The 53,507-nt window shown below is 73.1% G+C and carries 48 protein-coding genes and 1 pseudogene; 18 read left to right on the forward strand and 31 right to left on the reverse strand.

Going from position 1 to position 53,507, the window contains the following annotated elements:
• Positions 1–294: 294 nt before the first annotated feature.
• The 3 genes from ACFVX9_RS05335 to ACFVX9_RS05345 form a co-directional block, all read right to left on the reverse strand.
• Entirely contained in the window at positions 295–1,719 is a 1,425-nt protein-coding gene (locus ACFVX9_RS05335; protein ID WP_387980463.1) for a diaminobutyrate--2-oxoglutarate transaminase, read from the reverse strand.
• Between the two features lie 142 nt (positions 1,720–1,861).
• Positions 1,862–2,602: a response regulator gene (locus ACFVX9_RS05340; RefSeq protein WP_387980465.1), complete on the reverse strand. Its 741-nt coding sequence runs from the start codon at positions 2,600–2,602 to the stop codon at positions 1,862–1,864.
• Entirely contained in the window at positions 2,599–4,446 is a 1,848-nt protein-coding gene (locus tag ACFVX9_RS05345) for an ATP-binding protein (protein WP_387980467.1), read from the reverse strand. The genes ACFVX9_RS05340 and ACFVX9_RS05345 overlap by 4 nt, the downstream gene beginning before the upstream one ends.
• Positions 4,447–4,687: 241 nt before the next feature.
• Here ACFVX9_RS05345 and ACFVX9_RS05350 point away from each other — a divergent pair, with 241 nt between their 5' ends.
• Positions 4,688–6,091: a cation:dicarboxylate symporter family transporter gene (locus ACFVX9_RS05350; RefSeq protein WP_387980469.1), complete on the forward strand. Its 1,404-nt coding sequence runs from the start codon at positions 4,688–4,690 to the stop codon at positions 6,089–6,091.
• Between the two features lie 185 nt (positions 6,092–6,276).
• Here ACFVX9_RS05350 and ACFVX9_RS05355 read toward each other — a convergent pair whose 3' ends face one another.
• Together ACFVX9_RS05355 and ACFVX9_RS05360 are read right to left on the reverse strand one after the other, a co-directional pair.
• Positions 6,277–7,242 carry a hypothetical protein gene (locus ACFVX9_RS05355; protein WP_063349937.1) on the reverse strand — a complete coding sequence of 322 codons (966 nt, stop codon included), beginning with the start codon at positions 7,240–7,242 and terminating at the stop codon, positions 6,277–6,279.
• Positions 7,243–7,287: 45 nt separating this feature from the next.
• Entirely contained in the window at positions 7,288–8,064 is a 777-nt protein-coding gene (locus ACFVX9_RS05360) for an RNA polymerase sigma factor (RefSeq protein ID WP_380478510.1), read from the reverse strand.
• A gap of 171 nt (positions 8,065–8,235) precedes the next feature.
• Here ACFVX9_RS05360 and ACFVX9_RS05365 point away from each other — a divergent pair, with 171 nt between their 5' ends.
• A complete protein-coding gene (locus ACFVX9_RS05365) occupies positions 8,236–8,619 on the forward strand; it encodes a hypothetical protein (protein ID WP_387980472.1) in 384 nt (127 codons plus the stop codon).
• 194 nt (positions 8,620–8,813) lie between these two features.
• Here ACFVX9_RS05365 and ACFVX9_RS05370 read toward each other — a convergent pair whose 3' ends face one another.
• Both ACFVX9_RS05370 and ACFVX9_RS05375 read right to left on the reverse strand, forming a co-directional pair.
• Positions 8,814–10,211, reverse strand: coding sequence for a cytochrome P450 (locus ACFVX9_RS05370; RefSeq protein ID WP_387980474.1), 1,398 nt, complete (start codon positions 10,209–10,211; stop codon positions 8,814–8,816).
• Between the two features lie 138 nt (positions 10,212–10,349).
• Entirely contained in the window at positions 10,350–11,417 is a 1,068-nt protein-coding gene (locus tag ACFVX9_RS05375) for an RNA ligase (ATP) (RefSeq protein ID WP_387980476.1), read from the reverse strand.
• Positions 11,418–11,803: 386 nt separating this feature from the next.
• Between ACFVX9_RS05375 and modA the strand changes: the two genes are divergently transcribed.
• From modA to ACFVX9_RS05390, 3 genes are all read left to right on the forward strand, one after another.
• Positions 11,804–12,658, forward strand: coding sequence for a molybdate ABC transporter substrate-binding protein (gene modA / locus ACFVX9_RS05380; protein ID WP_387980478.1), 855 nt, complete (start codon positions 11,804–11,806; stop codon positions 12,656–12,658).
• A gap of 71 nt (positions 12,659–12,729) precedes the next feature.
• Positions 12,730–13,557: an ABC transporter permease gene (locus ACFVX9_RS05385; protein WP_380373189.1), complete on the forward strand. Its 828-nt coding sequence runs from the start codon at positions 12,730–12,732 to the stop codon at positions 13,555–13,557.
• 64 nt (positions 13,558–13,621) lie between these two features.
• The gene (locus ACFVX9_RS05390) at positions 13,622–14,737 is read left to right on the forward strand and encodes an ABC transporter ATP-binding protein (RefSeq protein ID WP_387980480.1); all 1,116 of its coding nucleotides are present in this window, start codon (positions 13,622–13,624) and stop codon (positions 14,735–14,737) included.
• 94 nt (positions 14,738–14,831) lie between these two features.
• Here the strand turns inward: ACFVX9_RS05390 and ACFVX9_RS05395 are convergent, their stop codons facing one another.
• A complete protein-coding gene (locus tag ACFVX9_RS05395) occupies positions 14,832–15,491 on the reverse strand; it encodes a response regulator (protein WP_380373187.1) in 660 nt (219 codons plus the stop codon).
• A 44-nt stretch (positions 15,492–15,535) separates the two neighbouring features.
• The gene (locus ACFVX9_RS05400) at positions 15,536–16,747 is read right to left on the reverse strand and encodes a sensor histidine kinase (protein ID WP_387980482.1); all 1,212 of its coding nucleotides are present in this window, start codon (positions 16,745–16,747) and stop codon (positions 15,536–15,538) included.
• 179 nt (positions 16,748–16,926) lie between these two features.
• On the opposite strand from ACFVX9_RS05400, the gene ACFVX9_RS05405 reads away from it, so the two are divergent.
• From ACFVX9_RS05405 to ACFVX9_RS05415, 3 genes are read left to right on the forward strand one after another with little or no spacing between them, the layout of a single operon-like run.
• The gene (locus tag ACFVX9_RS05405; RefSeq protein WP_387980484.1) at positions 16,927–17,865 is read left to right on the forward strand and encodes an ABC transporter ATP-binding protein; all 939 of its coding nucleotides are present in this window, start codon (positions 16,927–16,929) and stop codon (positions 17,863–17,865) included.
• Positions 17,862–18,617 (forward strand): hypothetical protein, encoded by a 756-nt coding sequence (locus tag ACFVX9_RS05410; RefSeq protein WP_387980486.1) that lies wholly within the window; start codon positions 17,862–17,864, stop codon positions 18,615–18,617. The genes ACFVX9_RS05405 and ACFVX9_RS05410 overlap by 4 nt, the downstream gene beginning before the upstream one ends.
• Positions 18,618–18,640: 23 nt before the next feature.
• Positions 18,641–19,387, forward strand: a complete 747-nt coding sequence (locus ACFVX9_RS05415) for a hypothetical protein (protein ID WP_387980488.1) — start codon at positions 18,641–18,643, stop codon at positions 19,385–19,387.
• A 99-nt stretch (positions 19,388–19,486) separates the two neighbouring features.
• Here ACFVX9_RS05415 and ACFVX9_RS05420 read toward each other — a convergent pair whose 3' ends face one another.
• Genes ACFVX9_RS05420 through ACFVX9_RS05430 form a run of 3 tightly spaced genes read right to left on the reverse strand, consistent with a single transcriptional unit; the run spans position 19,487 to position 22,100 of the window.
• Positions 19,487–20,149, reverse strand: coding sequence for a response regulator transcription factor (locus ACFVX9_RS05420; RefSeq protein WP_363366990.1), 663 nt, complete (start codon positions 20,147–20,149; stop codon positions 19,487–19,489).
• A complete protein-coding gene (locus ACFVX9_RS05425; RefSeq protein WP_387980490.1) occupies positions 20,146–21,324 on the reverse strand; it encodes a sensor histidine kinase in 1,179 nt (392 codons plus the stop codon). Before ACFVX9_RS05425 ends, ACFVX9_RS05420 begins: the two co-directional genes overlap by 4 nt.
• Positions 21,325–21,359: 35 nt before the next feature.
• Positions 21,360–22,100: a hypothetical protein gene (locus ACFVX9_RS05430; RefSeq protein ID WP_387980492.1), complete on the reverse strand. Its 741-nt coding sequence runs from the start codon at positions 22,098–22,100 to the stop codon at positions 21,360–21,362.
• A gap of 438 nt (positions 22,101–22,538) precedes the next feature.
• Here ACFVX9_RS05430 and ACFVX9_RS05435 point away from each other — a divergent pair, with 438 nt between their 5' ends.
• Positions 22,539–23,312 carry an SDR family NAD(P)-dependent oxidoreductase gene (locus ACFVX9_RS05435; RefSeq protein WP_387980494.1) on the forward strand — a complete coding sequence of 258 codons (774 nt, stop codon included), beginning with the start codon at positions 22,539–22,541 and terminating at the stop codon, positions 23,310–23,312.
• A gap of 98 nt (positions 23,313–23,410) precedes the next feature.
• The gene (locus ACFVX9_RS05440) at positions 23,411–23,992 is read left to right on the forward strand and encodes a DUF2269 domain-containing protein (protein ID WP_387980496.1); all 582 of its coding nucleotides are present in this window, start codon (positions 23,411–23,413) and stop codon (positions 23,990–23,992) included.
• A gap of 343 nt (positions 23,993–24,335) precedes the next feature.
• On the opposite strand, the gene ACFVX9_RS05445 is transcribed toward ACFVX9_RS05440, so the two are convergent.
• The 4 genes from ACFVX9_RS05445 to ACFVX9_RS05460 form a co-directional block, all read right to left on the reverse strand.
• Positions 24,336–27,050, reverse strand: coding sequence for a phosphatidylinositol-specific phospholipase C domain-containing protein (locus tag ACFVX9_RS05445; RefSeq protein WP_387980498.1), 2,715 nt, complete (start codon positions 27,048–27,050; stop codon positions 24,336–24,338).
• A gap of 94 nt (positions 27,051–27,144) precedes the next feature.
• Complete coding sequence (locus tag ACFVX9_RS05450) at positions 27,145–27,675, reverse strand: RICIN domain-containing protein (RefSeq protein WP_380373115.1); 531 nt, start codon at positions 27,673–27,675, stop codon at positions 27,145–27,147.
• The gene (locus ACFVX9_RS05455; protein WP_387980501.1) at positions 27,672–28,202 is read right to left on the reverse strand and encodes an RICIN domain-containing protein; all 531 of its coding nucleotides are present in this window, start codon (positions 28,200–28,202) and stop codon (positions 27,672–27,674) included. Before ACFVX9_RS05455 ends, ACFVX9_RS05450 begins: the two co-directional genes overlap by 4 nt.
• A gap of 133 nt (positions 28,203–28,335) precedes the next feature.
• Positions 28,336–29,634 (reverse strand): glycosyltransferase, encoded by a 1,299-nt coding sequence (locus tag ACFVX9_RS05460; protein ID WP_387980503.1) that lies wholly within the window; start codon positions 29,632–29,634, stop codon positions 28,336–28,338.
• A 176-nt stretch (positions 29,635–29,810) separates the two neighbouring features.
• On the opposite strand from ACFVX9_RS05460, the gene ACFVX9_RS05465 reads away from it, so the two are divergent.
• The gene (locus ACFVX9_RS05465; protein WP_387980505.1) at positions 29,811–30,254 is read left to right on the forward strand and encodes an acyl-CoA thioesterase; all 444 of its coding nucleotides are present in this window, start codon (positions 29,811–29,813) and stop codon (positions 30,252–30,254) included.
• A 43-nt stretch (positions 30,255–30,297) separates the two neighbouring features.
• Here the strand turns inward: ACFVX9_RS05465 and ACFVX9_RS05470 are convergent, their stop codons facing one another.
• From ACFVX9_RS05470 to ACFVX9_RS05490, 5 genes and pseudogenes are all read right to left on the reverse strand, one after another.
• Positions 30,298–32,988: an ATP-binding protein gene (locus ACFVX9_RS05470; protein ID WP_387980507.1), complete on the reverse strand. Its 2,691-nt coding sequence runs from the start codon at positions 32,986–32,988 to the stop codon at positions 30,298–30,300.
• 164 nt (positions 32,989–33,152) lie between these two features.
• Positions 33,153–33,302, reverse strand: a pseudogene (locus ACFVX9_RS05475) (LuxR C-terminal-related transcriptional regulator); the annotation flags it as partial.
• A 130-nt stretch (positions 33,303–33,432) separates the two neighbouring features.
• Complete coding sequence (locus tag ACFVX9_RS05480; RefSeq protein ID WP_387980509.1) at positions 33,433–34,215, reverse strand: peptidyl-tRNA hydrolase; 783 nt, start codon at positions 34,213–34,215, stop codon at positions 33,433–33,435.
• A gap of 107 nt (positions 34,216–34,322) precedes the next feature.
• Positions 34,323–34,817, reverse strand: a complete 495-nt coding sequence (locus ACFVX9_RS05485; protein ID WP_380373101.1) for a hypothetical protein — start codon at positions 34,815–34,817, stop codon at positions 34,323–34,325.
• 93 nt (positions 34,818–34,910) lie between these two features.
• Positions 34,911–35,843, reverse strand: a complete 933-nt coding sequence (locus tag ACFVX9_RS05490; protein ID WP_363366980.1) for a hypothetical protein — start codon at positions 35,841–35,843, stop codon at positions 34,911–34,913.
• 122 nt (positions 35,844–35,965) lie between these two features.
• Between ACFVX9_RS05490 and ACFVX9_RS05495 the strand changes: the two genes are divergently transcribed.
• Complete coding sequence (locus ACFVX9_RS05495) at positions 35,966–36,337, forward strand: YbjQ family protein (protein ID WP_063349920.1); 372 nt, start codon at positions 35,966–35,968, stop codon at positions 36,335–36,337.
• Positions 36,338–36,527: 190 nt separating this feature from the next.
• Positions 36,528–37,649, forward strand: a complete 1,122-nt coding sequence (locus tag ACFVX9_RS05500; RefSeq protein WP_387980696.1) for an NAD(P)-binding domain-containing protein — start codon at positions 36,528–36,530, stop codon at positions 37,647–37,649.
• A gap of 48 nt (positions 37,650–37,697) precedes the next feature.
• Here the strand turns inward: ACFVX9_RS05500 and paaE are convergent, their stop codons facing one another.
• The 8 genes from paaE to ACFVX9_RS05540 all read right to left on the reverse strand — a co-directional run bounded on the left by paaE (position 37,698) and on the right by ACFVX9_RS05540 (position 46,252).
• Entirely contained in the window at positions 37,698–38,882 is a 1,185-nt protein-coding gene (paaE, locus tag ACFVX9_RS05505) for a 1,2-phenylacetyl-CoA epoxidase subunit PaaE (RefSeq protein ID WP_380424571.1), read from the reverse strand.
• Positions 38,883–39,440: a 1,2-phenylacetyl-CoA epoxidase subunit PaaD gene (gene paaD, locus ACFVX9_RS05510; protein ID WP_380478477.1), complete on the reverse strand. Its 558-nt coding sequence runs from the start codon at positions 39,438–39,440 to the stop codon at positions 38,883–38,885. It abuts the gene before it with no gap.
• Positions 39,441–39,448: 8 nt separating this feature from the next.
• Complete coding sequence (paaC, locus tag ACFVX9_RS05515; protein ID WP_363366974.1) at positions 39,449–40,366, reverse strand: 1,2-phenylacetyl-CoA epoxidase subunit PaaC; 918 nt, start codon at positions 40,364–40,366, stop codon at positions 39,449–39,451.
• A gap of 13 nt (positions 40,367–40,379) precedes the next feature.
• Positions 40,380–40,673, reverse strand: coding sequence for a 1,2-phenylacetyl-CoA epoxidase subunit PaaB (paaB, locus tag ACFVX9_RS05520; RefSeq protein WP_030056311.1), 294 nt, complete (start codon positions 40,671–40,673; stop codon positions 40,380–40,382).
• Positions 40,670–41,758, reverse strand: a complete 1,089-nt coding sequence (paaA, locus tag ACFVX9_RS05525; RefSeq protein ID WP_387980513.1) for a 1,2-phenylacetyl-CoA epoxidase subunit PaaA — start codon at positions 41,756–41,758, stop codon at positions 40,670–40,672. The genes paaB and paaA overlap by 4 nt, the downstream gene beginning before the upstream one ends.
• A gap of 329 nt (positions 41,759–42,087) precedes the next feature.
• Entirely contained in the window at positions 42,088–43,494 is a 1,407-nt protein-coding gene (locus ACFVX9_RS05530; protein WP_387980515.1) for a M20/M25/M40 family metallo-hydrolase, read from the reverse strand.
• A 764-nt stretch (positions 43,495–44,258) separates the two neighbouring features.
• Positions 44,259–44,918 carry a response regulator transcription factor gene (locus ACFVX9_RS05535; protein WP_363366967.1) on the reverse strand — a complete coding sequence of 220 codons (660 nt, stop codon included), beginning with the start codon at positions 44,916–44,918 and terminating at the stop codon, positions 44,259–44,261.
• Positions 44,915–46,252, reverse strand: coding sequence for a sensor histidine kinase (locus tag ACFVX9_RS05540; RefSeq protein WP_387980517.1), 1,338 nt, complete (start codon positions 46,250–46,252; stop codon positions 44,915–44,917). Before ACFVX9_RS05540 ends, ACFVX9_RS05535 begins: the two co-directional genes overlap by 4 nt.
• A 214-nt stretch (positions 46,253–46,466) precedes the next feature.
• Between ACFVX9_RS05540 and ACFVX9_RS05545 the strand changes: the two genes are divergently transcribed.
• From ACFVX9_RS05545 to ACFVX9_RS05560, 4 genes are all read left to right on the forward strand, one after another.
• A complete protein-coding gene (locus ACFVX9_RS05545) occupies positions 46,467–47,333 on the forward strand; it encodes a class I SAM-dependent methyltransferase (protein ID WP_380373079.1) in 867 nt (288 codons plus the stop codon).
• A 125-nt stretch (positions 47,334–47,458) separates the two neighbouring features.
• A complete protein-coding gene (locus ACFVX9_RS05550; RefSeq protein ID WP_387980520.1) occupies positions 47,459–48,472 on the forward strand; it encodes an aldo/keto reductase in 1,014 nt (337 codons plus the stop codon).
• 75 nt (positions 48,473–48,547) lie between these two features.
• A complete protein-coding gene (locus ACFVX9_RS05555) occupies positions 48,548–49,135 on the forward strand; it encodes a TetR family transcriptional regulator (RefSeq protein ID WP_380373074.1) in 588 nt (195 codons plus the stop codon).
• A 138-nt stretch (positions 49,136–49,273) separates the two neighbouring features.
• Positions 49,274–50,221 (forward strand): ADP-ribosylglycohydrolase family protein, encoded by a 948-nt coding sequence (locus ACFVX9_RS05560; RefSeq protein WP_387980522.1) that lies wholly within the window; start codon positions 49,274–49,276, stop codon positions 50,219–50,221.
• Positions 50,222–50,308: 87 nt separating this feature from the next.
• Here the strand turns inward: ACFVX9_RS05560 and ACFVX9_RS05565 are convergent, their stop codons facing one another.
• Positions 50,309–50,575, reverse strand: coding sequence for a GlsB/YeaQ/YmgE family stress response membrane protein (locus tag ACFVX9_RS05565; protein ID WP_063349911.1), 267 nt, complete (start codon positions 50,573–50,575; stop codon positions 50,309–50,311).
• A gap of 179 nt (positions 50,576–50,754) precedes the next feature.
• Between ACFVX9_RS05565 and ACFVX9_RS05570 the strand changes: the two genes are divergently transcribed.
• Positions 50,755–51,999 carry a glycosyltransferase gene (locus ACFVX9_RS05570; RefSeq protein WP_387980524.1) on the forward strand — a complete coding sequence of 415 codons (1,245 nt, stop codon included), beginning with the start codon at positions 50,755–50,757 and terminating at the stop codon, positions 51,997–51,999.
• A gap of 353 nt (positions 52,000–52,352) precedes the next feature.
• Here the strand turns inward: ACFVX9_RS05570 and ACFVX9_RS05575 are convergent, their stop codons facing one another.
• On the reverse strand, positions 52,353–53,384 hold the full coding sequence (locus ACFVX9_RS05575; RefSeq protein ID WP_387980526.1) for a TIGR03842 family LLM class F420-dependent oxidoreductase: 1,032 nt from the start codon (positions 53,382–53,384) through the stop codon (positions 52,353–52,355).
• Between the last annotated feature and the right edge of the window lie 123 nt (positions 53,385–53,507).

Raw genomic sequence — 53,507 nt, forward strand, 5'->3', positions numbered from 1 at the left:
GCAAGAGAGGTTGGGGAGAGGGGGAGAGGGAGAGGGCCCGAGAGGGAGGGGGGGGGCGGGGGGGGAGGGGGGGGGGGAGGGGGACAGGAACACCCCAGAACCCCCCGGCCCCCCCGACGCCGCCCGCGAGGGCGTCCAACGGGACGGGCCCGCCGGGCAGTCCGGCGGCGGCGCCGGAACCACCCCCGGCCCCGGCCCCGCCCGCGGCCCCGGAGTCACCACCGGCCCCTGATCGGGCGCCCGAACCTCCTCCCGAGCCTTCCCCTGAACCGCCACCGCCCCCTCGCCCCGCGCTCATTCGGCGCCCCGGGCCGCGGGAGCCGCAGGGCTCGCCACAGGGCTCGCCTCTGCGGCGGAATCGAGGGCCGCCGCGGCCGCGATCGCGTCGGCGAGCCGGTCGAGCACCGCAGCGACCTGCTCGTCGGTGATGGTGAGCGGCGGCAGCAGTCGCAGCACCGCGTCGTGGCGCCCGCCGAGTTCGACGATCAGCCCGCGCGCCAGGCAGGCCTCCCGGACCCGGCGGGCGAGCGCCGGGTCGGCCGGCCGGGCCCCGCAGGCGTCCGGTTCGGCGGCGGGGTCGACGAGTTCGACGCCGAGCATCAGGCCGCGCCCGCGCACGTCGCCGATCACCGGCAGTTCGGCGGCGAGCCCGCGCAGCCGGGCGGTCATCCGCTCGCCGACGACGGCGGCGCGCTCGGCCAGTCCGTGGGCGGCGACGTGGCGCAGGGTGGCGGCGCCGGCGGCCATGGCGAGGGTGTTGCCGCGGAAGGTTCCGGTGTGGGCGCCGGGGCGCCAGCCGTCGTAGTCCTCCCGGTAGACGACGACGGCGAGCGGCAGGCTGCCGCCGATGGCCTTGGAGAGCACCATGGCGTCCGGGACGATGCCGCTGTGTTCGACGGCCCACATCGCCCCGGTGCGCCCGACGCCGGTCTGCACCTCGTCGACGATCAGCGGGATGCCGCGTTCGGCGGTGATCCGGCGCATCTCGCGCAGCCAGCCGTCGGGCGCGGGGACGACGCCGCCCTCGCCCTGGACGGCTTCCAGGATCATCGCGGCGGGCGGGACGACCCCGCCCGAGGGGTCGTCGAGCAGCCGTTCGACGTAGGTTGCGGCGAGGTCGGCGCCGGCCTCGCCGCCGACGCCGAACGGGCAGCGGTAGCCGTACGGGTAGGGCAGCCGGACGACCTCGCCGCCGCTCGGCAGCGGTTCCTTGACGGCGACGTTGCCGGTGAGCGCCAGGGCTCCGGCGGTCATGCCGTGGTAGGCGCCGGTGAAGGCGAGCGCGCCGGACCGGCCGGTGGCGGTCTGCATCAGTTTGAGCGCGGCCTCGACGGCGTCGGTACCGGCGGGCCCGCAGAAGTGGATCCGGGCGCCGGCGGCGAAGTCGGCGGGCAGGCTCTCGAACAGGGCGCTGGTGAAGTCGTCCTTCTCGGCGGTGGCGAGGTCGAGCAGGTGCAGCGGGGCGCCGCTGTCGAGGGTGCGGCGGATCGCCTCCAGCACCACCGGGTGGTTGTGCCCGAGGGCGAGCGTCCCGGCGCCGGAGAGGCAGTCCAGGTAGCGCCGCCCGTCGGCGCCCTCGACGGTCATGCCGTGGGCCCGTACCGGGACGATCGGGAAGGACCGGGCGTACGTACGGGCGGCGGACTCGCGTACGCGCTGGCGGCGCAGGATGGCCTCGCCGGAGGCCGGGGCCTGGGCGGGAACGGCGGCGAGCGACAAGGCAAACCCCCAGAAGAAGTTAGGTAAGCCTAACTTTACCGCCCCTGACCTGGCGGGATACCCCAGGGGCCCCCAGAACCACCCGAGTGAGTGAACCGCCCCCGGTCCTGCCAACGAGCGACCGGCGAAAAGGTCACGGCCCTCACCCCCGCCGACCCGGAGCCGCCCCACCACCCTTCCACCGGTAGCAGAGCTCCGGCCGCCCCACGCTCCCGTACTGCGGCTCCCGCACCGCCCGCCCGGTGTCGACGAGGTGTTCGAGGTAGCGGCGCGCGGTGATCCGCGAGACCCCGGCGGCGGCGCCCGCGGCGGCGGCGGACAGGCCCGTCTCCGTCTCGCGCAGCACGGAGGCGACGGTGTCCAGGGTGGGCGCGCTCAGCCCCTTGGGGAGGCTGCTGCGCTCGGGCGTGCGGAGCAGGGCGAACGCCTGGTCGACCTCGTCCTGCCCGGTCGCCTCGCCGGTGCGCCCGAGGCTGTCGCGGTAGCGGGCGTAGCGCTCCAGGCGATCGTGCAGGGCGGCGGCGCTGAACGGTTTCAGCAGGTACTGGACCACGCCCGCCGACACGGCCTGCCGCACCATCGCCAGGTCGCGGGCCGAGGTCACCGCGATGACGTCGGTGGTGTGGCCGGCGGCGCGCAGCGAGCGGCAGAGCTGGAGGCCGTGGCCGTCCGGCAGGTAGAGGTCGAGCAGGGTCAGGTCGACGGGCCTCCCGGCAGCGCGGGCGCGGTCCAGGAAGCGCAGCGCGTCGGCGCAGCTGTGCACCGTCCCGGCGGCGTGGAAGCCGGGTTCGCGCTCGACGTAGAGGGTGTGCGCGGCGGCGGCCACGGGGTCGTCCTCGACGACCAGCACGGAGATCCCCGGAGCGGCGGTCGCCTCGGTCATCGCGACGCCCCTTCCCGCCGGCCCGGTTGCCCCGGTTGCCCTGCCTGGCCAAGTCGCTCCGGCCGCCCCGGTTGCCCCGGTTGCCGCTCACCGGGTCGTGCCGGCAGCCCGGCGAGCGGCAGCCGGACGGTGAGCACCGCACCCCGGTCACGCCCGACCGCGACGCTGCCGCCGTTGCGCCGGGCGGCCTGGGCCACCAGCGCCAGCCCGAGACCATGCCCGCGCCCGTCCTGCTTGGTGCTCCAGCCGCGCCGGAACACGTCCTCGACGGCGGCCGGGTCGATCCCCGCCCCGGTGTCGGCGACGCGCAGCAGCAGGCAACCGCCCCCACCCGGAGCCACATCGCCGCCCGCCACACCACCGCCCGCCGAACCGCCGTCGCCCGAACCACCATCGTCCGAACCGCCGCCGTCCGCACCGCCACCACCCGCGTCGATTCGCACGGTGACGGTGACCTCCGGCGCCACCGTGCTCTGCGCGGCTCCGGCGATGGCGGCGTCCACGGCGTTGTCGATCAGGTTGCCGAGGACGGCGATCAGGTCCCGCGAGGAGAGCCCGGGCGGCAGCAGCCCGTCGTCGATCCGACTGTCGTCGGTGAGGGTCAACTCCACTCCCCGCTCGGCCGCTTGGGCCGCCTTGCCGAGCAGCAACGCGGCCAGCACCGGTTCGCCGACCGCCGCGACCACCCGGTCGGTGAGCTGCTGGGCGAGCGCGAGCTCGGCGGTGGCGAACTCCACCGCCTGTTCGTGGCGGCCGAGTTCGATCAGGGAGACGACGGCGTGCAGCCGGTTGGCCGCCTCGTGCGCCTGCGCCCCGAGGGCCTCGGTGAAGCCCCGCACGGAGTCCAACTCTCCGCTGAGCGACTGGAGTTCGGTGTGGTCGCGCAGGGTGACGACCAGGCCGAGGCCGGTGCCGATGGTGGAGGTGTTGAGCACCACCACCCGCTCGGCGGTCAGGTGCACCTCGTCCCGGACCGGCTCGTCGCCGAGCACGGCCGCGACCAGCGCCCGCGGCAGCCCCAGCTCCACGATCAGACGACCCTCCAAGTTTCCTTCCAGTCCGAGCAGTTCGCGGGCTGCGTCGTTGCAGAGCACCACCCGGTGCGCGCGGTCCAGCAGGACCAGCCCCTCGCGCACCGAGCGCAGGGTCGCCTGGTGGTATTCGTAGAGGTGGCTGAGTTCGGCCGGCCCCATGCCGTGGGTGTGCCGCCGCAGCCGGGAGTTGGCGAGGTAGGTGCCCACGCCGCCGACCCCGAGCGCGGCCACCGCCACCCCGACCAGGGCGAGCAACGGGCCGCTCAACTGCGCGGAGATGGACTCCACCGTGAGGCCCGCGCTGACCAGCGCGATCACCTGGTGCCGGTCGTCCAGCACCGGCGTGACCACCCGCACGGACGGTCCGAGCGTGCCGGTGTAGGTCTCGCTGCGGGTCTCCCCCGCGAGTGCCCAGTCGATGTGCCCGAGGAAGCGCTTGCCGATCTGCTCGGGCAGCGGGTGGGTCCAGCGCACGCCCTCGGTGTCCATGACGGTGATGAAGGAGACGCCGGTGTCCACCCGCACCTGCTCGACGTACGGCTGGAGCACCGCGGTCGGGTCCGGCGCGGTGACGGCGGCCCGCACGGACGGCGAGTCGGCGACGGCGTGGGCGACGGCGGTGACCTGGCGGCGGGCCGCGTCCTCGGCCCGGTCGGCGGTGAAGAGGTACGCGAGCACCGCGCCGCCCGCCACCACGGCGGCGACGATGACCACCTGAACGACGAAGAGCTGCCCGGCCAAGCTGCGGACCAGCCCGCGGGGTGCCGGGAGCCGTCGGCGCGGGGGCGTGGGGGCGGTGCGCACGGACATGCCTGCCAGTGTGCACCACGCCCCCGGGGTCCCCCAGGGGCCCGCGACCGGTCGGCGGCCTGTCGACTGCCCGTCGACGAACGTCCCGCAGCCCAGTCGCACCCCCACGGCCCGGCTGCGCCCGGTCGCGCCCGGCCGTGAACTCTATGAACGCAAACGTGACCTCCGTCACGCCCAGGCCCGATAGTCAGAGCGGCCCACCACCCGGGGCCGCCAGGACCGCACGGCGAAGGAGCCGCAGATGTCGATCGTTGGAGCCGCACCGGCGGGGGGATCCAGACGCAGGGACCGGACCCACTACCTCTACCTCTCCGTCATCGCCGCCGTGGTCGCGGGCATCGTGGTCGGGCTGGCCGCCCCCGGCTTCGCCGTGGAGTTGAAGCCGGTCGGCACCGGCTTCGTCAACCTGATCAAGATGATGATCAGCCCGGTGATCTTCTGCACCATCGTGCTGGGCATCGGCTCGGTGACCAAGGCCGCCAAGGTCGGCAAGGTCGGCGGCCTCGCCCTCGGCTACTTCCTCGTCATGTCGACCGTCGCGCTGGCCATCGGTCTGGCCGTCGGCAACCTGCTGGAGCCCGGCGGCGGCCTGCACCTGACCGCCGCGCTCGCGAAGTCCGGCCACGCCCAGGCCGTCGCCGGCGGCGCCCAGTCGACGACCGACTTCCTGCTCGGGATGATCCCCACCACCACGTTCTCGGCCCTCACCGAGGGCAAGGTGCTGCAGACCCTGCTGGTCGCACTGCTCGCCGGCTTCGCCCTCCAGGCGATGGGCCCAGCCGGTGCCCCGGTGCTGCGCGGGATCGAACACGTGCAGCGGCTGGTCTTCCGGGTCATGTCGATGATCATGTGGGTCGCGCCGATCGGCGCCTTCGGGGCGATGGCCGCCGTCGTCGGAGCGACCGGCACGGCCGCGCTGAAGAGCCTCGCGGTCATCATGATCGGCTTCTACGCGACCTGCGTGCTGTTCGTCGTCGTCGTCCTGGGCGCGCTGCTGCGACTGGTCGCCGGGGTCAACGTGTTCGCGCTGCTGCGCTACCTGGGCCGCGAGTTCCTGCTGATCCTCTCCACCTCCTCCTCCGAGAGCGCGCTGCCCCGCCTGATCGCCAAGATGGAGCACCTCGGCGTGAGCCGCCCGGTCGTCGGCATCGCCGTGCCGACCGGCTACAGCTTCAACCTCGACGGCACCGCGATCTACCTCACCATGTCGTCGATCTTCATCTCCGAGGCGATGGACAAGCCGATGTCGATCGGCGAGCAGCTCTCGCTGCTGGTGTTCATGGTGATCGCGAGCAAGGGCGCGGCCGGGGTCACCGGCGCCGGGCTGGCCACCCTGGCCGGCGGACTGCAGTCGCACAAGCCCGCCCTGGTGGACGGGGTCGGCCTGATCGTCGGCATCGACCGCTTCATGTCCGAGGCCCGCGCGCTCACCAACTTCGCGGGCAACGCCGTCGCCACCGTCCTGATCGGGCACTGGACCGGCGAACTCGACGCGGACCGCGCCCAGCGGGTGCTGGCCGGCGAGGAGCCGTTCGACGAGCGGACCCTGGTCGACGCGCACGGCGGGCCGATCGCGGCCCCCGAGGCCGTCCCGGCGGCTCCGGAAGCCGACCCCGTCCGGAGCGGCACGGCCGCGGCCGCCTGAGCGGCCCCCTCATACCCCCCCGGTCCGGCGCCACCACCTCCCCCGGAAACGGCGCCGGACCGGGGGTTCCGCATGTCCGGCGGGCCTTCGCCACAGGCCCTCACCGGTTCTCACGGGTCCTCGCAGGTCCTCACCTCGCAGGTCCTCGCAGGTCCTGACGGAGTCTCGCAGGCCCTCTCAGGTCCTCACAGGTCCTCGGAGCCGCTCACCGCCCAGGCCAGGCCACAGGCCGGGTCCTCCAGCGCGACGTGCAGATGGCGCAGCCCGGCGGCCGGCTCGTGCCAGATGAAGCAGCGCATCCGGGCCACCAGCGCGTCGACCTCCGCCCGGTCCGGCCCGTCCGTACCCTCCGCGCCGGCCATCGCGACCAGCGCCCGCCAGAGCGCCAGCCGTCCGTGCGCCGAGCCCCGCCCTCGGTCCACGACGGCGGCCTGCACCAGCGCCGGGTAGACCAGCGCGAACGGCAGGTACCCGCCGGTGACCCGGGAACTACGGGCCAGTTGGGCGGCCGCCTGCGGCGCCGGGCCCCGGACGCAGACCACCTCCGCCCAGTCCGCCAGCGCGGCCAGCGCCCGGGTCGCCCGCTGCCCGCCCAGCCGTACACCCGGCGCGGGCAGCACCACCTCGCCCAGACCCTCCCGGCTGGCCGGCAGGGTCAGCAGCGCACTGCGCGCGCCCCCGCAGGGCAGGTACTGGCGCACCCGAGCCCCCTCGTCCCATCCGGCCGTCTCCCAGGGCGCCAGCAGCAGCGGCATGCCCTCCGGGTCGGGTTCGGCCCCGTACGAGAGGTCCTCGCCGAGCAGCACCCTGGTCTGCGCGACCAGTCGGCGCACCGGGGCCGGGACGAGCAGCGGAGCCAGCCGCAGCCAGGAATGCCGAGTCGCCAGCACCTCCCAGAGCGGACCGGCGTCATGGTCGGCGACCCCGGCGACCGTCCCCGGGCCGCCATCCCGGTCGAACAGCCGGACGGACAGCTCCGGCGGCGCCGAGTAGGCGATCAGGTGGCCGAGCGGCGCGGTCAGCGCCGCCGCGGGCTCCTCCCCGGCGCGCTCCACGGCTGCCGCCCGGCCCTGCCGGTAGGCGGTCAGCAGTTCGGGCCAGCGGCCGTCGTCAGCCAGGGCGCGGAGGCGGTGGTCCTCGTACGTGATCACGATTTTCAGCGTACGGGCCGGGGTGGCGCATCAGCTGACTTAGCGTCAGCTCGGTGCGTCGGGAGCCGCTTCGGGAGCCGCCCCAGGGCCTGCGCCGGGCCCCTCATCGGACCCCGCGCCGGGCGCCGCTGCGGGGGTGGGCCCCGGCCGATCGCCCCGCTCGCCCTCCCGCTCATGTTCCCGCTCCCGCGCGAGGACGGCGCGCAGCTTCCCGTGGGCGCGGCGACGGGTGACGGCCAGCGTGCTGCGATGCAGGCCCAGCAGCTCGGCGGCCTCGTCGACGGTGTAGCCGTCGAGATCCACCAGCACCACCACCCGGGCCTGCTTCGAGGTCAGGCAGCCCAGCAGCCGGAGCACCTCCCAGCGCGCCTGCAGCTCGACCATCCCGCCCGACGGCGACTCGACCGGCGGCTGGCCCCGCTCCCGCTCGGCCGTCTCGGACGGATCGGGCAGCACGACCCTCCGCCGCTCCCGGCGCCACTGGTCGCGCAGGATGTTCGCCATCGTGGTGAACACGTAGGCGTAGGGCTGCGGATGGCTCAGGAACCGCTCCGGCCTGCGGGCGATCCGCAGATACGCGTCATGCACCACGTCCCCGGCAGCGAGCCCGCCGGTGAGCGAAGCGGCCGCCCGGTGGAGCCTCGGCAGCATTTCCGTGAACACCCGGTTGAAATCGGCCGATTGACGATCGGCGGGCCTCGGACCGAAGTCCTTCCCGCCCCCGCTCCCGCGTCCGCCGCCACACCGACCGTCGCATTCCGCCATGCCGCTCTCCCCGGAAATCGGCACTCCGAAAGCCCAGTTGGGCAGGTCACGACCCATCGAAAAAGCCTGTGACACAGGTCACATCATAGGTCGTCGTCTCACTGTCCGCAGTCATTCGTGCGCAATACGTCATCAGCCGGACAGGAAGCCGGAATTCACTCGCCCCGTGGATCCGGACGGCCGGGGACGCACTGCCCGATCTGTACCGTTGAGCGAGGAGAAACCGCCATGCGAGGTCGCATCGCCAGGAAGATCGCCACGTTCGGGATGGCCGCCGCAGCCGCCCTCGGCGTGCTCGGCACCACCGCCCTGCCCGCCGCCGCCGCCGCGCCCACCGTCGCCGCCGCCGACCAGACCATCACCGCCGGCGCCATCGGGGCCTCGCCCGAGGTGGCCGCCGCCTCCTACCACTGCGTCATCACCGCAGACTACGGGTGGCGCTGGGAGGGCTACTGCAACGTCTACTCGGGCGAGCTGCGCACCATCACCTACTGCGCCAACGGCACGAGCACCACCGGCCTGTGGATCGGCGCCCGATCCCAGGCCTGGGACGTCTGGGGCAACTGCCCGGGCTCCAGCTGGACCAAGATCGTGTTCCAGAGCCGGGGCTGAGGCACCGGCAGGACCGATGAGGGGCGCCGTCCCGCCGGGGCGGCGCCCCCGCTGCATGTCCGTACCCCGGCGGGCGCCGGCCGGTCGCATGCCCGGAGAGGCGGCGAACAGATAACAACAAACAGATGACAGATAACAGATTTCATCTTCTGTTATCTGTCCGATGAAATCTGAATGCTGCAGGCTGTCAGCCGTTACCCGGCGAGCCCCGCGGCTCCCCTCGCCGTCACCCGGATCCGCATCGGGCTCGCCGCGCGGAGCGTGATGCCCTGGGCGAGCGCCACCCGCTCGTCCACCGCCTCCATCTCGAAGTCCCGCAGCAGCACGCCCAGGCTCAGCACCGATTCCAGCATCGCGAAGTGCTGCCCGATGCACGCCCGCGGACCGCCGCCGAACGGGTACCAGGCGTAGCGGTGCCGCTCCTTCTCCTGTTCGGGCAGGAAGCGGTCGGGTTCGAAGCGTTCCGGGTCCGGCCAGTGCGCCGGGTGCCGGTGGGTGACCAGCGGCGAGACGACGACCTGGGCACCCGCCGGGATCACGTACCCGTCGATGACCGTCTCGGCGACCGCCCTCCGCCCGACCAGAGCCGCCGCCGGGTAGAGCCGCATCGACTCCTTCAGCACCCGGGTGATGTACGGCAGCGACTCCAGGTCCGCCGCGGTCGGCTCCCGGCCGGCCAGCACGGTCTCCGCCTCCTGCTGGGCGAGCTTGCGCTGCTCGGGGTGCGTGGCCAGCAGGTGCAGCGCGAAGGCCAGCGAGGTGGCCGTGGTCTCGTGCCCGGCGAGCAGGAACACCAGCACCTGGTCCCGGAGTTCGGCCGGGTCGAGTTGCTCTCCGTCCTCGCCGCGGGCCCGTCCGAGCAGTGTGAGCAGGTCGTCCGCGTCCTCGTCCAGGTCGCCGCGCGCGGCCCGCTCGGCGATGATCCGGTCGCAGACCGCGTACAGGGCGCGTTGGGCCTCGGCGCCGCGCCGGTTCGAGGGGGTCGGCCAGGTGCGCGGGATGCGAATCGCCGCGAAGCCCCGGTCCCAGACGTACTCACCGAGCACCGGGAAGCTGCGGTCCACCACCGCCACCGCCTCCTCGACGTCCGCGCCGAACAGGATCCGGGCGACGGCGCGCAGCGCGAACCGGGACATCTCCTCCGCCGCGTCCACGACCCCGACCCTGACCCCGACCGGGATCGCGTTCCACCGCTCGGTGAGCGCCCGCGCCTCCTGGGCGACGGCGCCCGCGTAGCCGTCCACCCGGCGGCGGGTGAACAGCGGCTGGACCAGCCGGCGCTGGCGCTGGTAGTCGCCGTCCTGGCTGGTCAGCAGTCCGTTGCCGACGCTGCTTCGCAGCTCGTCGTAGAAGGCGTTCTCCTTGCGGAAGTTGGCGGCCTCGCTACCCAACACCTGCTGGACACCCTCCGGGGAGAACACCCCGTAGAACTCGACCCGCAGCCCGGGCGGCCCGACCCGGAACCGGACCACGTCCCCGTGGTCGCGGTGGGCGGCGAGGTAGGTGCGCAGCGGGCGGCGGGTGAGATCGAACAGCGACCCGACCAGGGGGTTTCCGGCCGGCCCGGGGATGAGGGCGGTGGCGGTGGTCATCGGCACTCCATTCTCCACAGGCGACCCATCAACGTAACTGACGAGTCATCAGTAACGGAAGGCGCGAAGGCGCGCGCGAAGAAGCGAAAGCGCGCGGGAGCGCACGGGAGGGCGCGACGGGGCGGGGCGGGGCGGGGATCACTCGCACTCGGTGCCGCCCTTGCGCGTCAGGTAGGCGTCACCGACCACCTTGGCGATCGCCCGTCCGCCGACCACCAGGCTCCAGCGCTCCGTCACCGGCCGGACCACCACGCCTTCGCGCAGGTGGAGTTCACGCCCCGAGACGGTCTCCTCGCCCTGGGCGAAGGCCAGCACCGTCTCCGGGTCGAACGGCCCGCGCCACAGTTCGGGCACCAACGGCAGTTCGCCGTCGAGCAGTTCGGCGACGGAGTACCACCTCAGCTGCCCGTCCACCAAGGCCGACACGTCGAACACGGCGTAGCCAGGCAGTTCGGCACGGCCGGAGGCGCCGTACGTCAGGTCCTGCACACCGGCCCCGAAGACCTCGCCGAAGACGCCGACCCGCTCGGCGCCGAGCCGCTCGGCGAGTCGGGCCGCCACGGCGGGGAGGTCGTACGCGCGCACGGCCCGCCAGTACAGGTTGCGCTCGTCCTCGACGAGTGAGAGCCCCTGCGCCCCGATGCCCTTGGACGACACCTGGACCTCGCCGGTGGCAGCGGTGTACGTCATCAGGCAGCAACTGCCGTGCAGCTTCTCGGTCAGCACCACGGGCTCGCCGGGCTCGAAGACGTCGGGGTAGCGCTTGAGGTTCTCGATGTCCACCCAGGGCAGCAGGTCTGGCGCGCTCAGCACGTCGCCGTTCATGGAGGTCGGCACCGGGGGCTGCCACTTGACGACTCCGAGCAGCTCGGCGAAGTCCTCGCCACGCCCGGCGGCGTCCGCCAGGTCGGTGCCGGCGAGCACGGTCGGCAGGCAGACGATGCCCTGGGACAGCTCACCGCGCAGCCGGACGGCCCTCACCCGGTCGGACCTGCTGCCGGCCAGCTTGCCCGTCAGGCCCAGCTCCTCGATCAACTCCGCCGGGAGGACCGACTGTTCGGGGATGTAGACGGCGTAGTCGCCGGTCCGGTACCTGCCCTTGGCGACCACCGCCCGGTAGAGGCCGACCTGCGCGAGCTCCAGTGCGTCGGCGTTCGAGTGCTCCAGGACGACCAGCTTCTCGACGGTGACGCGCAACGTGGACATGGACGGACCCCTCCTCCCCTCCTGGGCCGTTCGACCCGGGCGGTGTGTACGGGCTGCTGTGCGGACTGCTGTACGAATCGCCCCCACTCTGTCCGCCCGACCGCCCCCTGCGCGACGCAATTTCCCCGGCACCATGCTCACGTCGCCCCCCTCACACGGCCCCTCACACCGGCCGTCACGCCGACCCCCGCAGCACTCCCGCCCCGGCGCCGTCCGTGCACGTTTGAGCCTTCACACAGCCGGGCGGAGACCCCCGCCACACCCCGCCTGTGCGAAGCGACAGAGGACTTATCACTCGCATTTGCGGCACTATGATCACCGTAATGGCCGCACCTGCGGCCTCACCCCGCGCCCCTTCCGGCGCGAGCCCTGGAGGGGAAGCCCCGATGAGCACCCGTACGACCACCCGCAGACTCGCCGTCGCCGCCGCGGCGGCCCTCGTCCTCAGCCTCGGGGCCACCGCCTGCGGCAGCGACGGCGGTGGCAAGTCCGGCGGCTCCTCGCCCGCTTCGACGGCGGGTTCCTCGGCCTCGTCGGCGGCCGGTGGCGGCAGCGTCCCGAAGGCCACCGGCGACATCACCGTCTTCGCCGCCGCCTCGCTCAAGGAGACGTTCACCGACCTCGGCAAGAAGTTCGAGGCCGCGAACCCGGGCGCCAAGGTCAAGTTCAACTTCGGCGGCAGCTCCAGCCTCGCCACCAGCATCAACTCGGGCGCCCCGGCGGACGTGTTCGCCGCCGCCAGTCCGGCCACCATGAAGACCGTGACCGACGCGGGCGGCGCGAGCGGCGACCCGAAGACCTTCGTCAAGAACACGCTCACCATCGCCGTGCCCAAGGGCAACCCCAAGCACGTCGCGGGCCTGAACGACCTCACCGCCTCCGGCGTGAAGGTCGCGCTGTGCGCAAAGGAGGTGCCGTGCGGCGCCGCCGCCCTGACCGCGCTCAAGGCCGCCAACGTCAACCTCACCCCGGTCACCCTGGAGCAGGACGTCAAGGGCGCGCTGACCAAGGTCGAGCTCGGCGAGGTCGACGCCTCGCTCGTGTACAAGACCGACGTGAAGGCGGATGCCGGGAAGATCGACAGCGTGGACTTCCCCGAGGCCGACAAGGCCGTGAACGACTACCCGATCGCCGTCCTGGCCAAGGCCCCGAACAAGGACGGCGCCGCCGCCTTCGTCGCGTACATCCAGTCACCCGAGGCCAAGCAGGCGCTCACCGCGGCGGGCTTCCAGGCGCCGTGAGCGACCGCACCACCAAGCGCACCAGCGACACCGGGCGCACCACCGAACGCACCGCCGACACCGGGCCCGGCGTGGCAGGAACGGCGAAAGCCCTGCCACGCCGGCGCCGGCGCCGGCGCACCCACCGCGTCCCGGTCACGCTGCTGCTCCCGGCGCTGCTCGGACTGGCGTTCCTGATCCTGCCGCTGGTCGGCCTACTCGTCCGGGCTCCCTGGAGCGGCCTGTCCGAACAGCTCACCAGCGCCGCCGTCTGGGACGCCCTGCGCCTGTCGCTGATCTGCGCGACGGCGGCCACGGCGGTCTCGCTGGTCCTCGGCGTCCCGCTGGCCTGGCTGCTCGCCCGCACCGAACTGCCGGGCCGGCGGGTGATCCGGGCCCTGGTCACCCTGCCGCTGGTGCTGCCGCCGGTGGTCGGCGGCGTGGCACTGCTGCTGGTCCTCGGGCGGCGCGGCATCGTCGGTTCCTGGCTGGACTCGGCCTTCGGCATCACACTGCCGTTCACCACGACCGGGGTGGTCATCGCCGAGGCGTTCGTGGCGATGCCGTTCCTGGTGATCAGCGTGGAGGGCGCGCTGCGCGCCGCCGACCCCCGCTACGAGGAGGCGGCCGCGACCCTGGGCGCCTCCCGGCTGACGGCGTTCCGCCGGGTGACCCTGCCGCTGATCGCCCCGGGGATCGCCGCCGGGGCGGTCCTCGCCTGGGCCCGGGCGCTCGGCGAGTTCGGCGCCACGATCACCTTCGCGGGCAACTTCCCGGGCCGCACCCAGACCATGCCACTGGCCGTCTACCTCGCCATGGAATCGGACCCCGAGGCGGCGATCGCGCTGTCGCTGGTCCTGCTGGTGGTCTCCGTCGCGGTCCTGGTCGGCCTGCGCGACCGCTGGATGTCGACCCCGTGACGGCCCTGCGAGCCCCGGGCCGGAACCCGGCCACCGCTGCCCCGACCCCCTGGACGCCGCCCCGATGAGCACCTCCCCGACCGACCCCGCCGCCCCCGCCGCCCCTGCTGCCACGGCTGCGCCTGCACCCGCCCTCGACGCCCGGCTGCGGGTGGAGCGCGCCGCGTTCACCCTCGACCTCGCCCTCACCGCCGCCCCCGGCGAGGTGGTCGCGCTGCTCGGCCCGAACGGCGCCGGCAAGTCCACCGCCCTGCGCGCCCTCGCCGGGCTGCTCCCGCTCACCGGCGGCCACCTGCGCCTGGACGGACGTCTGTTGGAGGAGCCCGGGCAGCGCGTGCACACCCCCGCCGAGGAACGTCCCGTCGGCGTGGTGTTCCAGGACTACCTGCTCTTCCCGCACCTCAGCGCGCTCGACAACGTCGCCTTCGGCCCGCGCTGCCAGGGCCGCCCCAAGCGTGCCGCCCGGGCCGAGGCGGCCGCCTGGCTGGAGCGGATGGGCCTGGCCGACCACGCCTCCGTACGCCCCGGCAACCTCTCCGGCGGCCAGGCCCAGCGGGTGGCGCTGGCCCGGGCGCTGGCCGTCCGCCCCCGGCTGCTGCTGCTGGACGAGCCACTGGCCGCCCTGGACGCCCGCACCCGGCTCGACGTGCGCGCCCAACTGCGGCGCCATCTTGCCGAGTTCGAGGCCGTGGCGGTGCTGGTGACGCACGACCCGCTGGACGCGATGGTGCTCGCCGACCGGCTGGTGGTGATCGAGGGAGGGCACGAGGTGCAGTCCGGCAGCCCGGCGGAGGTCGCCCGGCGGCCGCGCACCGACTACATCGCGCGCCTGGTCGGACTGAACCTGTACCAGGGCGTGGCCGAGGGCCACCAGGTCACGCTCACGGCCGGCACGGTCCTGGCCACCACCGAGGAGCTGTCCGGCCCGGCCTTCGTCGCCTTCCCGCCGTCCGCCGTGACCCTGCACCGCGAACGGCCCCAGTCCAGCGCGCGCAACGTGTGGAAGGCCGAGGTCACCGGCCTGGACCTGCACGGCGACCAGGTGCGCGCCGACCTCGCGGGCGAACTGCCGATGGCCGCCGACCTCACCCCGGCCGCCGTCGCCGAGCTGGGGCTGGCGCCCGGATCCGAGGTCTGGGCCTCCGTCAAGGCCACCCAGACCCACGCCTACCCGGCCTGACCCCGACGGCACCGGGCCGCCCACGTCCCCGCCGAGCTCCTGCCCGCTGCGCTGCTCAGGCCCGGTACGCCACTCCTGCCCGCCGCGCTGTGCGCTACTCCGACGGCTCGACGAAGCCCGACTCGTACGCGGCGATCACCGCCTGGGTGCGGTCCCGCGCCCCGAGCTTCGCCAGCACACTGCTGACGTGGGTCTTCACCGTCTGCACGCCGAGGAACAGCAGCTCGGCGATCTCCCCGTTGCTGAGGCCGCGCGCGACCAGCCGCAGCACCTGCGCCTCGCGCTCGGTCAGCGCCGCCCGCTCCATGGTCGCGCGGGCGGCGGGATTGCCGTGGCCGGCCGCGAGGCGGCGGATCGCGGCCGGGAACAGCAGCGACCCACCCGCCGCCACCAGCCGTACCGCGTGCGCGATCTCGGCCGCCCGGGAGCGCTTCAGCAGGAAGCCGTCGGCGCCCGCGCGCAGCGCCTGGTAGACGTAGTCGTCGTTCTCGAAGGTGGTGACGACCAGGATCTTCGGCGGCTGCTCCCCCGGCGCGCCGGGGCGCAGGAGCTCGCGGGTCGCCTCCAGGCCGTCCAGCACCGGCATCCGGACGTCCATCAGGACGACGTGCGGGCGCAGCGTGCGGGCCAGCGCCACCGCGTCGGCGCCGTCGGCGGCCTCACCGACCACCCGCAGGTCCCCCTGCGCCTCCAGGACGGCCCGCATCCCGGCCCGGACCAGTTCCTCGTCGTCGGCGAGCAGGATGTCGATCATCCCGGCGGAGCCCCTCGCCGGTCCGTCGCCCACAGGATCGTTCGTCACGAGCCCAAGCGTAGGGGCAGCCGGACGGCGAGCACCCACTCCCCGCCCCCGTCGCCCGACACCCCGGCGGTGACCTCCCCGCCGATCAGCGTGGCGCGTTCCCGGATGCCGCGCAGCCCCTTGCCGCCCTTGCCGCCCTTGCCCGCCGCACCGCCCGCCAGGCGCGCCGGGGGTCCGCCGACCGCCGAGCGATTGGCGCAGCGCAGCTCCAACTGCCCTCCCTGAACGGCGATCCGGACACTGACCGGCTCGCCGGGCGCGTACTTGAGCGCGTTGGTGACACCCTCCTGGACGATCCGGTAGGACTCGCGGGAGAGCACCCCGGGCAGCGCCCCCGCCGACACCTCGATCCGCGCCTCGACCGGGCTCCCGGCCGACCGGGCGGTGTCGAACAGTGCGGGCAGCTGGTCGACGCCGGGCTGTTCGGTGGCCGTTCCGCTGCCGGCCGCGCCCTCCGGCGTCTCGCGGAGCAGGACGAGGGTGCGTTCGAGGTCCTCCATGGCCCGGCGGCCGGTCTCCTCGATGACTTCGAGCGCCTTGGCGGTGAACACCTGGTCCCCGACCTCCCGTGCGGCACCCGCCTGAAGGACCGTCACCGTCAGTGCGTGGCCGATGGAATCGTGCAGCTCGCGGGCCAACCTGTTGCGTTCCAGCAGCCGTTCGGCCCGCAGCTCCGCCTCCGCCAGCCGCTCCGCCGGTGAAGGACCCAGCAGCCTTACGGCCATGGCGAGTTGGAGACGACCGGCGGACACCACCAGCCAGCCGTAGCCGAGCACCAGCACCGGGGCGAGCGGGAGGTACCAGAACGAGTCCGGTCCGGTCAGCAGGTCGTAGCCGCTGGTGAGGCCGAAGGCCGTCGCGAACCCGACCACCGAGCCGAGCACGACCCGCCCGATCAGCCAGCCGGCGGTGCGCCGCCGGTCCGCCCAGGTGCGGGAGGACTCGGCGGCGATGTCCTCCTCGCGGTCGGGCAGCAGCAGCAACCGCGCCTGCACCCCCTCGGCGCGCCGCGTCGCGGGGACGAGGGCGACCAGGGCGAGCAGGGTGACGTCCACCGCGGCGCTCGCGACCACGATCTCGCCCAGGCCCTTGTGGTACGTCCCCGGATAGATCATCAGGACGACGCCCGCGAAGATCCACCCGACCAGCAGGTGCAGCAGGCGCGCGTACGTGGCGCCGGCCAGCAGCGGCGCGAGGATCCTGGGCATTCCACCATCCTGCCAGCTCAGCGGCCGGCCCTGGCTCCCCCGCGAGCCTGCCGCCGCGTCCCTCCCGGGAGGGAGACGGCTCCCGACCCCGGCGGGATCCGCCGGTACAGCCCGCTCCGGTCGAATGTGACCACCAGCCGGACGACCCGGCACCGGAGCACCGAGAGGGGAGCGCGGCCGTGATCGAGATCCAGGGCCTCACCAAGGAGTACGACGGCCGGCGCGTCGTCGACGACCTGTCCTTCGAGGTCCGGCCCGGCCTGGTGACGGGCTTCCTCGGCCCGAACGGCGCCGGCAAGAGCACCACCATGCGCCTGATCCTCGGCCTGGACCGCCCCACCGCCGGAAGCGCCCTGGTCGGCGGCCACCGGTACGCCGAACTCGCCCAGCCGCTGCGGCAGGTGGGCGCCCTGCTGGACGCCCATGCCCTGCACGGCGGCCGCACCGCCGCCGGCCACCTGCGCTGGCTCGCGGCGAGCAACGGCCTGGCGCCGCGCCGGGTGGACGAGGTGCTCGCCCAGGTCGGCCTGACCGACGCCGCCGGACGGCGGATCCGCGGCTTCTCCCTCGGCATGCGCCAGCGCCTCGGGGTGGCCGCCGCGCTGCTCGGCGACCCGCCGGTGCTACTGCTGGACGAACCGGTCAACGGTCTCGACCCGGAGGGCATCCGCTGGATCCGCACCCTGTTGCGCGAACTGGCCGCCGAGGGCAGGTCGGTGCTGGTGTCGTCCCACCTGATGACCGAAATGGCGCTCACCGCCGACCACTTGGTGGTCATCGGCCGCGGCCGGCTGCTCGCGGACGCCGCCACCGCCGAGTTCATCGACCAGCACGGCCGGACCAGGATCCGCGTCCGGGCCGTCAACTCGGCCAAACTCGCCGCCCTGTTCGGCGGCGACCTGCTCCAGCAGTCGGACGCCGCCGGCAACCTCACCGTGACCGAGGCCGACGACGGCGCCTGGGAGGTGACCGGCGCCGAACCCGAGCAGATCGCCGCGCTCGCCGCCGCACACGGCGTGGTGCTGTACGAGATCGCGGTCCAACAGGACTCGCTGGAGGAGGCGTTCATGCGGATGACCGCCGACAGCGTCGAGTACCGCGCCGAGGCCACCGCATGAGCCCCGGCTCGACCCTCCGGTACCACCTGTGCGCCTTCAACGCCGAGCGGATCAAGCTCACCACGCTCCACTCGCTCTGGATCACCCCGCTGCTCGCCTTCGCGCTCACCGTGGGCACCACCACGGCGATCGGTGCGGCCCTCGGCGGATCGGAGCACACCCTCACCGACGACCCCGGCGTGGGCGTCTTCTACGGGCTCAACTTCGGCCAGGCCGCGCTGGTCTGCTTCGCGGTCCTGCTGATCGGCCAGGAGTTCAACACCCGCATGATCGACGTCTCGCTGACCGCCGTCCCCCGGCGCGGACGGCTGTACGGCGCCAAGCTCACGCTCGGCGCACTGGTCGGCCTCGGCGTCGGCGCGGCAGGCACGGCGGGCGCCTTCGCCGGGTACGCGGCCACCGTCCCCGGCGACTGGGACGGCCCCGCCTTCGTCCGCAGCGCCACCGCCGGCGTGCTCTACCCGGTGCTGCTGGTGGTGTTCTGCCTCGGGGCGACCGCGCTGCTCGGCAACCTCACCGCCGCCATGGGACTGCTGGTACCGGTCGTCTTCCTGCTCTCGCCGCTGCTCGGCGGCGTGGCCGGGGTGCGGCAGGTGGCCCAGTTCCTGCCCGACCGGGCCGGCCAGTACGCACTGCACTACGCCGACGACCCGCAGGTCTCGTACGGGCACTGGACCGGACTGCTGATCATGGCCCTGTGGGCCGGCGCCGCGGCCTACGGCGGCCTGCTCGCCCTGCGGCGCGCCAAGTGACCGCGAACGAAGGGAAGATGACAATGAGCGCGGCCCACGCCCTGCGCGCCGAACGGATCAAGTTCACCACCCTGCCCTCCCAGTGGGCCGCCCCGCTGGTCGCCCTGCTCCTGACCGTCGGGGTCACCGCGGCCGTCAGCGCCGCCTCCGACCCCAAGACCGTGGCCCCCGGCACGGACCCGGCCAACGGGATCTACTACGGGCTGCTCTTCGGGCACGTGGCCGTGGCCTGCCTCGGGATCCTGCTGATCGGGCAGGAGTTCAACACCCGCATGATCAGCACCTCGTTCATCGCCGTGCCCCGGCGCGAGCGGCTGTACGGCGCCAAGCTCACGCTCGGCGCCGGGCTGGGCCTGCTGCTCGGGCTGGCGTCGACGGCGGGCTCGTTCCTGGCCGTCGACGCCACCGTCGGACTGGACTGGTCGACCCCCGGCCTGGCCCGCAGCTTCGTGGCCGGCGTGCTCTACCACCCGCTGCTGGTGCTGCTCTGCCTCGGACTGACCACGATGCTGGGCAACTTCAGCGCCGCGCTCGGCCTGCTCGGCCCGATGGTGTTCCTCGGCACCACCTGGCTGGCGGCCATCCCCGGCGTCCGCGAGGCCGGCCAGTTCCTGCCCGACCGGGCCGGCCTGTACGCGATGCACACCCGGACCGAGGCCGGCATCCACTACGGCCACTGGACCGGACTGCTGATCATGGCCCTCTGGACGGCTGCTGCCGCCTACGGAGGGCTGCGGGCGATCCGGCGGCACCAGGCTTCCGGCGAGTAGCGCCCGACGGCGGGCGGCGGGCCGGTAACCGATGACAAAAACAGATGACAGCGAACAGATGACAGATAACAGATTTCGAAATCTGTTATCTGTCATCTGTCACCCGAGCCAGCCGGGGCGGACCAGGCCGGATTCGTAGGCGAGGACGACCAGTTGGGCGCGGTCGCGGGCACCGAGCTTGACCATGGCGCGGCTGACATGCGTCTTGGCGGTCAGCGGGCTGACCACCAGGCGGCGGGCGATGTCCTCGTTGGAGAGCCCGAGCCCGACCAGGGCAAGCACCTCGCGTTCACGTTCGGTGAGCATCTCAAGGCCGACCGCCCGCGGCTCCTTCGAGCGGGCGGCGAACTCTCCGATCAGGCGCCGGGTGACGCCCGGCGAGAGCAACGCGTCGCCTGCGGCAGCGACCCGGACCGCCCGGAGCAGTTCGGCCGGCTCGGCGTCCTTCACGAGGAACCCTGCCGCGCCGGACCGCAACGCCTCGAAGACGTACTCGTCGAGCTCGAAGGTGGTCAGTACGACCACCCGCACCCCGCCGAGCTCCGGGTCGGCCCCGATCCGCCGGGTGGCCTCCAGACCGTCGAGGCGGGGCATCCGGATGTCCATCAGCACCACGTCGGGACGCAGCTCGACGGCGAGGCACAGGGCCTGCTCGCCGTCGCCGGCCTCGCCGACCACCTCGACGTCGGGCTGGGCGTCGAGCAACGCCCGGAACCCGGCCCGGACCAGCATCTGGTCATCCACCAGCAGCACCCTGATCACCAGTCACCTCTCGTCAAGCGGGCCCGGACTCGGAAGCCCGCGTCGCACGGGCCCGCCTCCAGGGTGCCCCCGAAGGTGGCGACCCGCTCCCGCATCCCGATCAGTCCGGCTCCCGCTCCGCCCGCGTCGCCGCCGCCCACCGGGCCCGGGTCGTCGATCTGCACGGTGAGGCCGTCGGCCGTCCGGGAGAGCAGCACGGTGGCCGTCCGGGCCGCGGAGTGGCGGATCACATTGGTCAGGGCTTCCTGGACGATCCGGAAGGCGGCCCGCTGGACGGCGGTCGGCGCCTCCCCGGGGATGCCCTCGGAACGGACGCTGACGGTCAGGCCTGCCCGGCCGGCCTGGTCGACCAGTTCGTCCAACCGGTCCAGGCCGGGGGCGGGAGTGCGCGGCGCGGTGGCCCCCGGTCCGCGCAGCGTGCCGAGGACCTGCCGGACCTCGCCCAGGGCCTCCTTGCTGGCGGCCTTGATCGTCGCCAGGGCGCTTCTGGCCTGTTCCGGGCGGGTGTCGATGAGTTCGAGCGCCACCCCGGCCTGGACGTGGATCAACGAGATGCTGTGCGCCAGGATGTCGTGCAGCTCGCGGGCCATCCGCAGCCGCTCCTCGTCGACGCGGCGCCGCTGTGCCTCCTCCGCGGCGGCTCCGGCGGCGGCGAACTGCTCGCGGCGGACCCGGGCCAGTTCCGCACCGGTCGCGATGAGCAGCAGCACCGCCGCGACGCCCAACTCCTGCCAGGCGTTGGCCTGCCAGCTCTTGGCCCGCAGCCAGTCGTACGGAATCGCGTAGCTCATCAGCAGCTGACCGACGTAGAAGGCGCCGCCGCAGGCCCAGGCCGCCCGCCGCTGCCCGCACTGGACCGCGACGAAGAACGCCACACCAAGGCTGACGAAGACCGGGCCGTACGGGTACCCGGCGAACAGGTAGCCGATGGTGACCGCTGTGGTGCCGACCATGACCGCTGCCGGGTGGCGGCGGCGCAGCAGCAGCGCGGCGGGGCCGAGCAGGAGCAGCGCGTAGCCGAGGGCGTCGAGCTGGACGCGGTCGGGCTGCCGCTGTCCTGCACCGACCGTGCCCGCCACTTGGAAGCAGGCGACGGCCAGCGACGAGAGCACGGGCAGGCCCGCCCGGCCGGATCGGTTCCACGGCGGCTTCCACAGCGGGCGTAACTCGTTCATGCCGGAAGGCTAGTTCGACGCGCCACACCCGGGCATCAGCTCGCGGGTGCGGGTGCAGCTACTCCCACCGTAGTACCCGACCGGCCCGTGGAGGGGGTGCCGCCGTCCCGACGCCACAGCGTCAGGCTCACCGCGACGAACCAGAGGAAGCCGACGTAACGTCCGGCCGGGATCAGCAGCGTGGCCGGCTCGGCGACCAGCGAGAGCAGGGACAACATGCTCGCGGCGGACAGGGCCAGTCCGGACCAGGCCACCCAGGCGGGCAGCGCCCGGCTCACCAGCGCGGTGCGCGACACCTGCCACAGGACCACGCCGAGCGTGCCGATCGCGGGCGCAGCGCCGGTGATGAAGGCGAGGTCCATGAGGGCACGGGACACCGACAGGTCCGCGGCGGTGCCCAACAGCGACAGGACCCAACCCACGCTCGCGGACAGCACCAGCAGGACCCCGGACGCACTGCCCGCCGCCCGGACCACACCCGCCCGCACCGGGGTGCCGTGGCGGCCCACGAACTCTGTGAGCCAGGGGACGAACGCCAGCAGCGCCAGCGCCGAGAGCAGTTGGAACAGGGCTCCCACCTGAAGCGAGCGGTGCAGCGCCGCCGGATCGGCGAGCAGGTACTTGCGCACCACGTCGTCGCTGGAGTACGGGGTGGCGAACGGCCCGGAGGGCGCGGTGATGCCGCTGATGACGAGGCCGGCCACGAAGAGGAGCACGTACAGGATGCCGCTGAGCGCTCCCGCGGACGACCGACGGGGCGAGGTGAAGGACGACAAGGTCGACAGCCTCCAGGCAAGGGACGGCGCCGGTTGGAAGGCCCACGTCCGGCGCGGTTCAGTTCACCGCACCGGCCGCGCCGGGGCGTCCTCCGGAGGAAGGCTTCGGCCGTACGCCCGCGCAGGTACCGGATCACCGGCCGCCCTCACCCAGGCCTGGCGCTTCAGCCGTGGGTCGCACCAAGGGCTCGGCCGCCGGGAGAGCACCGTCCTTGTTCTGTGTCAGCAACTGGTCTGAGCCCGGCACTTCGGCCTCCGCCCAGCGTCGTACTACCAAAACGCAACGCTACGACAGCGGGAGTATCCCGACGGCCGCCGCTCGGGCGACGACGGCATACAGGCACGGCAACGAGGATTTCTGGGGTCGGCACGGGCGGCGCCACGCCGCCCGCCAGCCGACTGACTGACCGTCAACCGAGAATCCACGGAGCCCCACTGATGACCACGCCACTGCCCACCTATCCCGATCTCGCAGGTAAGGCCGCCCTCGTCACCGGAGGATCCCGGGGCATCGGAGCCGAGACGGCAAAAGCCCTGTCCGCCAACGGTGTCAAGGCAGCCGTCGTCGGCCGCGACCGGAGTGCCGTCGACCTGACGGTCGGCGAGATCCGCGCGGCAGGCGGAACGGCGGTCGCGATGACTGCCGACTGCACCGATCCCGCCGACCTCGTACGGCTGCGTGCACAGGCAGAGCAGTCCGTCGGTCCGATCGAAGTGCTCTGCGCGTTCGTCGGCGGAGGCGGCGACCCGGTGCCGATCGAGCAGATGAGCCTGGAGCACTGGCACTCGGTGGTCGACCTGAACCTGACCACCACCTTCCTGGCCGTGCAGACCTTCCTGCCCGGCATGATCGAGCGCGGCGGCGGCTCGATCATCACCATGGCGTCCACCGCCGGGCGGCTTCCCGGCGGTGCCGCCGCCTCCTACGCGGCGGCCAAGGCAGGCGTGCTGATGTTCACCCGCCAGGTCGCGCAGGAGGTGGGCCGGCACGGCGTGCGGGTCAACTGCCTCGCCCCATCCCTCATCATGACGGAGAGCCAGCAGGAGCGCATACCCGCCGAAAAGCTCCCGCTGATCGTCAGGCAGTTCCCGCTGGGCCGCGCAGGAGTGCCCGCCGATGTCGCTCACGCCGCGCTCTTCCTCGCGTCCGAGTCGTCGTCCTGGCTGACCGGCCAGACGATCGACGTGGCCGGCGGGCGCATCATGCTCTGACGCCGGTGGCCGGCCGCAGCCACAGGCCGGCGACCACGGCGCTCGCCACGAGAGCCTGACGCAGGCCCCCTCCCCCGTCGTCTCCCGAAGGACCCCGTATGACCACCCCCGCCGCGTCCTCCGTGGCAACGCCCCATCCGGGCACCCGGCAGCCCAAGAACTTCCGCCTCTCACCGACTGCCCGCAAGAGCGCGGTGGTCGTGCATATCATCAGCTCGATCAGCTGGCTGGGCCTGATGCTCTGCCTGCTCACACTCGGCGCGACAGGGCTGCTGACGGACAGCGCGGAGACCCTGCGCAGCGCCTACCGGACGATGCCGCTCCTCGGCGACGCGCTGGTCCTCCCGCTGAGCCTGCTCTCCCTGCTGACCGGCCTGCTCCTCGCACTCGGAACCCCCTGGCGCCTGTTCAGGTACCGCTGGGTTGCCGTCAAGTTCTGGCTCACCCTGGCCGCCACCGCCGCCTCGATCTTCGAACTCACCGCCCGGCTGCACGAAGCGGCCCACCTGGTGGACCAGCACCCCACCGGCACCATCGCGGACATGCACCTCGGATTCACCCGCTACAACCTGGTGATCATCCCGATCGTCGCGCTGTCGGTGTACGTCGCCAACGTCGTGCTCTCCGTCGCCAAACCGTCGGGACGCCGCCATGCCCGGTCACGGCCCAGTGGCGGGTGAGCCAAGCCAGGGCCGAGCTCGCTGGATGCCGCGGTAGAAAGCCATGCCGCGCGAACGTGTCGCCCCAAGCGAACAGCTGGCAGATTTCGAAATCTGTCAGCTGTTCGCTGTTATCCGTCTGCCGTCAAACGCCAGACGCCAGACGCCAGCTGTCGGCTCCCGGACGTCAGACCTCAGACCTCAGCAGTCCCCCGCCCCCGCAATGCCGGGTGGTCCGCGATCACCGTGCAGCTACCCGGCGCGATCTCCATGCGCCTGGGTCCTGCACCCGAACCGCACCGGTCGCGATCTACAGGCCGAGCTGGTCACACAAAAGATCAAGGACCTCACGAGCGCCTGATGGTCAGGGGACTTCCCTCAGCCGCCACATCTGGTTGCGGTCACCACTCGTGCACGGCTGGACCTGTACCTGGCTCCCGTGACCGGCGTTGGTCAGGCACCCGTTGCCCATGCCGTTGTGGATGGAGACGGTGCCGGTGTCGGCGTCCTCGAAGATCCACTCCTGGTTCGCGTTCCCGCCGAAGTCGTACTGGGCGACCTGATTGCCGGAGCGGTTCTTATCCAGCACCAGGAAGGAGTTGAGGTTGGTGAACATGAACCGGTTCTCCGTGGTGCGCCGGTACATCTTCCAGGTCTGGTTGCCTCCGCCGTTGGCCCCCCAGGTCACGACCTGGGCGCCGGCCTCCGTGGAACCTCCAGGGACGTCGAGGACCTCGCCGGTGGCCGCGTTCTCTATGTTCAGGCTCTTGCTTTCCATGTTCCAGTCCTGCCACACCGGCTTGCCCAGGTCGCCGCCGCGGTGGACGTCGTCGAGCATCCAGACCTGGCTGCGGTCCCCGCCGCGGCACGCTTCGGTGGTGACCTGGCTGCCGCGCCCCTTGTTGGTCAGGCAACCGCTGTTCGCGCCGTTCTTGATCTGCACCTCGCCCTTCGCCCCGCCGGGGGCGTCGGCGAAGACCCAGTCCTGGTTGTTGGCGTCGGTGAACTCCCATTGCAGGACCCCGGTTCCGCCGCCGTCCTTGTCCAGGACGAGTTGGGAGCCGATGTTGCGGTACATGAAGTCGTTGTCCCAGGCGTGGCGCAGCATCTGCCAGCGCTGGTTGTCGGCGTCGGTGTAGTCCCAGGTGACGACCTTGGCGCCCTTGTCGTGCGATCCGTACTGCACGTCCAGGACGGTGTTGTCGGCGGTGCTGCGGATCGCCACGGCCGGGGCCTCCGGCCGCCAGGTCCGCCAGCCCTTGCCGGTGGTCGGCGGGTTCGAGCGCTGCGGGTTGGCTCCGCCGAGGTCGGTGATCTTCACGTAGTCCACGGCCATCTGCGCGGGGAAGTCGCCCAGGTCGACGCTGCCGCCGAGGTCGCCGCCGACGGCGAGGTTGAGGATCGGGTAGAAGGGGTGGTCGAACACCCACGGGTAGCCGCGCAGGTCCTCCCGCCCGACGCTGAGGTAGGCCTTGCCGTCGAAGAACCAGGTGAGGCGGTCCGGTCCCCAGTCCACCCGGTAGGTGTGGAAGGCGTCGCCGAGGGGCTGGTCGTTCATCAGCTCGCCGCCGATGCCGCCGGAGGCGCTGTAGCCGGGGCCGTGCACGGTGCCCATGAGGCGGTTGGGCTGGTTGCCGATGTTCTCCATGATGTCGATCTCGCCGGCGCCGGGCCAGCCCGCCTGGGGCATGGTGTCGCCCAGCATCCAGAACGCCGGCCAGGCGCCCTTCGCCCCCGGGACCTTGATCTTCACCTCGATGCGGCCGTACTTCGCGCTGACCTTCCCCGCACCCACGAGACGGGCGGAGGTCACCTCGCAGGGGCCGTAGTGACAGTTCAGACCGCCGGTGTTGTCCTTGCGGGCCTCGATCACGAGATTGCCGTCACCGTCGAGGCGGGCGTTGTCGGTACTGTCCGTGTAGTACTGGCGCTCCTTGTTGCCCCACCCGTTCCCGCCGGTTTCGTACCCCCAGTTCTTCGAGTCGGGCCCGGCTCCGGCGGGGCCGTTGAAGTCGTCCTCGAAGACGGTCTTCTGCGCGGGGTCCTTCCACGGCCGGTTCGCGGCGATGATCGTGTTGATCATCCCGTATCCGGGGTAGTCCATCAGCACTTCGCCTGTTCGGTTCCTCGTCGCGCCCAGCGGGGAAAGGACCTTCGCGTTCACCCGGTCCGCCACGGCCTTGGGATACGCCAAGGCGCTGGAACCGCTCGTGTAGTTCAGGTAGATGTGCTTCGGGTCGGTGTCCTTGTCGGCGGCATCGAGCTGGCCTCGGACCTTCTCGACCTTCTCGATGATGTCGCCGTCGAGGACTGACGGCACCGTGTAGTCGTCCTGGATGAAGTAGCTGCCGCCCGTGAGACCGTACTTGCCGCTGAAGTCGCCCACGCTCCGGAACCGCTCCAGCACGACCTTGCCGCGCACCTCGCCCAGGTTCGGCACATCGGCTTGCCCGTTCCCGCTGACCGACGGACCCCAGAAGTACTTTCCGTTCGGGTCATCGGCCAGGTACTTGCGGAAGACGTTGACGCGGTCCTCGCTACTCGTGCTCTTCGGCTTGTCGTTGCAGTCGGTGATGGCACTGCTGCTGTTGTCGCACTCGGCCCGCAAGTGCATCAGGACCGTCTCGCTCGGATGGGACGACAGGAAGTCGCCCAGCACCTTGAGGGCGTCGGCGAAGTTCGCCTCCTGGTACACGACACCGTGGTGGATCGTGAACCCGCCGCCGATCACCCGCACCCGGATGTCGATCGCCCTGATGCCGGCCTGGAGCTGGGCGGCCAGCGTCTTGGCGCTGGCGCCGAAGTCCTCCTGCGTGTAGGTGCTGTCACCACCGCGGATCGACATCGACTCGTGTGTGCCGGGCACGGACAGCCAGCCGAGCGGGGTGTCGTCGCCGAGGTCCTTCATCCAGTCCGGATTGTTCGCCTTCTTCAGCGACTTGTAGGCCGGGTCGTCACCGCTCGCCCAGGCTTGGTTCGGGCTGACGGCGGTGAGGACACCCGCCATGGCGATGACCGCGGTGAGCACGGTGGCGAGTCGGTGCCACCCGTGACGGATTACGGGCTGGTGACGTTTCACCAGTGTTCCTTTCTTGCTTCTTGCTTCTTGCATGCCACGGCCCCGGCGCGGCGAGGAGACGCGCCGGGGCCGGGAGGGAAACGACGGAGGACCGTCAGCGGCGGCGGATCTCCCACTTCTGGTTCCAGCCGCCGTTGCAGTCCCAGAGCTCGATCCGGTTGCCGTTGTCCAGGCCGCCGCGCGGGTCGTCGACACACCTGGTGGCATCGTCGATGGAGTTGCGGATGCTGTCGGCCGAGCCCAGGGCGTGGCTGGAGAACTGCTGGGCCGTGCTGTAGCCGCAGTCCACGATCTGCAGCTGCGCGCCGTTGTAGCTGTTGGCCCAGGGGATGTCGAGGCACTTGCCCCAGTTCTTGAGTGCGAACGAGGTGGAGTTCGAGTCGAGTGAGGAGAGCATCCAGGTCTGGGCGGAGGTGCCGTTGCAGTCGTAGAGCGTGACCGGGGCGCCGTTGTAGGGGTTGTTGCCGGGGATGTCGAGGCACTTGGTGGTACCGGACAGCCGCACCTCCACCGGGAATTCGCCGGGCGGCGGAGCGGCGGAGGCCACGGTGCCCAGCCCGAGGGTGGCGATCGCGGCGCAGGCGGCGACGGCCCCGGCCTTGGACATGAGCACAGCGGGCTTCACCGGATCCTCCAGCCCTGGTTCAGGTTGTTGTTGTCGCAGTCCCACACCTGGACGGGGTTCCCGTTCCATGACCCGCCGTCGGTCTTGTCGGCGCATCGCCGCTCGCCCTGGTCGCTCCGGTTCGACATCCAGTAGTCCGTGTTGTCCCTGCCGAACTGGCGCAGCGACACGTTCCACTGCTGGTTGGATCCCCCGTTGCAGTCCCAGATCTCAAGCTTTGCACCGTTGTAGCTGTTGCCTGCGGGCAGGTCGAGGCACTTCGACGTCCCGGACACCTTGATCCGGCCGTCCGGGAAGTCGACGTCCCACTTCTGGTTCCAGCCGCCGGTGCAGTCCCAGATCTCCACGGATGTGCCGTTGTCCAGACTCCCGTTCCGCACGTCCAGGCACTTACCCGGCGACGCGACCGCCTCGATCGGCTTCCCCCAGCCGGTGCCGGCCGAGGCGTCCGGAACCACGGCGAGCATGGCCACGACAGCCGCCGCGGCAACCACCGCAGCCCTGCCTGCGCCTGTATAGGTCTTCAACAGGTTTCCTTTCCTTGCAAAAATCGGTGTCGAGGCTCGGCACGCCGAACGGGCAGATGCCGATGCTGAGGACGGCGGGCCGGTCGGCGGCGGGCTCGGTGAGGGCCTTCCCCGCCGGTGTGCGCGGTGCCTCTCAGTTGAGCCCGTCGACCAGGTGGGCGATCACGTCGAGCGGGCGGTGCAGGCTGAGTTCGTCGTGCAGGGCACGGGCCTTCTCCCCGAAGCGGGGGTCGCCCAGGACCGCGGTGACCGCCTCGGTGATCGCGGTCTCCGTCGGGCGTCCGGTGCGCAGATCGATGCCGGCTCCGCTCCACTGCACTCGCGCGGCCACCTCGGGCTTGTCCTCGGATGCGCCTGCCACGACCAGGGGGACGGCGTGGCGGAGCGCGGTGTGCACCCCGCCGTAGCCGCCGTTGGTGACCAGGACGTCGGCGTGCGGCAGCAGCAGCTCGAAGGGCACGTAGCCGCTTGCGCGGGTGTTCTCGGGCAGTTCGCCGAGCAGGCCGGTCAGGATCCGGGGGCCGTCCGGGCGGGCGGTGGCCGCGATCACCAGGACGTCCTGGCCGGCCAGGGCCCGTACGGTGGGGGCGATCAGTTCGTCCAGGTCGTCGTTGGCCACGGTGCCCTGGGTGACGACGACCACCGGCCGGTCCTGCGTCAGGTCGTCCCACCAGCCGGGCAGTTCGGGTTCGTCGCCCGCGGGCGCCGGGAGCGCCCCGATGAGACGCAGGGTCGGCGGGGCGTCGGTGCGCGGGTACTCGAGCCCGGGCACTGTCAGCAGGAGGAAGTGGTCGGCGACGGTGGCGAGGACGTGGCCGAAGGGGCCGTCCGGGAGGGGTGCGTCCACCGTGGCGAAGAGTTCCGCCGCATAGCGCGTGAGCGGCTCCATGAGCGTGGCCACCTCGGCGTTGAGCGCCGCGTTCCGGGCGCGTCCCTCCTCGCCCGGAACCGGCGGCAGTCCGAGGCCGAACGGGGCGGTGTCCACGCTCTGCAGCGGCGGGACGCCGGTCCCGATGCTGACGACCGTCGGCCGCCGGTCCGCCGGCAGCGCCATGGCCAGGGCCTGGGCCCCCACGAAGCCGGAGTCGGCGATGACCGCGACGGCGGGGAATTCCGACAGCAGCCTGTTCAGGGTGCGGTACTGACCGGGCATCGGGTCCAGGAAGACGTTCTTCATGTCGAACGCGACGCGTTCCGGGCCCGGCGTGGTCCCGTCCCGCCCGGGGAAGGCGGCGCCCAGGTCGCGGTCGTCGAAGTCGGACTCGGCGGGCAGCGCGACGAACCGCGCGCCCGCCGCCTCGGCGGCCTTGCCGTACCGTGCGCCGCCGAGGAACACCACCTCGTGGCCGCGCGCGACCAGGTCGGCGGTGATGGCGAGCAGCGGTCCGGTGTGGCCGTGCGCCGGAATGGCGGCTGTGATGATCTTGGACATGGGAAGACGCTAGAACCCCGTGCTGACCTGCGGTAACCGTCAACCGGGCCGGGGATACCGCGTACTTTGCGCGGCGGACCGCGTATTCGGCGGCGACAGGCGGCGCACGGTGCCGGGCCGCTCCGTCCCCGCCTAACCTGTCGATGGCCATCCACCGTCCCTGCCTGGAGAACCGAATGAAGGACCCCGGACACTACGAGCAGCTCTCGGTGCACTTCGACGACCTGGACCCCATGGGGGTGCTGCACAACTCCCGCTACGCGGCACTCGTCGAACGGGCGATCCACGCACACTGGCTGCGGCTTGGCTGGGCTCCCGACGCGGCGGTCTCGGCCTTCCCCGACGTCCTCGTGGCCGTCCGCGAGGTCAGGGCGACCTTCCATCGGCCGATCACGGGAGTCTGTGCGCCGGTCGTGCACTTCTGGATCGAGCGCATGGGAAGGACCAGTTGCGTGCACGGCTACCGGATCCTGTCGCCCGACCGGTCGGCGGTGCACGCCGAAGGCCACCGGGCCATCGTCAACCTCGATCCGGGAACCGGGCGTCCCGTGCCCTTCAGCGACGGGCTGCGTGTCGCTGAAGGGCTCTCGCCGCAGGTCGCCGGGAGCGCGACGCCGTAGGGCCGGTCCGGGGTTCCGGAACGGACCAGTGGAGGCTTCGTGTTCAGCGGCGCTGGGCGGTCCGCAGCGCGGACGCCAGCTCCGTGCGCCCGGCGATTCCCAGCTTGCGGTAGGTGCGCGTCAGGTGCTGCTCGACCGTGCGCGGCGCCAGATGCAGCCGGCCGCTGATCGCCGCGTTCGTCAGTCCTCGGGCCGCCAGGTCGGCGACGGCCTGTTCGCCGCGGGTCAGGGCGGTCGCCGGCCTGGTGCCGGGGCGCCTTCCGTGGGCGCGCAGCGCCTCGCGGAGGGCGGGCACGAACAGACCCATCCCGTACTGTTCCGCGATCCGCAGTGCCTCGGCCAGTCCGTCCGGCTCGTCGAGCGCCAGCAGGGCCCGCACCAGTGCCGACCGGGCGGGGGTGCCCCGGGTGAGGTCGACGGCCTCGCGCAGCAGGGCCGTGTCCCCGTGGACGATCCCGGCCGCGGACAGCGCGACGCCCAGCGTGTGCGGGGTGCCCCACCGGCGGGCCGGCCGCAACTCGTCGTCGGCCAGTCGGCGGGCCTGCTCCACGTCGCCCAGCCCGTGTGCGGCGAGCGCTCCGAGGGACCGCCAGGGGAGGACCAGCGGGTTGTCCACCGGCGCAGGCAGCAGCCGCCCGCACATGAGGGCGTCCGCGAGCGCCTCCTCCCACCGGTTCTGGGCCAGTCGCAGACCCGCACGCGTACCCGCCACCACGAACTGGTCCGTCGAGCGGAGTTCACCGGAGGCCAGCGCCCCCAGCGCCTCCTCCGCCTCGTCGAGGCGGCCCGCCGCGAGCAGCGCGCCCGCGACGAACCCGCCCGCGTGGAAGATAGGTCTCCCGCTCCCGGGAGTGGCAGGGGGCCCCTCGACGACCCGGGCCGCGGCCAACGCGTCGTCGGTGTGGCCGGCCAGCAAGGCGCACATGAACCGGACCCAGGCCGTGCCCCGCAACACGACCGGCCAGCCCCGGCGAGCCGCCAGCTCCTCCGCCCTGGCCGTCCAGGCCAGAACGTCGTCGAAGCGTTCGGCTGTCAGCAGCCCCTGGATCGCTCCGTACTGGATGTGCATGTCGGCCGCTTCGGGTTCCCCCGCGCCCCAGAAGAGGTCCAGTGCCCTGGCCGCCTGAACGGCGCCGGCCTCGGCGTCCGAGGCGATCTCCCCGGCGAGCTGGGCGCGGGCCGCACACACGATCGCCAGGCCGTGCGGATGGGCGTTGGCCACGGTCTCCACCTGGTCCAGGACCGCGCGCACCGGGCTGTCGGACAGCCAGCCGGCGCCCATCGAGCGGGCGATCAGTGGAAGAACCGCGGCCAGATCGTGCCCGGCCACCGTGTCGATGACGGCGCCCACCACCGTCGTTCCCGCGCTGAATCCTTGTGTGTTCAAGGTAGCGAGGAGCAGGTCGGAGGCCACCTGGGCGTACAGGTCACCGCTGGTCAGCGGCAGCAGTTCGGCCAGCGTCTCCCGCGCCGCGGCCGTGTCGTCGACGATCAGGGCGGCGCCGAGCCCGGCCCGCAGGCGCAGTCGCCGGCCGTCCGGCAGGCGGGGCGCGCTCAGCGCGTGCCTCAGCAGCGTGGCGGCCGACTCGAACGCCCCCACCCGGTGGCTGCCCTCCGCCGCCTCGGTCAGCACGTCGACCTGCCAGTCCTCGCGGGGCGGCCCGGCCTGGAGCAGGTGGGCGGCGATCCGCTCGGTGCTGAGGAAGTGCCGGTGGCAGAACTCGGCCGCTGTGACGTGCAAGGCACGGGTGCGCAGCGGATTGAGCGTGGCGGCCACCGCCGAGGCGATGATGGAGTGTACGAAGACGATCTCGTCCTGCTCGTACTTCACCATGCGGCCGCGCAGCAGCGCGTCCAGCGCCGACGCCGCCCGGTCCGTCGTCAGCCCGGCCACCTCGACGGCCAGTTCGAGACTGCCGTGGTCCCCGGTCACCGTCAGCGCCTGCGCCAGTTCCAGGGCGCCGTCCACGGTCCGCAGGCGGGACGCGGTGCAGTCGACGACGGCCTGCGAGGTCGCGCTCGTCACGTCCGGGATCGCGTCCCCCGTCGGGCGTACACCGCGTTCCTGGAGCACGGCCAGCGCCTGGGTGACCAGGAACGGGTTGCCGCCGCCCGCCGCGTGGCAGGCCCGAGCGAAACCGTCGTCCACCTCCTGGCCGAACGCCCGTCCGGCCAGTTCCGCGACGTCGCCCACATCCAGGGGCGCCACCCACACCTGGTCCGCACGCGCGGTCAGTTCGGCGACCAGCGGCTCGCCCTCCGTGTCGTCCAGGCGGCGCCCGGCCAGCACCGTGACCGGCAGCGTGCCGATCCGTGTCGCGACGTAGTTGAGGAAACGCAGCGAGGCCGCGTCGGCCCATTGCAGGTCGTCGACCACCAGCAGGGCCGGCCCGGCCGAGGCGATCTCCCTGATCCCCGAGAAAAGAGCCTGGACCGCCTCGAACGGATCCTCGACCCTCGCCTTCAGTACGGCCCCGTCGAGATCCGGAAGCAGCTGCCGTGCGACACCGAAGGCGAACTCACGCTCCAGCACACTGGCGTTGGCCCGGAGCACGCACATCCCAGCGGCGCGGCCGAGATCACCGGCGTACCGCAGCAGCGTCGTCTTGCCGATGCCGGCCTCGCCCGAGAGCACGATCACCCTGCCGCGCCCCACACCTGCCGCCCCGACGGCCTCGGCCAGCACCTGGAGCTCCGCAGCCCTCCCCGGCAGCCTTCCCCCCATGACCAGCATGTCCCCACCCCCATGTTCGATCTTGTAACCAGGTAACCCTAACTCCCGGACCCTGCGGAGCCGGCGGGGAGACGGACGCCCCGGCGATCGCGCGGTCCGCGATCCGCCGCCTCGGTACGTCCCCATGCGGGAGCCGGCCACCGCAGGCCAGGACGCCGTGCCGGTCAGCCGGTCAGCTTGAGGCCGTCCTCGAAGTCGACCCGGGCGAGGTCGGTGCGCGAAGCGATGCCGATTTCGGGGAAGACGTCGGCCAGATGGTGTCCGACGGTGCGCGGGCTGATCAGAGGCTGCGCGGCGATCTCCTTGTTGGTGAGCCCCTGGCCCGCGAGGCGGGGCGACGCGGAGCTCCTGCGGCGTGAGGACGCTCACTCACGTAACCGGACCACGGCGCACGGTGAAGCTCCTCACCCGCTACCCTGCCGTGTCGGGTTCAGCGTGGTGCGCTCACGGGCGTCGTAGGCGCGGGGTGGGGCAGTAGCGCGTGCCGCCTTCGAGTGCAACAGTTAGCCCGGGGGCGATCTCGGTGAAGCCCGCGTCCCGGACCAGCGGCAGACCGCTGGCGACCAGCGCCTCCCACGTCTCCGCCGGGGCCGTCCGCACCGCGAGCGCGAATCCGGCCTCGGCCCACTCCTTGCGCTGCGCCTCGTCCAGCCGCCACCAGGCCAGCTGGGCGGCGTGGCCGGTCTGCGCCATCGTCTTGCCCGCGCTCATCTCCAGCTCCGGGTTGAGCCACAGCACCGGCAACCCGGGCTCAGGGGCGCCGACCTCGGCGGTCTCCTCCAGGTCCGTCCCGGAGACCTGGAGCTTGGCGAGGTCCTTCGGCCAGCCGTCCAACGGCACCGGCGGGAACACCCGCACCTCGGCCTCCCGTCCGCTCACCGTGATCCCCGGCAGTTCGCCCGCCCGGCGCCACTCCCCGCCCCGGGCCCGCCGGACCACCTTGCGGATCCGGGCGTCCTCCCAGGCCTCGACCCGCTCCGCCCACTCGCCGTCCGCGTCGGTCACCCGCGAGTCGGACAGCAGGGTGAGCACCGCCCGGGCCGAGGTCTCCAGCGCGTCGGTCCGCCCGGGCGGCGTGGCCTTCTCCAGCCGGACGAGCAGCGGCAGCACGTACTGCGGCCGCGCGTCACGGTCCGCCGGGGCCGGGGAGCCGTCGGCAGCGGAAACGGGCGCCGGAGCGGAAGCGGAAGCGGAAGCGGGAGCAGGGGTGTCGAACGGAGAAGTCACCCGTCCAGCATGCCAGCCCCGCCACCCCGGTGATCACGCGGTGCCGGGGGCCCGTACGCCCCTGCCCCTGCCAACCCCCGCCCCTGCACACCCCCGCACACCCCCGCTCAGCGCAGCCGCTGCCGCAGTTCGTCGACGGCCGACCGGATGCTCGCGCTGTAGACGTCCTCGGGGAGCGCGTCCAGGCTGCGCACGGCGCGTTCCAGCTGCTCGCGCGCGAGGTCGGGCTCGCCGAGCTTGAGGTGGTCCGAGGCCAGGTTGAGGTGCAGTGAGGGGTAGAACGCGCGCACCTGGAGGGCGGACTCGTAGGTCTGGGCGCGCTCGGCGGTCAGCGAGTCGGCGGCGGCCAGCGCCCGCCGGTCCCACTCCAGCTCGTCCTGCGGATCGTCCTGCAGGTCGGCCAGGTAGTGGGCGAGGACGCAGCGGTGGAAGACGTCGCCCCGCTCGCCGAGCGCCGCCCAGAGCGCCTCGAAGCTGGCCCGCGCCTCGGCCGTCCGCCCGTGCTGGGCGGCCTGGACGCCGTCCAGGCCGAGCGCGATCCGGGTGAACACCTGGTCGTCCCCGCCTGCCGGACCCGCACGCACATCAGACGTATCGGACATGCCCGCAGCCTAGTCGCCGACCCGTCGCGGCGCCCGAAAAGCCTTTCGAACCACCCCAACCCGGCCCGAAAACCGGACCAGCCCGGCGGCCGGTCAGCGCCGGTAGCCGCGCTGCGGGTCCCGCGCCTCCGCGTCCTCGTACGTCAGGAACCAGCCCTCCGGGTGCGTGGCCGCCAACAGCACTTCGGTGCGCTGCTCAGCGCCCAGCTCCGGGTCGCCGTCGTCCGGTCCGTAGACGCCGAACAGTTCGTCGTGGCAGCCGTCCCAGTCGTAGTCGTACAGGTCGGCCGGCAGGTCGCCCATCATGTCGGCCACCGACTCGGGCTGCGCGCCGAGCAGGGCCCGGGCGTCCACCAGGGCCATCCGCAGCCCGATGTCCTCGGCCAGACAGCGCGGCAGCGGCCATTCACCGAGCGCGAGGTCGTCGGCCAGGTCGTCGAAGGCCCGGGCCATGGCGCGGCGCCAGTTCCGGTGCAACCGCCAGGTGCGCTGGGGCAGGCGGGCGTAGAGCGACCAGTCGGCGTCCTCGCCGTCGACGACCGGGTCGTCACCGTGCTCGTCGAAGTCGTCGTAGGCGGCGTCGGCCAGTCCGATCAGCTGGGCGTGCAGGAGGCAGGCGGTGCGCGGGGTGAGGGTCCAGTCCGCGCCGGCGCCGCCGTCCTCGTCCTCGTCGCCCTCCAGCGGGAACAGCTCGGCGAAGTCCGGCGCGAAGTCCTCGGTGACGCTGATCTCCAGCGTGCCGCCGATCGCCTCGACCCCGGGGATCGCGGCCACCAGCCGGTCCGGGTGCAGCAGTGCGCCGAGCGCCGCGTTGGCGTCCTCGGAGACCTCGCGCAGCAGCTCACGGCGCTGGCCGGCCGGGTCGATGCCCTCGAACACCAGCTCCTCGACGGCCCTGATCGCGGCGGCGCGCAGCGCCGGCCAGTCGGTGATCCGCAGGCCCAGCACCACCGTCGCCTCGATCTCCTGCGCGCCGGAGTCCTCCGCCGCGCCCGGCCCCTGTGGATGATCGCTTCGCTCGCCCATGGGGCTACGGTACGGCCTTTCGGCCGCCCGATCACCGGTCTGAACCAGCTTCTGGACCCCTTCTCGGCCATCGCCCGGCCCCGCCTCGATCACTCGGACGTACGACAGGGCAGGATGGGCCCATGGCTGACATCAACGAGTACGGCGGCGGGCAGGGCCCGAACGCCGACGTCCTGGTCGTGACCACCAACGACATCCCCGGCTTCCGGGTCGATCATGTGATCGGCGAGGTCTTCGGGCTGACCGTGCGCAGCCGCCACATCGGCAGCCAGATCGGCGCCGGACTGAAGTCGCTGATCGGCGGCGAGCTGCGGGGCCTGACGAAGACCCTGGTCGAGAGCCGCAACGAGGCGATGCAGCGGCTGATCGAGCAGACCAAGGCGCGCGGCGGAAACGCGGTGCTGATGATGCGCTTCGACGTGACGGAGGCGGCGGACGTCGGCACCGAGGTCTGTGCCTACGGCACGGCCGCGGTGATCTCCCCGGCCGCCTGACCCGGCGCCCGAGCTGACCCGTCGCCCGCGCGGGGCGCCACGCGGCGGGACGGCAAGCACCCCGGGACCGTAAGCACCCCGGGACCGCGAGCACCCGCAGACGCGGCGGGAACACCCGCCGCACCCCCGATGTTTCACCGGCGTGACTGTTTACGGTGCAACCAATGGCGGGCAGCGGCACGCGGACGCCCTGGTAGTGGACATCGCGGTAGTGGACATCCAGGTGGTGGACGTCCTGGTGGTGGGCGCCGGACAGGCCGGACTGTCCGCCGCCTACCACCTCAGCCGCCGCGGCTTCGCCCCCTACCCGGCGGACGCCGACGGCGGCTTCGTCGTGCTCGACGCCAACCCCGCGCCGGGCGGCGCCTGGGCACACCGCTCACCGTCCCTGCGGATGGCCACCGTGCACGGTTTCCACGACCTTCCGGACGCCGAACTCCCCGCGCCCGACCCCGAGGCCCCGGCGCGCGAGGTCGTGCCGGGGTACTTCGCGGCGTACGAGGCCCGGCACGCGCTCCCGGTCGTACGCCCCGTCGCGGTTCGCGCGGTGCGCGCCGAGTCGGACCGCCCGGACTCCCGGCTGCTGGTCGAGACCGACCACGGCACCTGGTCCACCCGCGCGCTGATCAACGCCACCGGCACCTGGACCCGCCCCTTCCTGCCCCACTACCCGGGCCACTTCGCCGGTCGCCAACTGCACTACGCCGACTACCGCGGCCCCGGGGAGTTCGCCGGCCGGCGCGTCCTGGTGGTGGGCGGGGGCGCTTCGGCGATCCAGGTGCTGTCCGAGGTGGCGGCGGTCGGCGAAACGGTCTGGGTCACCCGGACCCCGCCCGTCTACCACGAGGGGCCGTTCACCCCCGAGTACGGGCGCGCGGTGGTCGCCAAGGTCGAGGAACGGGTCCGGCAGGGCCTGCCGGTGCGCAGCGTGGTGAGCGTCACCGGGCTCGGCCCGTCGGTCGCCTACCGGCGTGCCGAGGAACTGGGCGCGCTGCACCGCCGCCCGATGTTCGACCGGCTCACCGAGCACGGCGTCGCCTGGGGGGAGGAGGAGCTGACGGTGGACGCGATCGTGTGGGCCACCGGCTTCCGCCCGGAGGTCGGCCACCTGGCCCCGCTCGGGCTGCGCTCCCCCGGCGGCGGCATCGCGCTCACCGGCACCCGCGCCACCGCCGACCCGCGCGTCCACCTGGTCGGCTACGGCCCGTCCGCCAGCACCATCGGCGCCAACCGGGCCGGCCGCGCCGCCGTCAGCGACCTCGCCCACCTGCTCGGCGACCCGGCCAGGCTGCCCGCCCCAGCCGTGGTCTGAAGCAGTCTGGAGGGGAAGCAGGAGAGGAAGGGTGCGGCGGCCGACCGCTCAGCGGTCGTAGTCAACCGTCACCCGGTCGGTGAGCGGGCGGGCCTGGCAGGTGAGGACGTAGCCGGCAGCCAGCTCCTTCTCCTCCAGCGCGAAGTTGCGCCGCATCTCGACCTCGCCCTCGGTGACCAGCGCGCGGCAGGTGCCGCAGACCCCGCCCTTGCAGGCGAACGGCAGGTCGGGGCGGGAGCGCTGGGCGCCGTCCAGGATCGAGCGGTCGCACGGCAGGGAGAGCGTGCTGCCGCGCCCGTCCAGGACGACGGTGACCTCGCTGTGCGGGCCGTCGGCCGCTCCCGCCGCGCCGTCCCGGTCCTCCGGGCGCTCGGACACCGGCTCGTCCTCGGCGTGGAACAGTTCCTGGTGCACGCGCTCGCCCGGCACGCCCAGCCCGGCGAGCAGTTCCTTCGCCCCGACGACCATCCCGAACGGGCCGCACAGCCACCAGTGCCCGACGCTCCCGACATCCACCAGCGCCGCCAGCAGCGCCCGCACCCGCTCCGGGTCCAGCCGCCCGCTGAGCAGTTCCGCGTCACGGGTCTCCCGGGACAGGACGTGGACCAGCTGGAAGCGGCCGAGGTAGCGGTCCTTCAGGTCGGCCAGCTCGTCCGCGAACATCACGGTGTCGCTGCGCCGGTTGCCGTACAGCAGGGTGACGGTGGAGCTGCGGTCGGCGGCCAGGACGGACGCGGCGATCGACAGCATCGGGGTGATGCCGGAACCGGCCGCGAGCAGCACGTGCTCAGCCGGAACGCCGAGGTCGGGGGTGAACAGGCCCGACGGCGTCAGCACGTCCACCTCCTCGCCCGGCCCCGCGTCCCGCACCAGCCACCGGGAGAACAGCCCGCCGGGCACCTCCCGGACGGCGATCCGCAGCGGCCCGCCGACGGGGGCGCAGATCGAGTACGAGCGGCGCTCGTCGACGCCGTCCACCACCTTGCGCAGCGTCAGGGTCTGCCCCGGCCGGAAGGCGAAGTCCGCCGCGAGCCCGTCCGGCACCGCGAAGGTCACCGCCACGGCGTCGTCGCAGAGCCGTTCGACCCGCTCGATCCGCAGCCGGTGGAAGGTCGGGCGGCGGGCGGGGCGCACCGTGGAGACCGCGGCCTCAGCGGGGGCGTCGGCTGGGGCGTCGGCGTCAGCGTGCGCGGCGGCGTCGGCCTGGGAGGCGGCGTGCGAAGCGGCGGGCATTCAGATCTCCTTGACGCGTTCGAACGGCTCCCGGCAGGCTCGGCAGCGCCAGAGCGCCTTGCAGGCGGTGGAACCGAAGCGGGACAGCTCCTCCGTGTCCACGTCGCCGCAGCGCGGGCAGGGCACGGGAACGGCTGCGGCAGCGGCTGCGGCAGTGCCGGCCAGAGTGGCGGTGGGGGCGGTGGTGCGGGTGGGACCGAGCACGAGCGGGACCGCGCCGGCCACGCCGGCGGCGGAGGTCGGCCGCGGCGGGGCGATGCCCGCCTCGGCGAGTTTGCGGCGGCCCTCGGCGGTGATCAGATCGGTCGACCACGGCGGATCCAGCCTCAGCCGGACCCGGACGTCCCGGTACCCGGCCGCGCGCAGCCGCCGGTCCACGTCGGCGGCCATCTCGGCCACGGCGGGGCAGCCCGAGTAGGTCGGGGTCAGCCAGGCGGTCACCGCGCCGTCGTCCACCTCCACCTCGGCCAGCACGCCCAGGTCGGCCAGGGTCAGCATGGGCAGCTCCGGGTCCGGCACGGCCGCCGCGACCTCCCAGGCCGTCCCGCGCTCCGTCACCGCCGCGCTCACCACGTCGCCCCCGGGTGCGCGCGGGCCAGCACCTGGAATTCGGCGAGCAGTGGGCCGAGCGCCTCGGTGTGCACGCCGTCCCGGCCGGCCCGGCCGAGCACGGTGGCCAGCGGCTGCCCGTCCGGTACGGTCAGCCCGGCCTCGGCGAGCACGGCGCCGAGCGAGCGCAGCACCGGTTCGCGCAGCGCCGCCGGATCGGCGCCCGTCCGCAGCTCCACCGGGTGGGCCGTGAACAGTTCCTCCAGCAGCGGCCAGAGCGCGTCCAGCCCGGCCTGCATCCGCGCCGAGGAGTACGGCGTGCCGTCACCGAGCCGAAGCGTCCAGGCGGTGGCGTACTCGCGGTGGTACGCCAGCTCCTTGACGCCCCGGGCGGCGACCGCCGCCAGCACCGGGTCCGGGTGCGCGCTCAACGCCTCGTACAGCGCGCAGCGCGCGGTGGCGAACAGCAGCAGCCGGGCGACCGAGTGGGCGAAGTCGCCGTTCGGGGCCTCGACCAACCGGACATTGCGGAACTCGTGGTCCTCCCGCCAGTACGCCAGGTCGTCCTCGGTGCGGCCGGAGCCGTCCGCCTGGCCGGCCCGGGTGAGCAGCAGGCGGGCCTGGCCGAGCAGATCGAGGCCCAGGTTGGCGAGCGCGACCTCCTCCTCCAGCTCGGGCGCCCGGGTGCACCACTCGATCAGGCGCTGGGAGAGGATCAGGGCGTCGTCGCCGAGCATCAGGCAGTAGGCGGCGAGGTCCGCGCCGTCCACCCCGGCGGGCACGGCGGTGTCCACGCCGAGCAGCGGGTCGGCGAAGCCCGTCCCGTACGCCCAGCGGCCCTCGCCCTCGGGGCCGGGCGCGGCTTCGGCGAGGCCGAGGTAGACGTGGTCGTCGGGGTCGGCGCCGGCGCCGGCCTGCGTGCTGTGGTCCTGCATGGCGGTTCCCCCGTCAGATGTGCGGGACATCCTCGGGGATGTCGTAGAAGGTCGGGTGGCGGTAGACCTTGTCCCCGCTGGGCTCGAAGAACGGGTCGCGCTCGTCCGGGGTGGAGGCGGTGATCGCGTCCGAGCGGACCACCCAGAGGCTGACGCCCTCGTTGCGGCGGGTGTAGAGGTCGCGGGCGGCGAGCAGGGCCATCCGGTCGTCGGCCGCGTGCAGCGAACCGACGTGGACGTGGTTCAGCCCGCGTCGGGGGCGCACGAACACCTCGTACAGCGGCCAGCCGGCCTTGGACTCGGTCACTTTCCGTTCTCCTGTTCCGTGGGCTCGCCCGTACGCCCGGGCTGCCCGGGTTCGGCGGACTGTCCGGCTCCGGTGGGCTGTCCGGCTCCGGTGGGCTGTCCGGCTCCGGGCAGCACGGGTTCGGCGGACTGTTCGGCGCGGCGCTTGGCCGCGTAGGCGACGGCCGCCTCACGGACCCAGGCACCGTCCTCGTGCGCCGTCCGGCGGCGTTCGACCCGCTGGGTGTTACACGGGCCCTGGCCGTGGATGACCCTGGTCAGCTCGGACCAGTCCGGCTCACCGAAGTCCCAGCCGCCGCGTTCCTCGTTCCAGCGCAGCTCGGGGTCCGGGAGCGTGACGCCCAGGTGCTCGGCCTGCGGGACGGTCATGTCGACGAAGCGCTGACGCAGCTCGTCGTTGGTGTGCCGCTTGATCCGCCAGGCCATCGAGCGGGCGGTGTTCGGCGAGTCGGCGTCCGGGGGCCCGAACATCATCAGAGACGGCCACCACCAGCGGTCCACCGCGTCCTGGACCATCCGGCGCTGCGCCTCGGTGCCGCGCATCAGTGTCATCAGCAGCTCATAGCCCTGACGCTGGTGGAACGACTCCTCCTTGCAGATCCGCACCATGGCGCGGGCGTACGGGCCGTAGCTGCAGCGGCAGAGCGGGACCTGGTTGCAGATCGCGGCGCCGTCGACCAGCCAGCCGATCACGCCGACGTCGGCGAAGGTGAGGGTCGGGTAGTTGAAGATCGAGGAGTACTTCTGCCGGCCGGAGATCAGCTTCTCGGTGAGCTCGGCGCGGTCGACACCCAGGGTCTCGGCGGCGGCGTAGAGGTAGAGGCCGTGGCCGGCCTCGTCCTGGGCCTTGGCGAGCAGGATCGCCTTGCGGCGCAGCGAGGGGGCGCGGGTGAGCCAGTTCCCCTCGGGCTGCATGCCGATGATCTCAGAGTGGGCGTGCTGGGCGATCTGGCGGATCAACGTGGCCCGGTAGGCGTCGGGCATCCAGTCCCTGGGCTCGATCCGCTGCTCGGCGGCGACGACCGCCTCGAACCGGTCCTCCTGCGCCTGCGCGGGGACCGCCTCGGCCACCTCTGCTGTCACCACGATCACCTCTCGTGTCCCGCGCCGGCGCCCACGGCGCCAACCGACTGACCGTTCGGTCGGTACCATTCTGCGCGGCGAGACGGAGAGATGGCAAGGGACGCGGGCGAGGGGTGGGGTTTCGGGCGGTGGGCAGTGGGCGCAGGCGGCGGGCGGCGGGCGGCGGGCGGACGACAAACAGATAACAGCTAACAGATTTCATTATCTGTTAGCTGTTATCTGTTAGCTGTTACTTGTCACCCGTCTTCTGTTCTCTGTTTTCTGCTCCCTGCTCCCTGCTCTCTGCTCCCTGCTCCCTGCTCGCCGATAGCCCCCGACCGTCGGCGGCCCGCTCAACCCTCCGTGCGGTCGCGCAGCCTCGGCAGCGGTACGGCGAGGAGCGCGGCCAGCAGGGCGATCCGGGGTGCCAGCTGGTCGAGCCGGATGTGCTCGTGCCGGGCATGCGCACCGGCACCGACCGCGCCGAAGCCGTCCAGCGTCGGCAGCCCACGCGAGCCCGGCAGGTTGGTGTCCCCCGCACCGCCCGCCGGACCACCGTCCAGCTGCTGCCCGAGCACCGCCGCGAGTGAACGAACGTGCCGCAGCAGCGGGTTGCCGGTGCGCTCGGGCCACGCCGGACGGCTGGACAGCACCTCGGTCCGGACCCTGGCCCCCGGGCGCAGCGCGGTGAGCCGAGCCAGGTTGTCGAGCGTACGGCGCTGTGCCTCGGCGGTGGAGAACCGCAGGCCGAGCTCGGCCTCGGCCCGGCCCGCGACCACGTTGGCCCGCGAACCCCCGCTGATCCGACCGGCGTTGAGCTCCGTCCCCGGCTGTCCCGCGAGGCCGCGGACGACGACGAGCTGGTCGACGAGTTCGTCGACCGCCGACACCCCGTCGTGGGCGTCGTTGCCCGCGTGGGCCTCACGCCCGGTGACGGTGAGCCGGACCCGGGTGCTGCCGCGCCGGGCCGTCTTCAACCGGCCGTCGGGGTGCGGAGGTTCGAGCCCCAGGACCGCGGCCGCGCCGCGCAACTGGCGCTCCACCAGGCGCCGTCCGTCCGGGCTGCCGACCTCCTCGTCGGAGACGACGACCAGCCGGACGGCGCGGTGCGGCCGCTGCCCGAGGTCGGCGAGCAGGGCGAACGCGCCTTCCAGGATGGCGAGTCCGCCCTTCATGTCGACGACGCCGGGGCCGCTGAGCAGACCGTCCTGCTCGGTGACCGGCCAGTCGGCGAGGGTGCCGACCGGCCAGACGGTGTCGTGGTGGCCGACGATCAACAGGTGCGGCAGGGTCTCGTCCTGCCCCTCCCAATCCAGGACGAGGTGGTCGCCGGCCGGCCCGGGCTCGCGTCGCGCGGTGGCACCCGTGGCGCTGAACCCGGCGCTCAACTCCTCGGCGAGAGCGTCGAGTCTGGGTACGTCTCCGCTGGGTGACTCGATCCGGGCCAGGTCCGTGCACCGGCGCCGGACGGCCCCGGCCAGCGTACGGGCGCGAGTACTGAGGGCCTGCGGCAGGCCGGGGAGCGCGGCAGCGGTGGCCGAGGCTGTGACGGTGGCCGTGGCCGTGGCCGTGGCCGTGGCATGAGCGGTGGTGGTAGCGCTGGTGGTAGCGGTAGCGGTAGCGGTGAGGGCCTCACCGTCAGCAGCGGCCGGGAGGTCGACGGGGGCGCGGTCCGAGGCAGGGGCGGGCGCGGGGGCGGAGTCACCGTCGGGGGCGGCGGCACTCGGCGCGGCGGGCGACCCGACGATCTGGGGACTCAACGTTCGCCTCCGCGGCCGCTGCCGGTATTCAGCGGCCGGACCGGCCGGCCACCCCAACCCGGCTGCCAGGCCCGGCTGGACCGCGCCGATCGACCGGGATGGTGCCCGGCCCTTCGGAACGGACCGTCTGGCCCAAGTGCGGTGGAACGGCTGGGCGGCGTGCTTGGCATTACGTCCTCCTCGCTCGATCCGGTGGCCCCGGTCCGCCCGGGGCCCCGTGGACGGCGGCTTCCTGACGGCGGGCGCAACGGGCCGGACCGCCGCAGGGAAGCCGAGATGTGAGCCTAGAAGAACCGTTCGGCTTCCTGCGAGGTGGCCCTGCTCCCAGCGTGCCGGGACCGGGCCCTCAACCTCGGACACCCGTCGGAGAACAGCGGCGGGCGCGCGGCGCGCGGGCCTGGATCGGCGCGCGGGCGCGGTCGCCGGATCGCGCCCATCTCCACCATGGACCCGCCGCCCGGGTTCGGCAGCGCAAACCGCCAAGGCGCGGGATTTCCACGCCGGATGGGTGACAACGGCTCAGCGCGCGGTACGAACCGGGAGCACGCGACCGGCTCAGGGGGAGCCCGGTCCGACGCCCCGGGAACACTCGCGTGAACACCGGACGACATGACGCCCCACCCGCCACCGTGCGCACCACCGGGCGTCGGGCATCGGCAGGACCAGCGACCACACGAGCCACGACGGCACCGCCCTGCACTGCCCCGCACCGCCCGGCACCAACTGCAGGGCGCCGACTCAGGGCACCGCTGGCAGGCTCCGACTCAGGCGCCGTCCTCGACCAGCCCGGCATCGCGCGCGAGCAGCGCGGCCTGGACCCGGTTGCCGACGCCCAGCCCGGTCAGGATCCGGCTGACGTGCGCCTTCACGGTGCTCTCGCGCATCCCGAGGACGCCCGCGATCTCCGCGTTGGAGAGCCCGTCGGCGAGTTCGCGCAGCACGTCCGTCTCGCGCGGCGTCAGCCCGGCGACCCGGTTGCGGGCGGCGACCGACCGGGGCGCACCGGTGCGGTGGTAGCGGTCGATCAGGCGCCGCGCGGCCGCCGGGTGCAGCATCCCCTGGCCGCCGGCGACGACGTGGACGGCCCGCGCGATCTCGGCGGGCGGGGTGTCCTTGAGCAGGAAGCCGTCGGCCCCGGCGGCGAGCGCCTGGTACACGTACTCGTCGAGGTCGAAGGTGGTGAGCGCGATCACGCGCGGGGCGTCGGGCAGTTCGCGCAGGCGCCTGGTGGCGGCGATGCCGTCGAGCCGGGGCATCCGGATGTCCATGAGCGCCACGTCGATCCGCTGGCTGCGGGCGAGTTCGACGGCCTGCAGTCCGTCGGTGGCCTCGGCGACCACGGTGAGGGCCGGGTCCTGGGCGAGCAGGTCGACGAGACCGAGCCGCACCAGCGCGTCGTCGTCGACCACCATCGTGCGGATCATGCGTCGTCCTTCGGCTTCGGGGTCGGGGTCGGGGTCGGGGAGGGAGCAAGGGTCGGGGAAGGCCCGGATCCGGGGTCGCGCCCCGGTCCTGGGACGGGCCCAGGCACTGGTCCTGGCACGGGTTCTGGCACGGTCTGCGGCGGGCGCTCCGGTGCGGGCAGGCGGGCCGAGAGCCGGAAGCCGCCACCGCCGTCCGGTCCCGCGTCGAGGTGGCCGCCGAGCGCGTCGACCCGTTCGGTGAGCCCCACCAGACCGTACCCGCCGCCGGTGCCCGGCCCGTTCGGCGACGCCTCCCCCGGGCCGTTGCGGACCTCGACGGTGGTGGCCGGGGCGCCGTAACGGACCCGGACGGTGACGGGCGCGGCGTGCGCGTACTTGCGGGCGTTGGTCAGCGCCTCCTGGACCAGACGGTGCACGGCCAGCCGGTGGGTGGTGGGGATGGTCTCCGGGTCGCCGGCGAGGGCCAGTTCGACCTGCTGCCCGGCCGAAGTGGCCTCGCCGACGAGTTCGGTGAGATCGCGCAGCGCGGGCGCCGGGACGCGCTCCGCCCGGAGCGGTACGGCCGGCACCTCCTCGGCGGCCGGTGCTGTCGGCGGGTCGGCCCGCAGGGCGCCGAGGACGTCGCGCAGGTCGTCGAGCGAGTGTGCGGCGGTGGTGCGCAGCAGTTCGAGGCGGTGGGTGAGCCGGTCCGGGTCGGCGGCGACGGTGCCGGCGAGGGCCTGGTCGCGCAGCACCCCGGCGTGCAGCACCAGCAGGCTGAGACGGTGGGCGAGCACGTCGTGCATCTCCCGGGCGATCCGGGCCCGTTCGGCGGCCCGGGCCCGTTCGGCGCGCAGTTCGCGCTCCCGGCGCAGCACGTCCACCTGCTCGTGCAGGGTGCGGATCAGCACCCGGCGGCCGTGCAACCACAGGCCGACGGACAAGGTCGCCGCCTGGACGAGGAGTTGGGATCCGGTGGTGCCCGCCCAGCCGACCAGCGAGTCGGCTCGGGTCGCGCTCACCACTGCGATGAGGGCGCCGCCGGCCACCGCCGGGCCGGTCCGGCCGAGGGAGGCGAGGTAGTAGACGCTGAACAGTCCGGGAAAGGCGCGGTTGAACAGGCCGCCGGTGAGCACCGGCAGGACGGCGGAGGTCATCGGGTAGCGGCGGGCGAACAGCAGGGAGAGCGGGGCGAGGGCGGCCACGACGGTCCGGGGCATCCTCAACGGCTCGTCGGCGTGGATCCACTGGGAGAGGCCCTCCTCGGCGGTGAGCGCGAGGATGCCGAGCAGCAGCAGGGTGTCGCTCCACAGCCGGCGGTCCGGGCCGTACCAGCCCAACAGGCCTGTGCGCATCGGGCCGCTCCCGTCCTCTCGCATCGGGCTCCCTCCGCGCTCTCTCCGTCCGTCGTCCGTCCCTCCGTCCGTCCGTCCGTCCGTCTCGATGCTACGGGCGGGCGGCGGGCGGGCGCCCCCTTCTCCCAGGTACCCGTGCCCTCGACTTTCGTCGGGGGTACGCGTCGCTCGTCGGCCGATTCGGGGTGCGGCCAGGCTACCTAGCGTCGACGGCATGACCACCGAAAAGCTCCGCCCCCGCCCCCACCTCGACTCTCTTGGCCCGCAGCGTAGTTCACGATCCGCCGGGGACCACCTGCTGTTCCTCGCCGAGGCCCTGCGCACCTTCCACGACACCGGCGCGCTGGCACCGAGCGGCGAGGACCTGGTGAACGCCCTGACGGTTCCGGCCACGAGCCGCCCGAATCGGCCGATCTCGGTGCTGGAAGTCGGCGCCGGGACGGGCGTGGTGACCCGCCGGCTGGCCCAAGTACTGCTCCCGGGCGACCGGTTGCACGTCGTCGAGGCGAACCCGCGCTTCGCCGACCGGTTGCGGGAGGACCCGGTGCTGGCCGCACGACGCCCGGGCGTCGCCCTGCGACTGTCGGCCTGCCGGGTGGAGGAACTGCCCCAGGACGAGACCAACGAGACGGGCCGAGCGGGCGGGGCCGGCGAGACGGACGAGCGGTACGACGTGATCGTGTCGGGCCTGCCGTTCACCAACTTCGAGCCGGCCCAGGTGCGCCGCCTCCTCGACCTCTACCTGCGGCTGTTGCTGCCCGGGGGCGAGCTGACGTACTTCGGCTACCTCGGCACGACGACGGCTCGCACCCTGTCCTCGGGGCCCCGGCAGAGCGCCCGCCACCGGGCAGTGGTGCGACTGCTGCGGCGGTTCGAGGCGACGTACGGGCTGGGCGAGCGCACGGTGTGGCGCAACCTGCCGCCGGCCCGCGCCTACCTGCTCCGGGCACCGGGCGGACGGGAGGACTGGGGTCCGACCTCGCCGCCAGAGCCCCCGGCAGGCGAGGCCGCAGCCGACGAGGCACCCTCTCGCACGAGAACCGCAGCCGGGCGGCCGATCGGGTCGGCGGGTGACAGATAACAGGTGACAGCTTTCAGATAACAGATAACAGACGACAGCGAACAGATTTTGAAATCTGTTCGCTGTCGTGCCATAGTGGACTCCGGGTCACCCCACCCATCGCCGCACCCACCCCTGGAGTCCCCGTGGCCACGACCTCCCGCCCCACACAGCGCACCCTCGGCAACTCCGGACCGGTCACCTCCACCCTCGGCCTCGGCTGCATGGGCATGTCCGACATGTACGGCCCGGCCGACGAGGCCGAGAGCATCGCCACCATCCACGCCGCGATCGACGCCGGGGTCACCCTGCTCGACACCGGCGACTTCTACGGCATGGGCCACAACGAGCTGCTGATCCACGAGGCCCTGCGCGGCCGCGCCCGCGAGAGCGTGCAGATCAGCGTGAAGTTCGGCGCCCAGCGCGGCCCGGACGGCCAGTGGCTCGGCTACAACGCGAGCCCCGCCGCCACCAAGACCGCCCTCGCCTACACGCTGCGCCGCCTGCGCACCGACCACATCGACGTCTACCGCCCCGCCCGCCTGGACCCGAACGTCCCGATCGAGGAGACCGTCGGCGCCATCGCGGACCTGGTGAAGGCCGGCTACGTCCGCCACATCGGCCTGTCGGAGGTCGGCGCCGACACCCTGCGCCGCGCCGCCGCCGTCCACCCGATCAGCGACCTGCAGATCGAGTACTCGCTGATCTCCCGCTCGATCGAGGACGCCATCCTCCCCACCGCCCGCGAGCTCGGCATCGGAATCACCGCCTACGGCGTGCTCTCGCGCGGCCTGCTCAGCGGCCACTGGGACCAGGGCCGCGCCCTGGCCGGCACCGACTTCCGTGGCCACAGCCCGCGCTTCCAGGGCGACAACCTGGCCCACAACCTCGCGCTCGTCGAGGCGCTGCGCGCGGTGGCCGCCGCGAAGGGGGCGAGCGTCGCCCAGGTCGCCATCGCCTGGGTCGCCTCGCGCGGGGAGGACGTCGTTCCGCTGGTCGGCGCCCGCCGCCGCGACCGCCTCACCGAAGCGCTGGGCGCGCTGGACATCAATCTCACCGCGGCCGACCTCGCGGCCATCGAGGCGGCCGTCCCCGCCGGCTCCGCAGCGGGCGACCGCTACGCTGCCGCCCAGATGGCACACCTGGACAGCGAGCACTGACCAACCCGAACCGGCCCGACGGCCGGGGACGGCAGCACCACCCTCGACCGCACGACCCTAAGGACGGACCTCCCCGTGACCACGGACACCACACTCACCGCCGAGCAGATCCTGATCGCGGCGGAGGACGTCCTCCGGCGGTTCGGCCCGGCCAAGGCCACCGTCGTGGACGTCGCCCGGATCCTCGGCGTCAGCCACAGCAGCGTCTACCGCCACTTCCCGAGCAAGGCCGCGCTGCGCGAGGCGGTCACCCAGCGCTGGCTCGACCAGGCGCACCACCAGCTCGCCTTCATCTCGACCGAGCCCGGCTCGGCCGTCGAGCAGCTGCACCGCTGGCTGGTGACACTGTTCGCGGCCAAGCGGAAGAAGGCGCTGGACGACCCGGAGCTGTTCGCCACCTACATGGTGCTGGTCAAGGAGAACAGCGGCATCGTCGAGGCGCACATCGACACCCTGGTCACCCAGATCGCCCAGATCGTCCAGGACGGCATGGAGAGGAAGGAGTTCAAGCTCGCCCACATCCTCTCCACGGCCCGCGCCGTCTTCGACGCCACCAGCCCCTTCCACGACCCGGCGTACGCGTCCTCGTGGTCCGAGCCGACCATCGAGGACCGTTTCGAGGCCCTCTGGAAGCTCATCCTCGGCGGCCTGCTCGCCAAGTGACGGACCTCCGACGCCCCGGGCGCCCCTGACCCGGGCACCGACGGCCGCGCAGGCCGGCACCGGAGCGAAACCCGGTCGCCCGCGGGCCCGGCCATCCGGCAGACTGCCGCGCACGGTTGATCTCACCTGGAGGACGACATGCGTCCGGCCCGTCCAACCCCTCCGCCCCGTCCGGCCCGCCCGGCCCTGGACAGTCTGCAGGGGCTCGCCCTCGGCGACGCCTTCGGCGACCGCTGGTTCTCGGCCCCGCTCGACGAGGCACCCGCCGCGCTGGCCGCCCGCCGGCTCCGCCCGGCGCCCTGGCACTGGACCGACGACACCGCGATGGCGCTGGTCCTCGTCCGCCACCTGGCCTCCTGGGGCGAGGTCCGGCAGGATGCGCTGGCCGGCGAGTTCGCCGAGGAGTACGCCCGTGAGTACGGGCGCAAGTACGGCCCGTCGATGCACCGGGTGCTGCGTGAGATCGGCGCCGGCGGGGACTGGCGCGCCATCACCTCGCGCCAGTTCGAGGGTCAGGGCTCGTACGGGAACGGCGCCGCGATGCGGGTCGCCCCACTGGGCGCCTGGTTCGCGGACGACCTGGACGCCGTCGCCCGGCAGGCCGAACTCCAGGCGCTCGCCACGCACTTCCACCCGGAGGCGGTCGCAGGCGCGGTGGCGGTCGCCCTCGCGACGGCACTCGCGGTCCGCAGCCGGGGCCAAACCCCGCCCGGCCGTGCCGAGTTGCTGACGGAGGTGGCCGGTCGCCTGCCGGACAGCGAAGTGCGCTCCGGTCTGCGGATCGCCGCCCGGCTGCCCGGACACACGAGCGTCCGGCAGGCCGCCAACGTGCTCGGCTCCGGGTTCATGATCTCCGCCCCGGACACCGTCCCGTTCGCCCTCTGGTCCGCCGCCGGGCACCTGGACTCACTGCCCGAGGCGATCTGGCACGCCCTGGAGGGCTGGGGCGACATGGACACCACCTGCGCGATCGCCGCCGGGATGGTCGCCGCCCGTACCGGCCTCGCCGAGGTGCCGACCGCCTGGCTGGCCGCCCGCGAGGACCTGCCGGAGTGGGTCACGGAGGCGTCGGCAGCGACGCGCTGAGCCGAGCCGGCCGCCCCGTGGGCCTGGCCGGCTCGGCTGCGCGACACCGTGTCCGCGTCGGCGCGGGGCCGGTTCCCGGCGCCCGGGCTAGCGTCGGGAGCTGCCGAACACCAGCCGGTAGATGATCAGCAGCACCAGGGCGCCGCCGATCGCCGACACCCAGGTCGCCATGTCGAAGAAGTGCGCCGTCACCGACCTGTGCAGGAAGTGCGAGGCGATCCAACCGCCGACGAAGGAACCGGCGATACCGATCAGGGTTGTCACGATCATGCCGCCCGGGTCCTTTCCCGGCAGCAGCAGCTTGGCCAGTGCCCCCGCCAGCAGGCCAAGCACGATCCACGCGACGATGCTCATCTGTCCCTCCCGTCCACGGCGCGACGGCCCCGTTTCCGCCGCTCTGCCAGGAAGGACGCCGCCCACCGCCGCCCGGTTCCGGCGCCGCGGGAGCACCGGCCCGAACCGGCCACCCCGGACCGGGCCGCTCCGGGCGAGGCACCCTCCCGGCGGGGCGCCCGAGCCGGGATACTGCGGCCATGCGCATCCTGATCGCCACCGCCGGATCCCGGGGCGACGTGGCCCCGTTCACCGGGCTCGGCGCCCGCCTTCAGGCGGCCGGCCATCAGGTGACCGTCGCGACCCACGCCACTTTCGCCGCCTCGGTGCGGACCGCAGGGCTGGAGTTCCGCCCGCTGCCGGTCGACCCGCGCGCCGAACTCGCCTCCGCCGAGGGGCGGCGCCTGCTCCAGGCCGGCACCGGACCGCTAGCCGTCCTGCAACTGCTGCAGCTGGGACGGAAGTTCATGCCTGAGCTCGCCGACGGCATCGCCGACGCCACGGCACTCGGCACCGACCTGCTGCTCACCACCAGCACGACCAGCCCGCTCGGCCAGGTCGCAGCCGAGGCCGCAGGCATTCCCAGCATCGGCCTGCACCTCCAACCACTCTCCCCCACGCGGGAGTTCGCGCCCGCCGTCACCGGCGCCCGCTCACTCGGCCGCCCGGGCAACCTGCTCGCGGGGCATGCCGTCCAGGTCGCGACCGACCAGCTCTTCGCCCCCGCCGTACGCGGGCTGCGGCGCCGCCTCGGCCTGCCGCCACTCGGCGCCGGCCGCGCCAGGCGCAAGTACCCCGTCCTGCACGGGTTTTCGCCTGCCGTCGTCCCGCGACCCGCCGACTGGCGCCCGGGGCTGGACGTGGCCGGTTACTGGTGGCCGGTACGGGATCCGGGCTGGCGACCCCCGGCCCGACTGCTCGACTTCCTCGCCGCCGGACCGCCGCCGGTCTTCGTCGGCTTCGGCAGCCTGGTCGTCCCCGACCCCGGCAGGCTCACCGCGACGGTGGTCGCCGCGGTCCGCGCCGCCCGGGTCCGGGCCGTCCTGCAGTCGGGCTGGAGCGACCTCGCCGCCGGCGAGGCGGAGGACGTCCTGACCATCGGCGACGCCCCGCACGACTGGCTGTTCCCCCGCATGGCCGCCGTGATCCACCACGCCGGAGCCGGCACGACCGCCGCCACCCTGCGCTGCGGCACGCCAGCCGTCCCGGTACCCGCACAGCTCGACGCCCCGTTCTGGTCCGACCGGCTCACCCGCCTCGGCGTCTCCCCCGGGCCGGTACCGCTGCGCGCCCTCACCGCCACACGCCTCGCCGCCGCCATCCGCCAAGCCCTCGACGACCCCCGCTACCGCGACCAGGCCCGGGCGGCGGCGGCCACGCTCGCGGCCGAGGACGGCACGGCGAAGGTGCTGGCGGCCGTCGACCGGGCAGCGGCCGGCGGATGACAGCGGGCAAACGGCAGCGGACAAGCGACAGATAACAGATAACAGATTTCGAAATCTGTTATCTGTTATCTGTTCGCTGTCATCCGTTTGCCGTTATCCGTTTGCTGTCACTTGTCAGCCGTCCACCCCCCTCCGCCCGTCGCACCCGCCCACCGGGCGCCCGAGGCCGTGCCCAGCACGAGGTACAGCACCGAGGCCGACCCGGAGCGCCGGGAAGTTGCAGGTGGTCCAGGTGCGCCGCGCCACCGGGACCGGCCGCAGGTCGTCGTCGGTGTAGCCGTCGGACGGCAACTCTCCTGCGGCCGGTCAGAGTTCGACCCGGCCATGGGCAACTCCCCTCTGCGCGAATGGCGTTACGTCCGGGGTTGGCGGGACAGATGCGGGATGACGTCGGTCCCGTAGGCGTCGATGGTGGCCTCGACGGCGTCGTGCATGGCGTAGACGGCGAACTGGTCGACGCCGAGGGAGCGGAGGTGCTCCAGGCGGGCGAGTTGGGCCTGCGGCGGGCCGATGAGGCAGAAGCGGTCGACGATCTCGTCCGGCACGAAGGCGGTGTCGGGGTTCCCGGCCCGGCCGTGGTGGCTGTAGTCGTAGCCCTGGCGCCCCTTGATGTAGTCGGTGAGGGCCTCCGGGACGAGGTCGGAGTGCGCGCCGTAGTGGCTGACCAGGTCGGCCACGTGGTTGCCGACCATCCCACCGAACCAGCGGCACTGCTCCCGGGCGTGGGCGAGCGCGGCGGGCGAGTCGTCGGCGGTCACGTAGGCGGGGGCGGCGACGCAGATGGTGACGGCGTCCGGGTCCCGGCCGGCCTCGGCCGCGGCGGACCGCACCGCCTTGATCATGTACTCGGTGAGGTACGGGTCGGCCAACTGGAGGATTAACCCGTCGGCCTGACGACCGGTCAGTGCGAGTGCCTTCGGCCCGTACGCGCCCATCCAGATGGGGAGTTCGGCGCCGGGGCCGACCCACGGCAGGTGCATCTCGGTGCCGTCCACCTCGACCGTCCGCCCCTCGGCCAGCTCCTTGATGGCGTGCATGGCCTGGGAGAGCCGGGCGAGGGTGGCGGGGCGGCGTCCGGCGACCCGCATGGCGGAGTCGCCGCGGCCGATGCCGCAGACGGTGCGGTTGCCGTACATGTCGTTGAGCGTGGCGAACAGGGAGGCGGTGACCTCCCAGGTGCGGGTGGAGGGGTTGGTGACCATCGGTCCGACGGTCAACTGCCGTGTCTCGGCGAGGATCCGACTGTAGATGACGAACGGTTCCTGCCACAGGACGCAGGAGTCGAAGGTCCAGCCGTGGCTGAACCCGGCCTGTTCGGCGCGGATCATCCGGTCGATGAGCAGGCGGGCGGGCGGGTCGGTCTGCAGGACGAGGCCGATGTCCATGGGTGGCTCCGGGGAGGGTGGTTCCGGCGACCAGGGCCGTTTGGGCACGGGGCCAGGGGGGGGGGGGGGGGGGTGGTTGGGGTAGGGGCCTGGAGGTGTGGCGTATTAGAAGAGCGCCCTGGT

It is taken from the genome of Kitasatospora sp. NPDC058243, assembly GCF_042882025.1.
In the GTDB taxonomy this organism is placed as follows: domain Bacteria; phylum Actinomycetota; class Actinomycetes; order Streptomycetales; family Streptomycetaceae; genus Kitasatospora.

Bases quoted from the DNA above. Each gene is read 5' to 3' on its own strand.
- ACFVX9_RS05465 (WP_387980505.1), top strand. From the start codon at position 29,811: ATGAAGGACCCCGGACACTACGAGCAGCTCTCGGTGCACTTCGACGAC.
- ACFVX9_RS05370 (WP_387980474.1), bottom strand. From the start codon at position 10,211: ATGACCACCGCCACCGCCCTCATCCCCGGGCCGGCCGGAAACCCCCTG.
- ACFVX9_RS05495 (WP_063349920.1), top strand. From the start codon at position 35,966: ATGGCTGACATCAACGAGTACGGCGGCGGGCAGGGCCCGAACGCCGAC.
- ACFVX9_RS05570 (WP_387980524.1), top strand. From the start codon at position 50,755: ATGCGCATCCTGATCGCCACCGCCGGATCCCGGGGCGACGTGGCCCCG.
- ACFVX9_RS05460 (WP_387980503.1), bottom strand. From the start codon at position 29,634: ATGTCCAAGATCATCACAGCCGCCATTCCGGCGCACGGCCACACCGGA.
- ACFVX9_RS05535 (WP_363366967.1), bottom strand. From the start codon at position 44,918: ATGATCCGCACGATGGTGGTCGACGACGACGCGCTGGTGCGGCTCGGT.
- ACFVX9_RS05365 (WP_387980472.1), top strand. From the start codon at position 8,236: ATGCGAGGTCGCATCGCCAGGAAGATCGCCACGTTCGGGATGGCCGCC.
- ACFVX9_RS05440 (WP_387980496.1), top strand. From the start codon at position 23,411: ATGACCACCCCCGCCGCGTCCTCCGTGGCAACGCCCCATCCGGGCACC.
- ACFVX9_RS05545 (WP_380373079.1), top strand. From the start codon at position 46,467: ATGACCACCGAAAAGCTCCGCCCCCGCCCCCACCTCGACTCTCTTGGC.
- ACFVX9_RS05400 (WP_387980482.1), bottom strand. From the start codon at position 16,747: ATGCCCAGGATCCTCGCGCCGCTGCTGGCCGGCGCCACGTACGCGCGC.
- ACFVX9_RS05360 (WP_380478510.1), bottom strand. From the start codon at position 8,064: ATGGGTCGTGACCTGCCCAACTGGGCTTTCGGAGTGCCGATTTCCGGG.
- modA (WP_387980478.1), top strand. From the start codon at position 11,804: ATGAGCACCCGTACGACCACCCGCAGACTCGCCGTCGCCGCCGCGGCG.
- ACFVX9_RS05345 (WP_387980467.1), bottom strand. From the start codon at position 4,446: ATGTCCGTGCGCACCGCCCCCACGCCCCCGCGCCGACGGCTCCCGGCA.
- ACFVX9_RS05490 (WP_363366980.1), bottom strand. From the start codon at position 35,843: ATGGGCGAGCGAAGCGATCATCCACAGGGGCCGGGCGCGGCGGAGGAC.
- paaE (WP_380424571.1), bottom strand. From the start codon at position 38,882: ATGCCCGCCGCTTCGCACGCCGCCTCCCAGGCCGACGCCGCCGCGCAC.
- paaC (WP_363366974.1), bottom strand. From the start codon at position 40,366: ATGCAGGACCACAGCACGCAGGCCGGCGCCGGCGCCGACCCCGACGAC.
- ACFVX9_RS05390 (WP_387980480.1), top strand. From the start codon at position 13,622: ATGAGCACCTCCCCGACCGACCCCGCCGCCCCCGCCGCCCCTGCTGCC.
- ACFVX9_RS05415 (WP_387980488.1), top strand. From the start codon at position 18,641: ATGAGCGCGGCCCACGCCCTGCGCGCCGAACGGATCAAGTTCACCACC.
- ACFVX9_RS05350 (WP_387980469.1), top strand. From the start codon at position 4,688: ATGTCGATCGTTGGAGCCGCACCGGCGGGGGGATCCAGACGCAGGGAC.
- ACFVX9_RS05375 (WP_387980476.1), bottom strand. From the start codon at position 11,417: ATGTCCACGTTGCGCGTCACCGTCGAGAAGCTGGTCGTCCTGGAGCAC.
- ACFVX9_RS05470 (WP_387980507.1), bottom strand. From the start codon at position 32,988: ATGCTGGTCATGGGGGGAAGGCTGCCGGGGAGGGCTGCGGAGCTCCAG.
- ACFVX9_RS05435 (WP_387980494.1), top strand. From the start codon at position 22,539: ATGACCACGCCACTGCCCACCTATCCCGATCTCGCAGGTAAGGCCGCC.
- ACFVX9_RS05485 (WP_380373101.1), bottom strand. From the start codon at position 34,817: ATGTCCGATACGTCTGATGTGCGTGCGGGTCCGGCAGGCGGGGACGAC.
- ACFVX9_RS05565 (WP_063349911.1), bottom strand. From the start codon at position 50,575: ATGAGCATCGTCGCGTGGATCGTGCTTGGCCTGCTGGCGGGGGCACTG.
- ACFVX9_RS05560 (WP_387980522.1), top strand. From the start codon at position 49,274: ATGCGTCCGGCCCGTCCAACCCCTCCGCCCCGTCCGGCCCGCCCGGCC.
- ACFVX9_RS05395 (WP_380373187.1), bottom strand. From the start codon at position 15,491: ATGATCGACATCCTGCTCGCCGACGACGAGGAACTGGTCCGGGCCGGG.
- ACFVX9_RS05340 (WP_387980465.1), bottom strand. From the start codon at position 2,602: ATGACCGAGGCGACCGCCGCTCCGGGGATCTCCGTGCTGGTCGTCGAG.
- ACFVX9_RS05575 (WP_387980526.1), bottom strand. From the start codon at position 53,384: ATGGACATCGGCCTCGTCCTGCAGACCGACCCGCCCGCCCGCCTGCTC.
- ACFVX9_RS05425 (WP_387980490.1), bottom strand. From the start codon at position 21,324: ATGAACGAGTTACGCCCGCTGTGGAAGCCGCCGTGGAACCGATCCGGC.
- ACFVX9_RS05410 (WP_387980486.1), top strand. From the start codon at position 17,862: ATGAGCCCCGGCTCGACCCTCCGGTACCACCTGTGCGCCTTCAACGCC.
- ACFVX9_RS05540 (WP_387980517.1), bottom strand. From the start codon at position 46,252: ATGCGCACAGGCCTGTTGGGCTGGTACGGCCCGGACCGCCGGCTGTGG.